The organism is Bartonella sp. MM97QHHN (assembly GCF_042194285.1).
Taxonomy (GTDB): Bacteria; Pseudomonadota; Alphaproteobacteria; order Rhizobiales; family Rhizobiaceae; genus Bartonella.
This window is the reverse complement of record NZ_JBHIMS010000103.1, coordinates 1-57671: the sequence shown is the minus strand read 5'-3', so window position 1 is coordinate 57671 and position 57671 is coordinate 1. Positions and strand designations below refer to the sequence as shown.

Annotated in this window: 48 protein-coding genes (1 of these 48 running past the window's edge); 14 read left to right on the top strand and 34 right to left on the bottom strand. The window is 37.1% G+C overall.

Annotation, left to right across the window (positions count from 1 at the left end; all coding sequences use genetic code 11):
• A protein-coding gene (locus ACFIJW_RS08270; protein WP_375633953.1) for a peptidylprolyl isomerase crosses the window boundary here: on the bottom strand, positions 1 to 833 show its 5' portion. Its footprint begins 121 nt before the window's first position; only the first 833 of its 954 coding nucleotides appear in the window; the start codon lies at positions 831 to 833; the stop codon falls past the left edge of the window.
• 434 nt (positions 834 to 1267) lie between these two features.
• Between ACFIJW_RS08270 and secA the strand changes: the two genes are divergently transcribed.
• The 4 genes from secA (at position 1268) to prmC (ending at position 6576) form a co-directional block, all read left to right on the top strand.
• Positions 1268 to 3985 (top strand): preprotein translocase subunit SecA, encoded by a 2718-nt coding sequence (secA, locus tag ACFIJW_RS08265; protein WP_375633952.1) that lies wholly within the window; start codon positions 1268 to 1270, stop codon positions 3983 to 3985.
• Positions 3924 to 4415: a Fur family transcriptional regulator gene (locus ACFIJW_RS08260; RefSeq protein WP_375633950.1), complete on the top strand. Its 492-nt coding sequence runs from the start codon at positions 3924 to 3926 to the stop codon at positions 4413 to 4415. Before secA ends, ACFIJW_RS08260 begins: the two co-directional genes overlap by 62 nt.
• A 221-nt stretch (positions 4416 to 4636) precedes the next feature.
• The gene (gene prfA, locus ACFIJW_RS08255; protein ID WP_375633948.1) at positions 4637 to 5713 is read left to right on the top strand and encodes a peptide chain release factor 1; all 1077 of its coding nucleotides are present in this window, start codon (positions 4637 to 4639) and stop codon (positions 5711 to 5713) included.
• Complete coding sequence (gene prmC / locus ACFIJW_RS08250; RefSeq protein ID WP_375618057.1) at positions 5710 to 6576, top strand: peptide chain release factor N(5)-glutamine methyltransferase; 867 nt, start codon at positions 5710 to 5712, stop codon at positions 6574 to 6576. The genes prfA and prmC overlap by 4 nt, the downstream gene beginning before the upstream one ends.
• Here prmC and nrdF read toward each other — a convergent pair.
• The 4 genes from nrdF to nrdH are packed head-to-tail and all read right to left on the bottom strand — an operon-like array spanning position 6573 to position 10313.
• The gene (gene nrdF / locus ACFIJW_RS08245) at positions 6573 to 7547 is read right to left on the bottom strand and encodes a class 1b ribonucleoside-diphosphate reductase subunit beta (protein WP_375633946.1); all 975 of its coding nucleotides are present in this window, start codon (positions 7545 to 7547) and stop codon (positions 6573 to 6575) included. The genes prmC and nrdF overlap by 4 nt on opposite strands.
• Positions 7548 to 7558: 11 nt before the next feature.
• The gene (nrdE, locus tag ACFIJW_RS08240) at positions 7559 to 9709 is read right to left on the bottom strand and encodes a class 1b ribonucleoside-diphosphate reductase subunit alpha (RefSeq protein WP_375633944.1); all 2151 of its coding nucleotides are present in this window, start codon (positions 9707 to 9709) and stop codon (positions 7559 to 7561) included.
• Positions 9691 to 10089, bottom strand: coding sequence for a class Ib ribonucleoside-diphosphate reductase assembly flavoprotein NrdI (gene nrdI / locus ACFIJW_RS08235; RefSeq protein WP_375613294.1), 399 nt, complete (start codon positions 10087 to 10089; stop codon positions 9691 to 9693). Before nrdI ends, nrdE begins: the two co-directional genes overlap by 19 nt.
• Complete coding sequence (nrdH, locus tag ACFIJW_RS08230; RefSeq protein WP_005774163.1) at positions 10089 to 10313, bottom strand: glutaredoxin-like protein NrdH; 225 nt, start codon at positions 10311 to 10313, stop codon at positions 10089 to 10091. The genes nrdI and nrdH overlap by 1 nt, the downstream gene beginning before the upstream one ends.
• 680 nt (positions 10314 to 10993) lie before the next feature.
• On the opposite strand from nrdH, the gene ACFIJW_RS08225 reads away from it, so the two are divergent.
• The 3 genes from ACFIJW_RS08225 to ACFIJW_RS08215 are packed head-to-tail and all read left to right on the top strand — an operon-like array spanning position 10994 to position 13550.
• On the top strand, positions 10994 to 11743 hold the full coding sequence (locus ACFIJW_RS08225; protein ID WP_375633943.1) for an ABC transporter ATP-binding protein: 750 nt from the start codon (positions 10994 to 10996) through the stop codon (positions 11741 to 11743).
• Positions 11744 to 11752: 9 nt separating this feature from the next.
• Positions 11753 to 12622 carry a metal ABC transporter permease gene (locus tag ACFIJW_RS08220; protein ID WP_375618061.1) on the top strand — a complete coding sequence of 290 codons (870 nt, stop codon included), beginning with the start codon at positions 11753 to 11755 and terminating at the stop codon, positions 12620 to 12622.
• Positions 12623 to 12632: 10 nt separating this feature from the next.
• Positions 12633 to 13550 carry a metal ABC transporter solute-binding protein, Zn/Mn family gene (locus tag ACFIJW_RS08215; protein WP_375633941.1) on the top strand — a complete coding sequence of 306 codons (918 nt, stop codon included), beginning with the start codon at positions 12633 to 12635 and terminating at the stop codon, positions 13548 to 13550.
• 1938 nt (positions 13551 to 15488) lie between these two features.
• Here ACFIJW_RS08215 and ACFIJW_RS08210 read toward each other — a convergent pair.
• The 7 genes from ACFIJW_RS08210 to ACFIJW_RS08180 all read right to left on the bottom strand — a co-directional run bounded on the left by ACFIJW_RS08210 (position 15489) and on the right by ACFIJW_RS08180 (position 24546).
• Complete coding sequence (locus ACFIJW_RS08210; RefSeq protein WP_375633939.1) at positions 15489 to 16535, bottom strand: sn-glycerol-3-phosphate import ATP-binding protein UgpC; 1047 nt, start codon at positions 16533 to 16535, stop codon at positions 15489 to 15491.
• Between the two features lie 2 nt (positions 16536 to 16537).
• A complete protein-coding gene (gene ugpE / locus ACFIJW_RS08205) occupies positions 16538 to 17389 on the bottom strand; it encodes a sn-glycerol-3-phosphate ABC transporter permease UgpE (protein ID WP_375633937.1) in 852 nt (283 codons plus the stop codon).
• Between the two features lie 10 nt (positions 17390 to 17399).
• Positions 17400 to 18284, bottom strand: a complete 885-nt coding sequence (ugpA, locus tag ACFIJW_RS08200; protein ID WP_375633935.1) for a sn-glycerol-3-phosphate ABC transporter permease UgpA — start codon at positions 18282 to 18284, stop codon at positions 17400 to 17402.
• Between the two features lie 95 nt (positions 18285 to 18379).
• A complete protein-coding gene (ugpB, locus tag ACFIJW_RS08195) occupies positions 18380 to 19714 on the bottom strand; it encodes a sn-glycerol-3-phosphate ABC transporter substrate-binding protein UgpB (protein WP_375633933.1) in 1335 nt (444 codons plus the stop codon).
• A 964-nt stretch (positions 19715 to 20678) separates the two neighbouring features.
• Positions 20679 to 21401 (bottom strand): glycerophosphodiester phosphodiesterase, encoded by a 723-nt coding sequence (locus ACFIJW_RS08190; RefSeq protein WP_375611843.1) that lies wholly within the window; start codon positions 21399 to 21401, stop codon positions 20679 to 20681.
• Between the two features lie 169 nt (positions 21402 to 21570).
• Positions 21571 to 23127, bottom strand: coding sequence for a glutamine-hydrolyzing GMP synthase (guaA, locus tag ACFIJW_RS08185; protein WP_375634023.1), 1557 nt, complete (start codon positions 23125 to 23127; stop codon positions 21571 to 21573).
• Positions 23128 to 23259: 132 nt separating this feature from the next.
• Positions 23260 to 24546: an RsmB/NOP family class I SAM-dependent RNA methyltransferase gene (locus ACFIJW_RS08180; protein ID WP_375633931.1), complete on the bottom strand. Its 1287-nt coding sequence runs from the start codon at positions 24544 to 24546 to the stop codon at positions 23260 to 23262.
• A 519-nt stretch (positions 24547 to 25065) separates the two neighbouring features.
• Here ACFIJW_RS08180 and ACFIJW_RS08175 point away from each other — a divergent pair.
• The gene (locus ACFIJW_RS08175; protein ID WP_273722522.1) at positions 25066 to 25212 is read left to right on the top strand and encodes a hypothetical protein; all 147 of its coding nucleotides are present in this window, start codon (positions 25066 to 25068) and stop codon (positions 25210 to 25212) included.
• A 179-nt stretch (positions 25213 to 25391) separates the two neighbouring features.
• Here ACFIJW_RS08175 and guaB read toward each other — a convergent pair whose 3' ends face one another.
• The 3 genes from guaB to ACFIJW_RS08160 all read right to left on the bottom strand — a co-directional run bounded on the left by guaB (position 25392) and on the right by ACFIJW_RS08160 (position 30401).
• Positions 25392 to 26891: an IMP dehydrogenase gene (guaB, locus tag ACFIJW_RS08170; RefSeq protein WP_375633930.1), complete on the bottom strand. Its 1500-nt coding sequence runs from the start codon at positions 26889 to 26891 to the stop codon at positions 25392 to 25394.
• Positions 26892 to 27040: 149 nt separating this feature from the next.
• Positions 27041 to 28612 (bottom strand): phospholipase D family protein, encoded by a 1572-nt coding sequence (locus ACFIJW_RS08165; RefSeq protein WP_375633928.1) that lies wholly within the window; start codon positions 28610 to 28612, stop codon positions 27041 to 27043.
• 403 nt (positions 28613 to 29015) lie between these two features.
• Positions 29016 to 30401, bottom strand: a complete 1386-nt coding sequence (locus tag ACFIJW_RS08160) for a sigma-54-dependent transcriptional regulator (protein WP_375633926.1) — start codon at positions 30399 to 30401, stop codon at positions 29016 to 29018.
• Between the two features lie 253 nt (positions 30402 to 30654).
• Here ACFIJW_RS08160 and ACFIJW_RS08155 point away from each other — a divergent pair, with 253 nt between their 5' ends.
• Positions 30655 to 31014 (top strand): hypothetical protein, encoded by a 360-nt coding sequence (locus tag ACFIJW_RS08155; RefSeq protein ID WP_375618071.1) that lies wholly within the window; start codon positions 30655 to 30657, stop codon positions 31012 to 31014.
• Between the two features lie 274 nt (positions 31015 to 31288).
• On the opposite strand, the gene ACFIJW_RS08150 is transcribed toward ACFIJW_RS08155, so the two are convergent.
• A complete protein-coding gene (locus ACFIJW_RS08150; RefSeq protein WP_375633925.1) occupies positions 31289 to 32281 on the bottom strand; it encodes an SIS domain-containing protein in 993 nt (330 codons plus the stop codon).
• A 39-nt stretch (positions 32282 to 32320) separates the two neighbouring features.
• Positions 32321 to 33211 carry a UTP--glucose-1-phosphate uridylyltransferase gene (locus ACFIJW_RS08145; RefSeq protein WP_375633923.1) on the bottom strand — a complete coding sequence of 297 codons (891 nt, stop codon included), beginning with the start codon at positions 33209 to 33211 and terminating at the stop codon, positions 32321 to 32323.
• Positions 33212 to 33477: 266 nt separating this feature from the next.
• On the opposite strand from ACFIJW_RS08145, the gene ACFIJW_RS08140 reads away from it, so the two are divergent.
• Positions 33478 to 34734 (top strand): lytic murein transglycosylase, encoded by a 1257-nt coding sequence (locus tag ACFIJW_RS08140; protein ID WP_375633921.1) that lies wholly within the window; start codon positions 33478 to 33480, stop codon positions 34732 to 34734.
• Positions 34735 to 34748: 14 nt separating this feature from the next.
• Positions 34749 to 35825, top strand: coding sequence for an SGNH family hydrolase (locus ACFIJW_RS08135; RefSeq protein WP_375633919.1), 1077 nt, complete (start codon positions 34749 to 34751; stop codon positions 35823 to 35825).
• A 163-nt stretch (positions 35826 to 35988) separates the two neighbouring features.
• On the opposite strand, the gene ACFIJW_RS08130 is transcribed toward ACFIJW_RS08135, so the two are convergent.
• Positions 35989 to 38013 carry a M3 family metallopeptidase gene (locus ACFIJW_RS08130; protein WP_375633917.1) on the bottom strand — a complete coding sequence of 675 codons (2025 nt, stop codon included), beginning with the start codon at positions 38011 to 38013 and terminating at the stop codon, positions 35989 to 35991.
• Positions 38014 to 38561: 548 nt separating this feature from the next.
• Between ACFIJW_RS08130 and mgtE the strand changes: the two genes are divergently transcribed.
• The 3 genes from mgtE to ppa all read left to right on the top strand — a co-directional run bounded on the left by mgtE (position 38562) and on the right by ppa (position 43640).
• Positions 38562 to 39938, top strand: coding sequence for a magnesium transporter (gene mgtE, locus ACFIJW_RS08125; protein ID WP_375633915.1), 1377 nt, complete (start codon positions 38562 to 38564; stop codon positions 39936 to 39938).
• A gap of 1265 nt (positions 39939 to 41203) precedes the next feature.
• Complete coding sequence (gene typA, locus ACFIJW_RS08120) at positions 41204 to 43030, top strand: translational GTPase TypA (protein ID WP_375633913.1); 1827 nt, start codon at positions 41204 to 41206, stop codon at positions 43028 to 43030.
• A 79-nt stretch (positions 43031 to 43109) separates the two neighbouring features.
• Positions 43110 to 43640, top strand: a complete 531-nt coding sequence (gene ppa / locus ACFIJW_RS08115; protein ID WP_375633911.1) for an inorganic diphosphatase — start codon at positions 43110 to 43112, stop codon at positions 43638 to 43640.
• Positions 43641 to 43693: 53 nt separating this feature from the next.
• On the opposite strand, the gene ACFIJW_RS08110 is transcribed toward ppa, so the two are convergent.
• The 16 genes from ACFIJW_RS08110 to ACFIJW_RS08035 all read right to left on the bottom strand — a co-directional run.
• The gene (locus ACFIJW_RS08110) at positions 43694 to 44008 is read right to left on the bottom strand and encodes a DUF167 domain-containing protein (protein ID WP_375618079.1); all 315 of its coding nucleotides are present in this window, start codon (positions 44006 to 44008) and stop codon (positions 43694 to 43696) included.
• A 22-nt stretch (positions 44009 to 44030) separates the two neighbouring features.
• On the bottom strand, positions 44031 to 44324 hold the full coding sequence (locus tag ACFIJW_RS08105) for a YggT family protein (protein WP_375633909.1): 294 nt from the start codon (positions 44322 to 44324) through the stop codon (positions 44031 to 44033).
• Between the two features lie 327 nt (positions 44325 to 44651).
• On the bottom strand, positions 44652 to 45212 hold the full coding sequence (locus ACFIJW_RS08100; RefSeq protein ID WP_375633907.1) for an invasion associated locus B family protein: 561 nt from the start codon (positions 45210 to 45212) through the stop codon (positions 44652 to 44654).
• Between the two features lie 99 nt (positions 45213 to 45311).
• A complete protein-coding gene (locus ACFIJW_RS08095) occupies positions 45312 to 45839 on the bottom strand; it encodes an RNA pyrophosphohydrolase (RefSeq protein ID WP_375633905.1) in 528 nt (175 codons plus the stop codon).
• Positions 45840 to 45878: 39 nt separating this feature from the next.
• The gene (locus ACFIJW_RS08090) at positions 45879 to 47189 is read right to left on the bottom strand and encodes a S41 family peptidase (protein ID WP_273790634.1); all 1311 of its coding nucleotides are present in this window, start codon (positions 47187 to 47189) and stop codon (positions 45879 to 45881) included.
• The gene (locus tag ACFIJW_RS08085) at positions 47179 to 48420 is read right to left on the bottom strand and encodes a murein hydrolase activator EnvC family protein (protein ID WP_375634022.1); all 1242 of its coding nucleotides are present in this window, start codon (positions 48418 to 48420) and stop codon (positions 47179 to 47181) included. Before ACFIJW_RS08085 ends, ACFIJW_RS08090 begins: the two co-directional genes overlap by 11 nt.
• Before the next feature lie 133 nt (positions 48421 to 48553).
• Entirely contained in the window at positions 48554 to 49036 is a 483-nt protein-coding gene (rlmH, locus tag ACFIJW_RS08080) for a 23S rRNA (pseudouridine(1915)-N(3))-methyltransferase RlmH (protein ID WP_375633903.1), read from the bottom strand.
• 1 nt (position 49037) lies between these two features.
• The gene (gene rsfS, locus ACFIJW_RS08075) at positions 49038 to 49424 is read right to left on the bottom strand and encodes a ribosome silencing factor (protein ID WP_375610572.1); all 387 of its coding nucleotides are present in this window, start codon (positions 49422 to 49424) and stop codon (positions 49038 to 49040) included.
• Positions 49425 to 49535: 111 nt separating this feature from the next.
• Positions 49536 to 50129 carry a nicotinate-nucleotide adenylyltransferase gene (locus ACFIJW_RS08070; RefSeq protein ID WP_375633902.1) on the bottom strand — a complete coding sequence of 198 codons (594 nt, stop codon included), beginning with the start codon at positions 50127 to 50129 and terminating at the stop codon, positions 49536 to 49538.
• 29 nt (positions 50130 to 50158) lie between these two features.
• A complete protein-coding gene (locus ACFIJW_RS08065) occupies positions 50159 to 51415 on the bottom strand; it encodes a glutamate-5-semialdehyde dehydrogenase (RefSeq protein ID WP_375633900.1) in 1257 nt (418 codons plus the stop codon).
• A 45-nt stretch (positions 51416 to 51460) separates the two neighbouring features.
• Positions 51461 to 52600 (bottom strand): glutamate 5-kinase, encoded by a 1140-nt coding sequence (gene proB / locus ACFIJW_RS08060; RefSeq protein ID WP_375633898.1) that lies wholly within the window; start codon positions 52598 to 52600, stop codon positions 51461 to 51463.
• Position 52601: 1 nt separating this feature from the next.
• The gene (gene obgE / locus ACFIJW_RS08055; protein ID WP_375633896.1) at positions 52602 to 53627 is read right to left on the bottom strand and encodes a GTPase ObgE; all 1026 of its coding nucleotides are present in this window, start codon (positions 53625 to 53627) and stop codon (positions 52602 to 52604) included.
• Between the two features lie 160 nt (positions 53628 to 53787).
• On the bottom strand, positions 53788 to 54525 hold the full coding sequence (locus ACFIJW_RS08050; RefSeq protein WP_375618088.1) for an RlmE family RNA methyltransferase: 738 nt from the start codon (positions 54523 to 54525) through the stop codon (positions 53788 to 53790).
• 29 nt (positions 54526 to 54554) lie between these two features.
• Positions 54555 to 55865 carry a Ppx/GppA phosphatase family protein gene (locus tag ACFIJW_RS08045; protein WP_375633894.1) on the bottom strand — a complete coding sequence of 437 codons (1311 nt, stop codon included), beginning with the start codon at positions 55863 to 55865 and terminating at the stop codon, positions 54555 to 54557.
• Between the two features lie 909 nt (positions 55866 to 56774).
• Positions 56775 to 57377 (bottom strand): invasion associated locus B family protein, encoded by a 603-nt coding sequence (locus ACFIJW_RS08040; RefSeq protein ID WP_375633892.1) that lies wholly within the window; start codon positions 57375 to 57377, stop codon positions 56775 to 56777.
• The coding region (locus ACFIJW_RS08035) for a YadA-like family protein (protein ID WP_375633890.1) at positions 57374 to 57671 on the bottom strand (298 nt) is incomplete at its 5' end. The genes ACFIJW_RS08040 and ACFIJW_RS08035, both read right to left, overlap by 4 nt.

Sequence of the window (57671 nt, the reverse complement as noted above, 5' to 3'; positions counted from 1 at the left end):
TCAACAATTAGTTCTTGATAGCGCTTTTTTATCAGCTGTGTCCGCAACATCTCTTTAACATCATCAAATGCAGGCGGTTGTTTTACACGACGATCTTCTAATTTAATAATATGCCAACCAAAAGGACTTTCAACGGGTTGTTTAGTGTATTCGCCAACTTTCAAACCAAATGCAGCATCTTCAAAAGGCTTGACCATTTGACCATGGCTAAAATAACCAAGATCACCCCCAACGGCAGCAGAACCATCTGTTGAACTTTTCTTTGCAATCTCTTCAAAATTTTCGCCTTTATTTAAATGCTTAATGATAGCTTCTGCTTCTTTTCTCGTTTTGACCAAAATATGACGCGCTTTAACCTCATCCTCTTTAGGTAAAGCAGCAACTTCTTGCTTATAAAGAGCTTCCAAATCAGTATCCGATATTTTGTCAACAATCGCCTGTTTAAAATAAAGCTGTTGAAGAACATTGTCACGCATGACTGCCATACGTTTATCGTAAGCTTCTGTCTTATCAAGACCTTTGCTTCTTGCTGCTTTTGCAAGTGCCTGCATATCTAAATAAGCTTTTAGAACCATCATACGACGTTGTTCATCAGGAAAACGTGCTAAATTAGGATTTATTTCAAGTGCTAAATCATCCAATTGGCCTGCTGTAATATTTTTCCCATCAATAACCGCCATAACATGAGAAGGAGAAACGGCTTTTTCAGAAGCTTTCTCCAAAGTCTTTAAATCATTCGACGATGAATTCAAACCTTCTTGGGCTCTCACCCCTAAACTTGTACTTGCCAATAAAGTTGATGCTAAAAAAAGCGCGATAAAGTTAAATTTCATAAATATACTCCTTAAAAATGAAGGCAGGTTCAAGATTCCAATTTTCTTTAACATAACACTTTAATCTTTAAACATAGAGAAATAAATTAGTAATTTATTTTAAAAAAGTATAAAATTATCCTTTTATCTCAGTTTCTCCAATCCTATCTAATGCAGATGAAAAGCATGATAATAGAGAAAAATGACATATTGTATCTTAAATTACTTTGTATTGTATCAGTTAAATAGCATACTTAAAGTTGACATAAAGCGCTTAGCCTCTTATCTCTACTTTACAATTAGAGTGAAAAATTGCACACCAGCAAGTATAATGGTACCATCTGCATTTCATGATGTCTCCAATGATATCAGACAACCTGAAGGAAATGTAGAGTATGGGGAGAGCATATGAATTACCCAACAAGAGTGACAACAATTAAAAGAAAGGGCCAGAGATGGTCAGTTTAGGTGTTTTTGCCCGTAAGTTTTTTGGTTCAGCTCATGAGCGACATCTCAAAGCACTCCGCCAAAAAGTTGCACAAATTAATGCTTTGGAAGAACAATTCGTAAAATTAAGTGATGAGCAGCTTTGCCAAAAAACAGATGCCTTTCGTAAACGTCTTAGTGAAGGTGAAAGTGTTAATTTGCTCTTACCAGAAGCTTTCGCGACTGTTCGTGAAGCCGCAAAACGTGTTTATGACATGCGTCCTTTTGACGTGCAACTTATTGGTGGAATGGTCCTTCACGACTGTGGCATAGCTGAAATGCGTACTGGTGAAGGTAAAACATTAATGGCAACTCTACCAATTTATCTCAATGCATTGGAAGGTAAAGGCGTTCATGTTGTGACAGTAAACGATTATCTCGCCAGTCGTGATGCTGAAACAATGGGGAAAATTTTTAGTTTTCTAGGGCTTACAACAGGCGTGATTCTTCATGATCTTGATAGTGATGCCCGCCGAGAGGCCTATGCATGCGACATTACCTATGCCACAAATAATGAACTAGGTTTTGATTATTTGCGTGATAATATGGCCTTCGATCATAGTCAAATGGTCCAACGTGGACATCATTACGCAATTGTTGATGAAGTTGATTCGATTCTTATTGATGAAGCCCGTACCCCCCTTATTATTTCTGGTCCTCTAGAAGATCGTACTGACTTCTATAACCTTATTGATACATTTATTCCTGCCTTAACTCCAGAAGACTATGAAATAGACGAAAAACAAAAAACAACGACCTTTACCGAAGTTGGTACTGAAAAAATTGAAAAAATGCTCGAACAAGCTGGGCATCTTAAAGGTGAGAGTCTTTATGACATAGAAAATGTCGCTATCGTTCATCATGTCAATAATGCTCTAAAAGCTCATAAACTGTTTGCTCGTGATAAAGATTACATTGTTCGCAATGATGAAATCGTTATTATTGACGAATTTACAGGGCGAATGATGCCTGGGCGGCGTTATTCTGAAGGACTTCATCAAGCGTTAGAAGCTAAAGAGCATGTTGCTATTCAACCAGAAAACCAGACACTTGCTTCCATCACTTTCCAAAATTACTTCCGTATGTATAGAAAATTATCTGGCATGACTGGAACTGCAACAACAGAAGCCGAAGAATTCAGAAATATTTATGGTCTTGACGTTGTCGAAGTCCCTACCAATTTGCCAATACAACGTATTGATGAAGATGATGAGATTTATCGAACAGCAGAAGAGAAATATCGGGCAATTGTGCGTGATATCCGTCAAGCACACGAAAAAGAACAGCCTATTCTTGTTGGAACAACCTCTATTGAAAAATCAGAACAATTGGCAGAGCGTTTGCGAAAAGAAGGCATTACCGATTTTAGAGTCTTAAATGCTCGCTATCACGAACAAGAAGCATATATCATTGCGCAAGCAGGAGTTCCTAGAGCTCTCACCATTGCAACCAACATGGCAGGACGCGGTACGGATATACAGCTTGGTGGTAATGTTGAAATGCGCATCCGACAAGAGTTACAGGATATCCCCGAAGGTCCAGAGCGGACAGCTAAAATTGAAGAAATAAAAAAAGATGTTCAGAAGCTTAAAGAAAAAGCTTTAGCGGCTGGAGGGCTTTACGTTATCGCTACTGAACGTCATGAAAGCCGTCGTATTGATAACCAGCTTCGTGGACGTTCTGGTCGCCAAGGCGATCCTGGTCGCTCAAAATTCTTTCTCTCTCTTCAAGATGATCTTATGCGTATCTTTGGCTCTAACCGTATGGATAGTATGCTGCAAAAACTTGGATTGAAAGAAAATGAAGCTATTATCCATCCATGGATTAATAAAGCCCTTGAAAAAGCGCAAAAAAAGGTCGAAGCACGAAACTTTGAAATTCGTAAAAATCTGCTAAAATATGATGATGTAATGAATGATCAACGCAAGGTTATTTTTGAACAGCGTATGGAGGTTATGAACGCAGATGATTTATCAGAAATGATCCTTGAAATGCGCAATGAAGTCGTAGAGGATCTCGTAGAAGCTTATATTCCATCAGGGACATATTCTGAAAAATGGGATGCAAAAACTCTCGAAGAAGAGCTTCAACAACTCTTTAATCTTGAGCTTCCAGTGGAAGAATGGGCAAAAGAAGATGGAATTGCCGAGGAGCAAATTCTAGAGCGTGTATCAGATGCTGTTACAAAACTTGAAAATGAGCGTACTGAACGATATTCTCCAGAAGTTATGGCTTATTTTCACAAAGCAGTATTGCTCGAAACTATTGACACGTTATGGCGTGAACATCTGATGAGTTTAGACCATTTGCGTTCTGTTGTTGGGTTTCGTGGTTATGCGCAGCGGGATCCGCTCAATGAATATAAGACAGAATCATTTGAACTCTTTCAAAGTATGTTGAAAAATTTGCGCCGAATTGTCACTTCTAAGCTTATGCGCTTTGAAATCATTCAACACCCCACAGAACCGACCATGCCTGAGCAAACTGATGCTGCTTCTTCTGTCTTTAATGATCAAAGTCAAGAAAATGCTCCCACCTTATGGGCACGATCACAAGAAAATAGATTTGTTAATCCACAAGATCGTGACCCTAACGATATAACCACATGGGGAAAAGTTGGACGTAATGAGCGTTGTCCTTGCGGTTCAGAAAAAAAATACAAACACTGTCATGGAGCCTTTGTTTGAAAAGCAAATTATGCAAATGAATAAAAAGCGAAATTATGAGCAAGAATTGCGCACAGCTGGTTTAAGAGTAACACGTCAACGACGAGTTATTCTTGATATTTTGACTGATACAAATGATCATCCTAATGCATTTGAAATTTTTCAGCGTGCAAACAAAATAGATTCGAATATTTCACTCTCAACTGTTTATCGAACCATGAAAATATTAGAAGGAAATGGAACAATTCATCGCCATAGCTTTAGTGGTGGTCCATCTCGTTTTGAGCAAGCAGATAGGCAACATCATGATCATCTCATTGATATAGAAACAGGACAAGTTATCGAGTTTCATTCTGACGTTATTGAAAAGCTGCAAGAGGAAATTGCAAAATCCCTTGGCTATGATATTATTCATCACCGCCTTGAACTTTACGGAAAAAAAAACTCTTAAAAAAGTAATCATATATCATTAGATAAAATACCTCAGGCAAATCAAATTTTATAAAAATTTACCTTTAAAATATAATAGTTTTCATTGGCAAAAAAAAGAATTGCTTTATTACCCCTCTTTGTATGATGCTATACGGTAATTCATTGCCAATATTATAACAAAAAATCATTGCAACAAAATATTATAAAAATTGTATTATGAAAAATTAGGCCAATATTATCATGGTTTCTTTGCCACAAGATCGTATGAGACAGCTTGAAAAACGCTTTGAAATAATTGAAAGCCAAATGACGACGAATCCAAATGCTGAAACATATGTCAAATTAGCTTCTGAATATGCAGAACTACAACCCGTTATTACCTCTATACGCGCATTAAATGCTCTTTATGAAGAGATTACAGAATTAGAAACGATTATCAACGATAAACAAACAGATATAGAGATGCGTAATCTTGCTCAAGAAGAGCTACCATCGTTATATAAAAAAGTGGAGCAATTTGAAAAAGAACTCCAAATTCTGTTATTGCCTAAAGATGTTGCTGATGAAAAAAACGCTATTGTTGAAATTCGAGCAGGAACGGGTGGCTCAGAAGCAGCACTTTTTTCCGGTGATCTTTTCCGCATGTATGAACGTTATGCCCATGCTCACAATTGGAAAGTAGAAGTTATTTCACTTAGTGAGGGGGAAGTTGGCGGATATAAAGAGATTATTGCTACCATTTCAGGAAAAGGTGTCTTTTCTAAATTGAAATATGAATCAGGGGTTCATCGTGTGCAACGCATCCCTGAAACAGAGACAGGTGGGCGTATCCATACATCTGCTGCTACCGTTGCTGTGCTTCCAGAAGCTGAAGATATTGATATTGATATTCGTCCTGAAGATATTCGTATCGACACAATGCGTGCATCCGGAGCAGGAGGACAGCATGTTAATACAACGGATTCAGCTGTTCGTATCACGCATATTCCAACAGGAATTATGGTCGTACAAGCAGAAAAATCACAACATCAGAACCGAGCACGAGCCCTTCAAATTTTACGGGCACGCTTATTCGATATCGAACGACAAAAAGCGGAAAGTGAACGTTCAGCTTCTCGTAAAAGCCAAGTTGGTTCTGGTGATCGCTCAGAACGTATTCGTACCTATAATTTTCCACAAGGACGTGTCACGGATCACCGTATTAATCTAACCTTGTATAAGCTTGATCGCATTCTAGAGGGAGATCTTGATGAACTTCTTCATGCACTCATCTCAGATCATCAAACAACACTGCTGATGGAAATGGATAATAATTGAGCAAATATTCTTTCAAGAATGTTATCCAACAAATGCAAGAAAAATTGCGCACGAAAGGGATTGCTGAAGCCGATCTCGATGCGAAAATACTCGTTGAATGGATAACAGGAATAAATGCTGCTGAAAGAATTTCTAAACCAGATATGCATCTATCTTCTGAGCATATTATACAAATAGAACAGGCTTTACAACGGCGTATTGCAGGCGAACCCGTTTACCGTATTATAGGAGCACGAGAATTTTATGGTATATCTTTTACATTGTCTCAAGAGACGTTAGAACCTCGTCCTGATACAGAAACGCTGATAGATCTTGTTCTCCCTTTTCTCCAAAAACAGGTCGAAAATTCGAGAAGAACAACATTCCTTGATATGGGAACAGGAAGTGGCGCCATTGCTATTGCACTCCTTAAACAAATTCCCCAATCCTATGCGGTGGCAGTCGATATTTCTGAAGATGCCCTTAAAACAGCGAAAAAAAATGCAAAAAATGCTGAAGTAGCACACCGCTTCACACCTCTTCTTAGCGACTGGTTTGATTCTGTCACAGATCGCTTTGATTTTATTGTTTCCAATCCACCTTATATTCCCGCAAAAGATATCAAAAAACTTGCAAAAGAAGTGCGCTTACATGACCCATTGCGCGCTCTGATAGGAGGGGAAGATGGACTTGATTTTTATCGAAAACTCGCCCATGAAGCAGCCAATTACTTAAAAGAAAACGGCTATGTCGCTGTTGAAATTGGTTTCTCTCAAGAAAATGAAGCCTGCAATTTGTTTGAAAAAAATGGTTTTCAATGTTTAGAAGTGCGCAAAGATCTAAGTGGGATACCCCGCGCACTTCTATTTGCATGCAAACATTAAAATTCCCAATCATCATCCGTAGTAGCAACCGCCTTGCCAATGACATAAGAAGAACCTGCCCCTGAAAAAAAGTCATGATTTTCGTCAGAGTTTGGTGATAAAGCTGCCAAAATAGCGGGATTAACACGACAAACCTCAGGGGGGAAAAGAGCTTCAAAACCTAAATTCATTAAAGCCTTGTTAGCATTATAATGAAGAAAAATTTTAACATCTTCTGTCAATCCAAGTGCATCATAAAGATCTTCAGTATATTTGCACTCGATATTATAAAGGTCAAAGAGCAGGTTAAAAGCAAAATCTTTAATTTCTTTCTTTTTGGCTTCATCAAGCTTTGCAAAGCCCAATTGGAATTTATAACCTATATAATAACCATGGACTGCTTCATCACGAATAATTAATCGAATGAGATCTGCTGTATTGGTCAACTTAGCGCGACTGGCCCAATACATGGGCAAATAAAAACCAGAATAAAATAAAAAGCTTTCCAGCAAAGTCGAAGCAATTTTTTTCTTAAGTGGATCATTTGCTTCATAACGCTCAAGTACTAATCTAGCCTTTTTCTGCAAATGAATATTTTCTTCTGACCATCTAAACGCATCATCAACTTCTACCGTCGAACAAAGGGTTGAAAAAATAGAGGAATAAGAACGTGCATGAACAGCTTCCATAAAGGCAATATTCGTCAAAACTGCCTCCTCATGCTCTGTTATCGTATCAGCCAGAAGCGAAATGGCTCCTACAGTGTTTTGAATTGTATCGAGAAGCGTTAGTCCTGTAAAAACACGAATTGTTAGCTTGCGTTCTTCATCCGTTAAGCTTGACCATGAGGGAATGTCATTGGAAAGTGGAACCTTCTCAGGTAACCAAAAATTCCCAGTTAAGCGGTTCCATACTTCAAGATCTTTCTCATCATGTAATCTATTCCAATTAACAGCGCACACAACAGGATTTTTGGTTGTAATCTTTGTCATATGATGATCTCCTATAAACTGCACGAAACACAGCCATCAACTTCTGTTCCACTTAATGCTACTTGCCGTAATCGTACATAGTAAATACTCTTGATTCCCTTTTTCCAAGCATAAATTTGTGCGCGGTTAATATCACGTGTGGTCGCTGTATCAGGAAAAAATAATGTTAATGAAAGACCTTGATCAACATGCTGTGTTGCAGCAGCATAGGTATCTATAATTTTTTCAGGACCAATCTCATAAGCATCTTGGTAAAAATTCAAATTCGTATTATCCATATAAGGAGCGGGATAATAAACGCGCCCAATTTTTCCCTCTTTGCGAATTTCAATTTTTGAAGCAATTGGATGAATGGAAGAAGTGGCATGATTAATATAGGAAATAGATCCCGTAGGTGGAACTGCCTGCAAATTGCGGTTATAAAGCCCATACTCAATAACTAATTTTTTGAGTTCCTGCCAATCCTTTTGATCTGGAATAACAATATTATTCCGTGCAAAAAGCTCTTGCACAAGCGGAAATTGCGGTTTCCATTCTTTTTCAATATATTTTTCGAAAAAACGTCCATCTGCATAAGCTGATTTTTCAAACCCTGCAAACATTTCTTGACGTTCGTGCGCAATTAAATTGGAAGCCCGTATGGCGTGATATGTCACAATATAAAAATAGATATTGGTAAAATCAATCGCTTCTGGAGACCCATAATAGATCTGCTCACGCGCTAGAAACCCATGCAAATTCATTTGTCCCAAACCAATCGCATGACTTTCAGCATTGCCTTTCGCAATGGAAGGCACACAAGCAATATTGCTCATATCCGAAACAGCAGTAAGAGCACGAACAGCAGATTCCACGGTCTGTCCAAAATCAGGACTTTCCATTGCTTTGGCAATATTCATGGATCCAAGATTACAGGATATATCACTTCCAATCGTGCGATAAGTTAAATCTGTCTCCAGTTCACTCGCCTCACTCACCTGCAAAATTTCTGAACATAAATTGCTCATACTTATGCGCCCAGCTATCGGATTCGATCGATTAGCAGTATCCTCAAATAAAATATAGGGATAACCGGACTCAAATTGAATTTCCGCTAATGTCTGGAAAAAAACGCGTGCACTTATTTTCTTTTTACGAATCTTTGCATTATCAACAAAAGAACGATAATGCTCCGTTAAAGAAATATCGCTAAAGGGCTTACCTGTCACACGCTCGATGTCATACGATGAGAAGAGATACATATCCTCATTATTCCGTGCAAGCTCAAAAGTAATATCAGGAATAACGACACCAAGCGAAAGCGTTTTGATTCTAACTTTTTCATCAGCATTTTCACGCTTTGTATCCAAAAACTTCATAATATCTAAATGATGAGCATGCAAATAAACAGCTCCAGCCCCCTGTCGTGCCCCAAGCTGATTGGCATAAGAAAAAGAATCTTCCAAGAGTTTCATCACCGGTAAAACACCTGAGGACTGATTTTCTATTTGCTTAATTGGCGCCCCTGCTTCCCGCAAATTCGTTAAACAAAGCGCTACACCTCCACCACGTTTTGAAAGCTGCAAAGCCGAATTAACCGAACGACCTATCGATTCCATATTATCTTCAACACGTAGCAAAAAACACGAAACCAATTCACCTCGTTGTTTTTTCCCAGCATTTAAAAATGTCGGTGTTGCCGGTTGAAAACGTCCTGTAATAATTTCATCCACAAAACTTTCAGCAAGAGCTTTATTCCCTTGTGCCAAATATAAAGCTACAAGACAGACGCGATCTTCATAACGTTCAAGATAACGTTTCCCATCAAAAGTCTTCAGTGTATAGCTGGTATAATACTTAAATGCGCCTAAAAAGGTAGGAAAACGAAACTTAAATGCATAAGCACGTTTAAAAAGCTTTTTAATAAAAGAAAAATCATAAAGCTCAAATAAAGCTTTTTCATAATAACCTTCTTCTATTAAGTAATCTATTTTTTCCTTCAGGTTATGAAAAAAAACTGTATTTTGATTAACATGCTGAAGAAAATATTGCCTCGCAGCAAGCCGATCCATATCAAATTGAATATGACCATTTTCATCATAAAGATTAAGCATTGCATTCAACGCATGATAATCAGTAATCTGATCCGATTTCTGCGATTGTCCTATACCAATTGTTTCCAAAATCTTTCCAATCCCTTTTTTACATAAATAACGTCTTCATCAGTTCCACGCAGCTCAAAACGATAAAGGCAAGGTACACAACATTTTTCAGCAATAATTTTACTTGCTAAATTATAATAGCGACCAAAATTACGATTCCCACCGCCAATAACACCACAAATTAATTTTCGGTTCTCAGCTTCATTAAGAAACTGGACAACGGCTTTCGGCACGGCCCCTCTTCCTTCACCATCTGCATATGTAGGAACAACCAATACATAAGGTTCACCAACCAATGCAGAAGGCTTTCTTTTATCAATTTTGAAGAGTCGTTGACCAAGCTGCGAGACAAAATGTTCTGTATTACCCGTTGCACTCGAATAATAAACAATAAGCCCCATTAAGCACAAAGACCACTAATCATATCTGGTCTAAAACCAGACCAATGATTTTCACCACAAACAACGACAGGAACCTGACGATACCCCAGAGATTGAACAAAACTGTATGCTTGTTCATCACAGGAAATATCAACAACACGATAATGAATGCCTTTTGCATCAAAAGCGCGGCGTGTAGCATCACATTGGACACAAGATGGTTTGCTATAAATAGTGATCGACATTTTCTTCAACTTTCACAATTCCAAACAATCAACCCTGAAAGGTCAATCTAATAATTTTATAGGTACTCAAGAATAACAAAAAACAGAAATTGTACGCAAAACATGTGATTATTTTCAAATAATACACAGCTTCCTGAACATAACAGAATTCCTCATCAAATAACTTCAAAAACTATGATGAGAATAAGCGATTATTCTACAACTTAAATGGCAAAGCCCCCTAGTTATAAAACAATCTTTTGCTTGCATTACAATTCCCTCCTGCTGTCTAAAAAACTAACGTTCTAAACTACCGTTTTTCAAGAGCTCTGTTTGCTCTTTTACGGCAAAAATCAATTACAAAAACGAAAGGAAATCCCTCCAAAAGAGACCCTTCAGTAAAAATACTGCTATACCTTTGGCCAATAAACTCTTTACAATAATGGAAATAACTTAGATACCAAACGAAACACACTAACACCCTCTCTTGTGCTTATTTAGAATCACCAATCATTTTGATACTATATATAGTATATACTCTCTCTCTTTCGTCAAGGTGAATTCAATTATTATTTTTAATTTTCCACGATCTTCCCACTAAAATTTTCAGTACTCAAAACTATGTAATAATATAACATTTTGTTGACAAACGTTATATTATTACATAGTTTCCAAAATAATAAGCAACGATGGTAAAAAATATGGATCTGCACTTCAATAAGACAACATTAGGCTATAGGAATAGAATAGCAATAAAGAACTTTTCAGCAAAATTAAAAGCTGGTTCATTGGTTGCAATAACAGGTGATAATGGCGCTGGAAAATCGACACTGCTAAAAGCTATCGCCGGATTGATTAAACCTCTTAAAGGAAAAATTACAAAACCAAAAAAAAGCTGCATTGCTTATCTTGCTCAGCAATGTAATATAGATCAAACATTTCCAATTGATGTGAAAACGCTTGTAAAAACAGGACTGTGGTCTTTTTGTGGATTATGGAAGAATCAGCGCCCTTATGATTCTAAGATTCAAAATGCTCTTAAAATGGTTGGGCTTACAGAACTCGCACCCCGTTCGCTTGAAACATTATCAGGCGGGCAATTGCAACGCGCTCTTTTTGCACGTATCATTATACAAGATGCCAATATTATTTTACTTGATGAACCTTTCAATGGTGTAGATCATAATACCCAAAAAGACCTTCTTGCACTGATCACATACTGGCAACAGCAAGGACGCACAATTCTCACAGCACTCCATAATCCTCTCATCGTGCAAGAATTTTTCCCCCAAATGATTCAAATTGATCAACAAAACGCCTTTTATGGAGAAACAACACAGTTTTTAAACAACACCATTCATCACGTTATGCCACCTCTCACATCCAATTCTTTCCCTATTAGCGCACAAAAACAAAATCTTCCCATCAATGATCCTCTCTTTCTTACTTAGGTATAAGACGTGTATGCATTTTTTCTTGCCCCCTTTGTTGATTTCCAATTTATGCAAAACGCCCTTATCGGTTCTATTTTTCTGTCTATTAGCGCTTGTCCTGTTGGTGTGTTTTTGATGCTCCGTGGAATGAGCTTGACAGGAGATGCTATTTCTCATGCCATTCTTCCTGGTGTTGCAACTGCTTTTCTGATTTGTGGTTTTTCCCTCATATCTATGACACTTGGTGGCATCTTCGCTGGTCTTATTGTTGCTTTAGCAACCATTTTGATTTCACGAAACAGCTTTCAGAAAGAAGATGCATCCATGACCGTCTTTTATCTTATTGCACTCGCGGCAGGTGTTATTATTATCTCACTGAAAGACTCAACAATTGAGCTGCTTCATCTCTTATTCGGATCGGTTCTTGCACTTGATGCACAAGCCCTTTGGTTAATCGCTACTATAATGCTGATTACACTATGCAGCCTTTGTATTTTTTGGCGTGCACTCGTTTTAGAAAGCTTTGACCCCCTCTTTTTTAAATCACTCTCTCCATTGAGTAAATATATTCATATTTCATTGCTTGGACTTGTGGTGTTGAATCTGGTTGGAGGCTTTCAATCACTAGGAACATTACTTTCCGTTGGTATTATGATGATTCCAGCCATTACAGCCCGTTTTTGGTTTTCACGGCTAGTCCCTATTTGCGCGCTTTCCACTCTTTTTGGAATCATTTCTAGCGTATGTGGTCTCCTGCTTTCTTTTCATCTTTCACTTCCCTCCGGCCCTGCTATCATCATTGCCGCAGGATTTATTTATCTCGTTTCCTGTTTGATAAGTCCACGTGGCTTTATTGTAACATGGTTTCCCCACCTCTTTTATACCTCCTCACTTTAAGGAAAAAAATGTGCCTAAGTTTGCTCAAAAATTTGTTATTCTTGGAGCCTTATTGCTTGCCCTTTCTCCATTTTCTGCTTCTGCACACAATAAAATCAAAGTTGTTGCGAGCTTTTCTATTCTCGCAGATCTCGTAAAAAATGTAGGAGACCACCATATCTCTATGACTACTTTTGTAGGTCCAAATGCGAATACCCACACTTATGAACCTACCCCCCATGATGCTCAAGCGCTTAGAAATGCTCAAATTATTTTCATCAACGGGCTTCATTTAGAAGGATTCATTGATCGCCTCATTACAGCAAGCGGTACAAAAGCACTTCTTGTCGAAGTTAGCGCTAACATTCCCTCTCTCAAAATGAAAAATCAAGAACATAATGCCCATCACCACCATAGCGTTATTGATCCACACGCTTGGCAAACAATTCCCAATGTCAAAATCTATGTGAAAAATATCGCTGCTGCTTTTTGTAAAATCGATCCACAATCCTGCACCAGCTACAAAAAAAATGCCGAAACCTACATCCAAAAACTTAAAATAGCACAAGATACCCTGAAAACAAAAATTGCTACCATTCCTAAAGATAAACGTATCATTATCACATCTCATGATGCCTTTGGCTATTTTGCCAAGGAATATGGTTTTACTATCCTTGCCCCTCAAAGTGCTTCAACAGAAACTGAAGCAACCGCAGCCGATGTTGCTAAACTTATAAAACAAATTAAAGCGAATAAAGCAACTGCCCTATTCGTTGAAAATATCTCTAATCCCCGTCTCATAAAACAGATTGCAAAAGAAACAGGTTTAACAATTGGTGGAACACTTTATTCTGATGCATTGTCAAACAAAAATGGCCCTGCAGCAACTTATCTCGATATGATGGAACACAATGTGAATACCATCATTGATGCTATCACAAAACATTAAGATCTTCTATAAAAGAGATAAAAAAGAGTTCATAAAATCGTAGGTCTATGATTATGTTACTAATGATGCTCCAACAGCTATAATTGATAACATTGATATGAAATAAAGTTACTTTTACAGAGAAATTTATACTCTATAGATTCTAAGATAGATAAAGTAAGTGGATTTATTGCCTCATGGTGCCCAAACTGTCAGCAGTAGAGTAGCATTCTATTTTTCAATGCTTCTTTTACAATAACTCTCGACACTTGAAACGATTCATAAGAAGAATTTGGTGTCTTTTTCTTAAAGTATTTTTATCTATCCAACTTCATTTATAACATGCAAGTAGAATTAGTGTATGAATAAAAACCACTTGAAGAAAAAATGCCTCTTATGAAGAGTCTCAACACAATAATTGTTGCAATGTTGGAGACTGAAAGAGAGTATGATGATGGCCCCAGCTTGCATTTTTATAAGCATAAAGATGGCGATACACAATGGATTTTATGTTATACTACTTATAAACGACTGCGTGAATAAATAGTTGGAACAACCTTGCAAGATATTTTTTAAAAAAAGTGCGTAAATTGGCAACCCAATAGCCTTCTGTTTAGGTATTCTGTTTTGTATGAGAGATGCAATTCTATTCAAAGAACGTAAAAAATGTGTTCGGCAATGCTTAATCGCCATTATGTAAGAGACACTGGCTCAGATGTTTTTGAAAATTGCAATACTAAATTAAAAGATGATGCTAAAGACAGAATCTATTTTTTATCTTGATGCTTTCATATTCCCCCCCTAAATTAAGCTGTCTCCTCATTTTAAAAATTACACAAGCAGATAAGCTTATTCTACTCTGGCATACAAAACTGAATACAGCACTGAACCGTCTTCATATTTGTCTCAAACATACTGCTGTATAAAGTTTAGGTTGATTTATAAGCAACAAAAAAGCACGCGCTTTATAAGAAAGTAATATCATAAAACCATTAATAGACTGGTAATATATTGAAAAAATATACCAGCTTTTATAAAATGCTTTGTAAAACAATAATATAACTGTCTTGGTCTCTGCTGATTCTTATAGGTGCTTGCATCGATCCCTTATGCTATATTCATAAAGATCTGTTTGAGGATGATCTATAGGCAATTTTTAACTCAAGAATATAGAAAAGATCGATGAGATGTTACAGATGTGTTTCATCTGCTTTTATCGTTAAAAGTAATGAAAATTCTAAAACAAGCACGCCTTCTATCTCTCAGTGATTTTTTTGCAACTTATCAGATACCCTCGCTGAGAATTGCATAGTGATTTACATGAGAAAAAAATAAACTTGCAGCATGCGCGCATAGGTTTCTCTCTAATTTATGTGATTGGTAGAAAAAACAAATGCTTCTTATAGGAGCTCTGAAACCATTTTAGATCATATGGCCAGCGGTAAAATAGAATGCGCCTATTTTCGTACAGACTATTTAAAACAGCGTCGTATTTTGTGGATCAAGTAGACTTCTTATGTTAGGGGTCAAAGCCAAGATATGGGGCGCATCCTCCCTTATCTGTGACTCATTTTTTCTCTCTATTTCTCTCATTTACTTTTATAATACACATAAATTATTACATCAAGAAACATATTATAATATGTTTTTTTTATAACAAAATTATAAATGAGTAAAAATATGGTTAATAAAGATTTATTCTATATTGATATTTTTTTATAATGAAAATGATGTTTGAAAATTATATTCTTCTTACAGACCGTGAAAATGCAAAATTTCTTCATATAAATGTTTTGACATTCTCAGCGCCATGGGACAATGGATCATTACTAAAACTGTTAAAATTTTGTTTTTAATCCCATCGGTTACAACCTGAGTTTGTAAATGTAATCGAGAAAGTCAAAACACAACATTATCATGACGCAGCATAAAAGAGAGTCGTGTCACATCAAGTAATGCTTACTTATTATTTGTGCGCTTTCCTGTGTTTTTATTAAAAGTATGAAAATTCTGATGAGCAACTGTGAAACTTAGTTTTTGACCATAGTCTTGTGTCAAGCGTTCTTTTATTTCAATCGTAAAGATGATACCATTCCAACGCGTTAAAATATGGCAACCTGTTCCAATAAGCTTGATAAGCTCAATTTTTGTGTGAAAGACAGGCCCTTTATCTGGATGTTGTCCCAATAAGATTATTTCAGGTCTGAATGCCAAAAGATCAGTTTCTTCGCCATAAGAAAATGAATGCCCTAAATGTTGTTCTAAGACATGGCGATCAAGAAAATTCATAGGAGGAGAACCAATAAAATCAGCAACAAATGTTGTTGCTGGAGTATCGTAAATTTCCATTGGTGTTCCAATTTGCTCGATAGCTCCTTTATTCAAAACGACTATTCTATCAGCTAATGTCATAGCTTCTAGTTGATCATGGGTAACATAGAGGCTCGTTGTTCCTAATGAACGCTGTAGTGTTTTTATTTCAATACACATTTGCGCCCGTAATTTTGCATCAAGATTTGAAAGAGGTTCATCAAAGAGAAAAACACGGGGTTGACGTACAATCACACGCCCCATTGCAACACGCTGACGTTGTCCTCCTGATAATTGTCGTGGTTTACGATCAAGAAATGGTTCTATCTCCAAAAGCTTTGCAGCATGTGCGATACGTTTTTTAATTTCTTCTTTAGGAGTTTTACGATTTTTAAGACCATATTCTAAGTTTCCACGAACTGTCATATGGGGATAAAGGGCATAATTTTGAAAAACCATAGCGATATCACGATCAGCTGGTTCACGATCATTGATACATTCGTTATCAATGCATAATTCACCTGAAGTAACTTGTTCAAGTCCTGCTATAATACGTAATAAGGTCGATTTTCCGCACCCTGAAGGACCGACAAGAACAAGAAGTTCTTTATCGGCAACAGTTAAATTTAAATCATCAATGACCAGAATGCCGTTGTCATACTGTTTTTTTATATTTGATAACTGGATTATGGCCACAATTACTTCTCCGTTTCAATAAGGCCTTTGATAAAAAGCCGCTGCATGAAGATAACAACAAGAACAGGGGGAACCATGGCAACAACCGATACTGCCATGAGTATATTCCATTGAGGATCATGTTGAAGTGATTCGACAATAAGCTGTTTTAAAATAATAAGGATCGTTTGATGATTTTGATCCGTTGTGATGATAAGAGGCCAGAGATATTGTATCCATCCATAAATGAACATAATGATAAATAAAGCAGCGATATTGCTTTTACTAAGAGGAAGAAGAATATCCTTAAAAAATTTAACTGGACCTGCACCATCAACACGTGCCGCCTCTAAGAGTTCATCTGGAACAGTCAAAAAAAACTGGCGAAATAAAAATGTAGCGGTTGCAGATGCAATAAGTGGAATAATCATTCCACTATAGGTGTTAACCATCCCCAATTTCGCAACAATCTCATAGGTTGGAAGAATACGAACTTCGACAGGGAGCATCAATGTAACAAAAATAAGAACAAAAGCAGTTTTTCGGAAGGGAAAGCGCATGTAAATAATTGCATAAGCAGACAAAAGTGAAATAATAATTTTTCCAACGCTAATCCCAAGAGCCATAATGAATGAATTCATTAAGAGTGGCCAGAGGTTGGGCAAACCCAGCTGTGCAAGGCCATCACCAAAGATTGTTTTATAATTTTCCAGAGCATATTTCCCAGGCAAAAGAGGAAGTGTTCCTGAGTTAAATGCTGCTGAACTATGAGTTGATGCAATGATAGCAACATAAACTGGAAAGCAAATAATGATAATACCAACAATAAGAGTAATATGGGTTAGAAATTTCAAAACAGGGCGATTTTCAACCATAATTTGTTTCCTAATATTGTACACGGCGCTCAATCCAGCGAAACTGGATAAACGTTAAGACAATAACCATCAACATCAATATTGTTGATTGTGCTGCTGATGCACCGATTATTTGATTTCTAAAGCCATCGTCATATACTTTATAGACGAGGATGCTCGTTTCACGCGCAGGACCTCCAGAAGTTGTATTATCAATAATACCAAAAGTATCAAACATAACATAATTGACATTGACAATAAGAAGGAAAAACGTCGTTGGTGAAATTTGCGGGAAAACCACTGTCCAAAATCGTTTAAATGGACCAGCACCATCAATGGCGGCTGCTTCTATTTGAGAACGCGGAACAGACTGAAGACCTGTAAGAAAAAAGAGAAAATTGTAAGAAATTTGTTTCCAACTAGCCGCAATGACAATAAGAATCATTGCTTGAGTGCCATTAATACGATAATTCCATAGCACCCCTATTTTCTCGAGAAAAAAAGGGATAATTCCGATGGTGGGATGAAAGATAAACAGCCACAATATACCTGCCAATACTGGAGCAACAGCATAGGGCCAGAGCAAAAGCATTGTATAAGCCTTTTTTGCACGGATGACACGATCAACACAGACAGCTAAGAGAAGTGATATTGTCATTGAAGCGACAGTAACTGAGATGGAAAATACTGCGGTTGTAAGAAGCGATTGCCGATATGTAGGATCAGAAAGAACGGTTAGATAATTCTCAAAACCAATAAAGGTTGTTGTAAAGCCAAAAGGGTCTTCACGCTCAAAAGATGATTTTATTGCTTGAGCAGCAGGCCAAAAGAAAAACAAAAAAGTCACAAGAAGCTGAGGAAAAAGCAGTCCGTAAGAAAGTAGACTATTTTTAAAATATGCATGTTTTTCTTGCATTCGTAGGGCTCTTTAAATGTAGAGACTTTAAAAAAGTAAACAAAAAGGACTCAACCGTTTTTGTTGAGTCTTTAATGTTTAACAATAAAACGAAATTAATGATTAGATCTTTCAAATTCACGCAAGAGTTTATTTCCACGTTCAACGGTCTCATCTAAACCATCTTTCGGCGTTTTTGAACCACTAAGAACAGCTTCCAACTCTTGATCAAGAATGGCACGAATTTGTGGTAAATTACCAAATCTTATCCCTTTTGAGTTAACTGTTGGTGGATTAAGATTAATCTGTTTGATAGCTATATCCGCACCTGGCGTTTTTTCATAGAAATGTTGTTTTTTGCTCAATTCATAAGTCGCTTTTGTGGTTGGGAGATAACCTGTTTCCTGATGCCACTTTGCTTGATTTTCTGTTTTTGAAAGAAATTTAAGAAAAGCGGCTGCCCCTGCATATTCCTTTGGAGTATGGCCCTTAAACGCCCAAATAGAAGCTCCCCCAATAACTGAATTTTGTGGTGCTCCTTCTGTATCCTTATAGTACGGTAGCATACCAACCCCCACATTAAACTGAGCTTCAGAAACAATCCCAGCATGTGATCCTGAAGATTGCATAAAAATTGCACAATTTTGTGCCATAAACATTGGTGTTGAATCTAATGCACCTGCTGGACCACCATAACGGAAAATACCTTGATCAGACCACTTTTTCAGGTCAGCCCACATACGCACTTGTAAAGGTCCATTAAATGTAAGTTCTGAATCAAGTCCTTTAAAGCCATTTTCCTTCGTTCCAAAAGGAACATTATGCAACGCTGAAAAATTTTCTATACCAATCCATTGAGCGGCATAAGCCATTGTAAAACCACAATTTGCCGCTTTAGTCTCAAGAATTTTCTTGGAAAAGTTTTCTATATCTTGCCACGTTCTAGGAGGCTGTTCTGGATCAAGCCCTGCTTTTTTAAAGATATCTTTGTTATAATAAAGGATGGGTGTTGAAATATTAAATGGCATAGAGACGATACGTCCCTGTTCATCGGAGTAATAACCACTAATAACAGGGAAATAATCTGTAGGATCAAATTCTTGTTTTGTATCAGCCATAAGTTGATAAAATGGGTAGATTGCGCCTTTTGCAGCCATCATAGTTCCAGTACCAACGTCATAAATTTGAGCAAGTACTGGCTGTTTCTTTCCACGAAATGCTGCAATGAGTGAAATCAATCCCTCTTCATATTCACCGCGAAATGAAGAAACAACTTTATACTCAGATTGACTTGCATTAAAATCGTTAATGAGACTTTCAGTTTGCTTTCCTAATTCACCACTCATAGAATGCCAAAAGCTGATTTTTGTCTGTGCAAAACTTTCTGTCATCCCCGCTGTGGACATTATGATAGCAACCGTGGCCGCTATGGAAAGATAAAAACGACTCATGCTTCACCCTTTCTGAAGTGATGGAATACAAACTACCCCCTAAATTTATAGTATTACACATGAACATGCTATGACAGTTTTATTTCAGAAACATATTCTCTCATTTAAACAGGAACCACCTAAAGGTCAAATGAATTTATTTAAATTTATTTATTTTCTTTTATAAGCTTTCTTATATATTCACGAAATACGCGTTTGTAACTATCTGAAAAAAGTGAGATGGCTTAAATAAGCAAAGCCACTTGGTAAAAAGATATGGATCGTAAATATCATTCAATGACTATTTTAATATCTGGATTTACTTTTTTAAAAAGAATTGTTTATTCTTTTATTATTTGTCTTATAACTTTCGGCTTATAACTTGAACACGATGTTGCTACTGAATTTAAAGAAGAGACAAATAGAATTTTTTTAAAATTAAGAAAATCATTTTGAAGCGCTTAATAGTCTCTTTCCCTGTAACAAGATCACACCCCTCATGCAAAACAAAATGACACTGTATGACCAATTTCCATGCTGTTAAAAAATCTTTCAATACATCTACATTTCATGATAGAACCTGTAAAATAAGACATAAAGCCTCTCCATTAAAGTATATAAGACTTTTTGTATGCCATCATTTTTACACTTCATAAAAGTGCAAAACGACATCATCATATGAGACCCTAATGCTTAATAAGCCTTGCATTTGAAATACGTTAAATGAATATTTTTATTCTTTTCTCAATTATTTTTTATCCACACACCAACCCTACTTGTAATGTTCAAACAAATGATTTTGATTGATTCATTGTAAAAATATTTGAAATAAGAGAATCTTACGTATTAAGGTCTCTTACTCACATGAGTAAAATATTAATTATCATTATAAATCAATGTATTATTGTTATATATTAGATAATTTTTCTTCTTTCATTACGCTAACTTTATGAAAATATATAGTTCCTTTTGTGTTGATGTATTTTTACCTTTGTGCACACAATTGCAATGCGAGATCAGGTTGATCTGTCGTAATATAATGTACAGGCATATCAAGCCAATATGATAACCGAGCTTTTCCATTAATTGTCCATACCCCTACAGTAAAACCAGCCTCAAGAGCTGATTCAATAAAGTTCTGTGAAACAATAGAGCCATCTAAACTTAGGTCAGAATAACCTAATTGCTTCCATTCAGAAAAATGACGGTACATATCACCTTCAAAATTATCAACACATGGACCAGATGGTATTCCTGCTTCAATAAAAGGACGAAGGATAAAAGGATCAAAACTAATTGCAGAAACCCGTTCTGATAAATTTCGGCTTTTTATTAGCGCAAGCGCTTTTTGGGATAATATTGTTTCGCGCTCCACTTCACCGCATGTCTTGATTTCAAGATGCAATGCAACATTCGTTGGTGCTAAAAGATCAAGCACTTCTTCTAATAAGGGAGGTGCTTCTTGGCTTCCTTTTACGCAGAGTTGTTTGCGTGTTTCATTATCAATGTCATGAATATACCCCTTTTTTCCAACCAATTGGTCTAGACGGAAGTCGTGAAAGACAACCACTTCACCGCTTTTTAGCAAATGAACGTCGCATTCAACTTCATCAACACCTAACGCTATAGCATTATTAAATGCCGAAAGGGTATTTTCAGGATAAAGATGAGCTCCTCCACGGTGTGCAACAATTTTTTTCTCAGACATGCAAAATCCCACACTTCTCAATTTTAAACGATATTGACGTACAGATTGTCAGATAAAGGCTTATATCATATGAAAATACACAATCATTTTTAAATGATTTTTTCTACACTTCTCGAATATCAAACCCTCAGTCATATTTTATTCTTAAAAAACTTATCCTTCATTTTAATTATTCCCATTCAATAGTACTAGGAGGTTTTGAGGTTACATCATATACAACACGATTAATCCCTCTAACTTCGTTAATAATACGTGCTGCTGTCTTACTTAAAAACGCCATATCATAGGGATAAAAATCAGCAGTCATTCCATCTACAGATGTGACGGCGCGAAGAGCACAAACAAATTCATAAGTGCGATCATCCCCCATCACGCCAACAGTTTGAACAGGAAGAAGAACAGCAAAAGCTTGCCAAATTTCGTCATAAAGACCAGCTTTATGGATTTCCTCAAGGTAGATAGCATCTGCTTCACGTAAAATTTCTAATTTTTCACGGGTCACAGTACCTGGACAGCGAATTGCAAGACCGGGACCTGGAAAAGGATGGCGACCAATAAACTGCTCCGGTAATCCTAACTCTCGCCCTAGCAAGCGAACCTCATCCTTAAAGAGCTCACGCAACGGTTCTACAAGTTTCATATTCATCTGTTCTGGTAGCCCACCCACATTATGATGGCTTTTAATGGTTACCGTTTCACCAATAGCAGACACACTCTCAATAACATCTGGATAAAGTGTTCCTTGTGCTAAAAACTCTGCACCTCCTATTTTTTTAGTTTCTTCTTCGAAAACTTCAATAAAAAGGCGACCAATCGTTTTGCGCTTTTTTTCTGGATCTGTCTCACCTTCTAAAGCATTAAGAAATATATCGGCAGCATTAACGTGAATAAGCTCTATATTATAATGATCACGAAAGAGCGTGAGAACTTCTTCAGCTTCATTCTTGCGCATCAGCCCATGGTCTACCAAAATGCATGTCAGTTGATCTCCTATGGCTTCATGAAGGAGTACCGCTACAACAGATGAATCCACTCCCCCTGAAAGACCACAAATCACACGACTTTTCCCAACTTTTTGTCGTATCGTAGCAATTGCCTGCTCACGATAAGAAGCCATTGACCAATTGCCTTTAATAGCAGAGATCTTATGAACAAAATTTTGCAAAAGTTTTGTACCATCCGGTGTATGGATAACTTCAGGATGAAACTGTACCGCATAAAAATATCTTTTCTCATCAGCAATAGCCGCATAGGGAGCTCCTTTTGAGGTTCCTATGACACGAAAACCTTCTGGTAAAGCTGCCACACGGTCACCATGGCTCATCCATACTTGATAACGAGAACCTTTTTCCCACACTCCATCAAAAAGGGCACTCTCTTCTTGAACTTCCAAAAAAGCACGCCCAAATTCACGCTCATGTCCAGCTTCAACCTTTCCTCCAAGCTGAACACACATGACTTGTTCACCATAGCAAATGCCCAAAATCGGAACACCCGCCTCAAAAATTTCCATTGGAGCACGCGGAGAGCCCTCATCAATAACGGAATAAGGACTCCCTGATAAAATAATAGCTTTAGGATTTATGCGGCGCACAGCTTCTAAAGCCAATTGAAAAGGAGTAATTTCACAATACACTCCCATTGCTCGTACCCGTCGTGCAATAAGTTGTGTAACTTGTGAACCAAAGTCAATAATAAGAACAGTGTCTGGATGTGATATGCTCATAGAAAACCAATCAACAATTGTAAAAGAAAACTCATGAGAGTTATGATTCAATCTTTCTCTTTTCACAAGCCTGTTTTCTTAAGAAAAAGATTATTCTCGTAAAGTTTATGATAAAAAGTGTAAGAATATGGATCAATGTTTTTTTTGCAACACAGATAAAAAGAACCCATCTGTTTGTGTTGTGGCCGGCGACAAAGTAAGTCCATAATTTGAAAAAACTGGTTGCACAGGAGAAAAACTAAAATGTTTCTGCCAAAGCGCTGGCATATCTATTGGAGAAAAATGAGAATGTTGTTGAAGGAAATGGGAAATTTGTTCCTCATTTTCATCTGTAAAAAGAGAACAGGTAATATAGATTAGGCGCCCATTTGGCTTAAGATAAGCTATCGCTTCATTCAAAATATCCCTCTGTTCTGTTTGGCGTTGTTTCACCTGTACTAATGTTAAACGCCATTTCGCATCTGGACGACGACGCCATGTTCCTGTCCCACTACATGGTGCATCTAGTAGAACTCTATCCATCTGGCCTATTAATGGCTTCAATTCTTCTTTTTGTGCTCGTGTTTGTACATTACGAACACCAGCGCGTCGAAGACGATCAAAAATAGGAGCTAAGCGCGCTTTATCAAAATCATAAGCATAAATTTGCCCACGATTGTTCATATCGGAAGCTAAAGCTAATGTTTTGCCCCCAGCACCTGCACAATAATCTAATACCTGCATGCTCTCTTGCGCTTCCACAAGGTGAGCAACAATTTGAGATCCTAAATCCTGTATTTCAAAGTGTCCTTTTTGAAAAGCTGGTTCCACTTGAACATTGGGATGACGATTAAACTTTTCAATCGGTGCAATTCTTAAAGCTTGCCCAAACCATGAAAAAGATTTAAGTTTGGTTTTTGCTAATTCTTTCAGCACCTTTTCTGGTGTTGCCTTTAGGTTATTTACCCGTAGGTCTAAAGAAGGACGCGTTGCTAACGCAGCCGCTTCAGTGATCCAATTATCACCAAATAAAGGACGCAGATGCGCTTGACACCATTGCGGAATATCACCACGAATATAGTCTGGAGCATCCACTAATTGCTGACCTTGCCACGATTTACGCTGTTTAGCCCCTAATAACTGCGGTGCAAACCGATCTTCTGCCAATTCACCGTCAATTTGCTCCAGCGTCATTTTTTCAGAATCTAATAAGGCACCAAAAACGATATCTCGGATATCATCACTCTCCATACGCCATTGTAAAGAATAACGTCGTCTTAAAACATCATAAACGATTGTACCAATAGCTGCACGATCACCTGCTCCAGCAAAGCGATGAGAAAGACCCCAATCCTTTAAAGCTTCTCCTACTGGGCGATGCTTCACTTCTATCTCTGTGAGAACATCTATTGCTGCTTGCAAACGCCCACCTAATCGCATTCATTTCTCCCATTAAAATAATAAAATTTTAAATCATCTAAAAAAATAATATTACCGCCTTCTTGCCAATGAAACCTTCTCAAAGCCATAAAAAATTTACATTCAATATTAAAATGATCTGATCATACTTTTTTATAAGATCCAATTTAGAGTATTTGAATTTTTCCTTTCATCTTCTGCCCATTCGCTTTTTATCCTTCTACCTCTTATGCTAAAAGATACGTAGCCATCCATAAAGAACTTATTTCCGCCATGCATTACGAAAAAACCAAACTCTTTAATTTATTTGCGTAAAATAAAATTTACGAGGATTGTCTGAACAATAGAAAAAAATCAAATATCTCCCATCTTTATATGGCTATCCTTCTGAAAAAATAGAAAAAATCTTCTCATAAAATTAAACAAGTTCATCTTACGTTCAACAAAAAATTAACTTTTTAGAAAATGCTTGGAACCACTATTTGGCATGACCGTTTTTACTCTAATGGCAACTGCCAGACAATTTTAAAGGAGAAAATAATGACTTATAATAATGGAAAAACAACTTCGTCTAAAAGCCGTCATAATACAATGCCCTCAAACAACGGAAAGAAATCCGTCCAAAGTGATCAGACAAACACTCGCCAACGTGCGTCAAAGACTGGACGGAAGACAACAAAAAGTTAATTCTAATTTTATATAACTTATTTCATATAGTCTTAACAGAAAGAATTAGAGTTTTAACCTCTAATTCTTTCCTTTTTGGGATTATTACACCAAATTACAAACAGAAAAAAGCGCAGTCTCTCTTTCTTGTTCTCGGAAAATTTTATATTTATGCAATATGATATTAGGCTCTTGTATCTTTAAACTGGTCCACGATAATTTGGACTCTCTCGTGTGATAGAAACATCATGCGTATGACTTTCATGGAGTCCCGCATTCGTAATACGTACAAACGTTGCTTTTTCACGAAACTCTACGAGATCTTTTGCTCCAACATACCCCATCGAAGCACGAAGTCCACCAGCAAGCTGATGTAGAACTGATGCTATAGGACCTTTATAAGCCACCTGCCCCTCCACACCTTCAGGAACTAACTTAAGTTCATCACGAACATCATCTTGAAAATAGCGATCTGCCGATCCTCGTGCCATAGCACCAACAGATCCCATGCCGCGATAAGCTTTAAAGGATCGTCCTTGATAAAGATAAACTTCGCCAGGACTTTCTTCTGTACCCGCTAAAAGAGAGCCAATCATAGCAGCACAAGCCCCACCTGCTAAGGCTTTAGCAAAATCACCGGAAGCTTTTATCCCCCCATCAGCAATAACGGGAATGCCCGCTTTTTCAGCAACTTCTGCAGCATTCATAATGGCTGCAAGCTGAGGAACACCAACACCTGCAACAATTCGCGTTGTGCAAATAGAACCAGGACCAATCCCAACTTTTATAGCATCCGCACCACTGTCAATCAAAGCCTGTGTTGCTTGAGCAGTCGCCACATTACCAGCAATAATAGCTGGAGAAAACGTCATTTTTTTAATACGCTCAACAGTGTCTAATACACGCTGAGAATGTCCATGTGCAGTATCAATTACTAGAATATCAACGCCTGCATCAATTAATTGTTCAGCCCGCTCAAACCCATCGTTCCCTACACTACTTGCAGCTGCAACACGCAAGCGACCTTGTGAATCTTTGGCAGCGTTTGGATTTAATTTTGCTTTTTCAATATCCTTAACTGTTATCAGTCCGACACAACGATTCTGTTCATCCACAACTAATAATTTTTCAATACGATGATGGTGTAAAAGATACTTCGCTTCATTGAGTTGAACATTTTCACGCACTGTGATTAAATTTTCATGCGTCATTAATTCATAAATTTTTTGTTTGGGATCCGTTGCAAAACGCACATCCCTATTTGTCAAAATGCCAACAAGCCGTCCAGCAGTTTCACCTTTAGCACCATTTTCAACAACCGGAATACCGGAAATACCATGAGAGCGCATCAAAGATTTTGCTTCTTCAAGTGTTGCATCTGGTCCAATGGTGACTGGATTAACAACCATACCAGATTCAAACTTTTTTACTTGGCGAACTTCTTCTGCCTGCTCTGCAGGAGACATATTACGATGAATAACCCCAAGACCACCAGCTTGAGCCATAGCAATTGCCAAACGCGATTCTGTTACCGTATCCATTGCCGCAGAAAGCAATGGCAAATTGAGCTTAATATCCGCTGCAATGCGCGTACTGAGATCCACTTGACTAGGCATAACAAGAGAATGACCGGGTTGTAAAAGTACATCATCAAAAGTCAGTGCCAATGCACCTGTCCCCGTTTCAACAATCTTTGCCATATCAAAATTCCTTTTATAATAAAACACCGCAAGAAGCTTTAAAATACAACTGCGGTTCTCATACATGGTAGATTGGCAAAAAATTATGCCATGCTACAAACAAAATGAAAAGAAAAATAAATATTTTTTTAAGTGTGGTTTATAAAAATTTACAATTGTGATTCAATAGGTAACCAACTTATTATTTTTGCAAATGCGCGACGCCAAAAATTACTTTCTGGCTCATAGTCAATGCTATATTTTTTTTCATTTTCAATAAAATCCCAATAAATACGATTATTATCACCAAGACGCAGGTGATAGCTCATTTCCCCTGTGGTTTCTTCAGAAAACAACAAATCTAATCTTGCTGTAATGGGAGCACATTCAAAAAGAATGCCCATTTCTGTATTTAATGATGCTGATCTTGGATCAAAATTTAAAGATCCAATAAAAGCTGTTTTACGATCAATTAAAAAAGCTTTAGCATGTAAACTTGCCTTACTCGATCGAAACAATCGCAACCCATGAGTATTGCCTTCCGCTTTTAATTCATAAAGATTAACACCACTTTTCAACAATGCCTTACGATAAGGTACATAACCACCATGCACTAATGCTACATCAGTAGCAGCTAAAGAATTTGTCAGAATTTTGACATCAACACCCTTTGAAACCAAATTACTAAAATTCTGCGTGCCAACCTTACCAGGAACAAAATAAGGTGACGTAATCTGAACCGTTTTTTTGGCATTTCCAATAACCTTTGAAAGTGCCTTCATAAGCCAATTGCTTGCTTTTTTACGCAATGCTTTTTCTGGAGGGTCAGAAAGAACAACAACTTTGTCTGCTAAAAATAACCGCTTTCCTGTTTGGATAAAACAATTAAAGTTAATGTGCTCTTTGACATAATCTAAATAAACTTTTGCAACCTTGGAATCACGAAACTTTCGTAATTTATCTTTCCAATAGCTAAGATCACTTGCGCTTTTAGGAACAACCAAAGTATGAATTGGCAAAACAACAGCACTATTCCAAAAATCATCAAAGATACTTTCTACCTTTTTAACAGAAGGACCGATTAACATCAAATCTAAATCTCGAAAATGGGATTCTTTACCAGCATCAAAATAAGAATCTGCAAGATTACGTCCTCCTACAAAAGCGACCCTGCCATCAACAATAAAAGCTTTATTATGCATTCTACGTGTTACAGTAATTGCCCGTAATATAATTTCTAAACCACGGCGTAAACCACCTTTACGCGATCGCCCTGGATTAAACATTCTCACCTCAATATGAGGATGTCTATCTAGCGCAATATAAGCTGGATCACGTGCCTGAGCATTAATATCATCCAAAAGAAGCCGTACCCGAACCCCTCGATCAGCTGCCTCAACTATTTCACTTAATAATAGGCGCCCCGTTAAATCATCATCCCAAATATAATACATCAGATCAAGGCTACGCCCAGCCTCTGCAGCTCCTATTGCACGAACACAAAACGCATCCAAATTGCTGATAATGAGGGAAAGGGCATCTTTATCAATCCCCAATCCATTTTCTTCCTCAGCTAATTGACTGACGATACGATCAAGCTTAGTTTCATCTTTCTGAATAGGTAACGCATAAGAACATTGCCCCCTAGCATTTTTCACAAAACGCCCATAGGTGTAGATTGCCAACATAGATGCAATAAAAAAAAAGAGGACAAAACCAATAACAATCTGTAAAAGAGTCAAAGAGGGTAAACTTTCTATTTTAAACTATCACATCATCAGTAATGCAAACGATAACACTAATCACTTTATCTTAATCGTATAGCAAATAAAATGCCACTTCTTGCTTAAGAGAGTATAAATTTAATATTGATGATACAAAAATTTTAGCGGTAGTATTTAAAAGTTTTTAAAAATGCTTCTCTTTTTTAATAAATGTAAACTTAAATAAAATTGTATAAATTGAAACAAACGATTAAAATAGTCACATAAAATTTATATTTGATTTAAATCTACAAAATCATCCTCTATAGATAAATTTTACAATAAATGATTGTTTTCTTAAGCTTCCTCCACGGACTTTATCAAAATCCACTCTATTTTTTTGAAACGCATGCTTGTCATGAAGAGAAATTTGTTATGAATTTTACTTTCGTTCTTGATTTCTTATTGCTCTCAATTCTTCCATTTTTCTATAAAGTGTAGAGCGACCAATATGAAGGCGGCGCGCAATCTCACTCATATGTCCTTTATAATGTTTAATCGCTTTCTCTATAATATCATGTTCCATCTCTGCAAAAGTACGTACATGCCCATCAGTATTCAAAAATTTTATCGATTCTTGCTCATTATCTTCTTGCATATTACCCTCAATGATATTGGGAACATTCATTAATGAATTTCCCATTAATTGCGGAAAATCTCGAACAGTTAATAACGGTCCTTCACTGAGTAAAATCGCACGAAATAAAAAGGTTTCAAGCTCATTTCTATTGCCAGGCCAATCATACTGCATAAGCAAGGAAAGAGCAGAGCCTGCTAAACCATGGACATGTGATCGCCCTGTTTCTGTGATAATGCGATCAATCAGACGTTGTGTGATCTCTGGAAAATCATCCCTTAATTCTCGTAAAGCAGGGACGCTAATAGACAAGTGAGAAAATTGTTCAAACAAACTATGCAAAAAAAAGTTCTCATTAACCAAGTCCTTTAAACGCGATGTTGAAATAGCGATGATCCGAAAAGGAAAAAAATCTCCTTTTTTATCCCTTTCCCTTTCTTTAAGGTAATGAGCAAACCGTTTTTGCTGTATGGGCTCAAGTCGATCAATATCACAAAGGCAAAGTGTCCCTTTTTCAAGAGAAGAAACCAATGGTAGGAATTCTTTAAACCACTGCTGATTTTCTTCTTCTGGATCAACGATGGCTGAACATTGAAAGCGAACAAAAACACCCTCCGAAAATAATCCCTCATGATGAATAATCCGAGCTAATGTCTCACGTCCTGTTCCAGCTTCCCCCTCTATCAAAAGATTCTGTAAAGAAGTTGCTGCTTGTCTCGATTGTTCTAACACTATCTGCATAGCTCTACTTTTTACGCAAAGATCAGAAAACCGTAAATGATTCTCTTTTTTTCGCCGAATATCTCGAACCTCATGCTCCAAGGCAGAAATAAGAGCAAGGATATCCAAAGTAACTCTTACGCGTAATAATGTTACTGGATGGATCCAATAATCAATAGCTCCAGCTGTTAAAGCTTTCTGGAGTAAATGCTGATTCTCTTGTTGTGCTATAACGACAATAGGAACAGAAACACCAGCAACTCTAATCATTTTAATCAAATCGCTCACACTCAAATCACTCATAACAACATCAAGGAGTGCAAGCACAATGTTTTTACGCCTGTGTAAAAGATCAATCGTACGGAGACCATTTTCTGCTTCAATGACACGATAACCAAAACCTCGCAGCATAGAAGAAAGTTCTATACGTCTTCCATAATCTTCACTCGCAACAAGAATGGGACCAACCATAATGTCAATAATCTCCTTTGAGACTACTTAGCAGCTTAATATAAAAATTGTTGTAAACCATAAGAAATATTTTACCTCTTGTGTTTCACTTACGAACTTCATCAAGCTGTCAATTAAATACAACATTAAGGCATTTTTTTCCATTTTTTTGCTTTTTCATTGATTTTTATCAAATTTTTCATATTGACTCATGGGGTAATTTAATAATGTTATAGAAACTAGAGAGCAAAATAATCTAAATAGAGTGCAATAAATGAAACATCCCTATCATATTTTATGTCTTACAATTACCGCCTTGCTGTTAAGTGCCTGTAACTTTTCGCGATATTATAACTCAAATATGCCAACTGGAATTGATGGAAAATGGGTTGATGAGAATGGTATTATTTCTTCTTTCCACAATGGTGTTTTTGAAACGCGTGCAGCAGATACAGAAGAAAAACTATCAGAAGGAGCATATAATTATCTCAATGCCCAAAATATAGAAATTGAAATACGCTCTATTCTCCGTGGAACAATTTCTAGAGTCAATTGTACAATGTCATATGACGCCACACAACTTCTCTGCACCTCACATACAGGAGCACAGTTTTTCCTTAAGCGGAAATCTTAACAAAGTACAAGGGAAACCTCTCTTAAGAACAGAGGGAGCACACACATTAAGCAGAAGGCGATATCCTTTCTCCTCCTGATAGAAAATCCTCTCTAAAATACGCAAAGAGGCTAGTATAATCTAGCCCCTGAGAATTTTTTAAACATTATGAAATGCGTAAAATAATCATTTTCTTCCACAAAATATCAATAAAGCCACCTCACAATAAAATTGTAACTTTGTATCATTCAATCTATTTCAACCTATAACATTTTATTTGATAGGGAAGCTTAATCTAAGCAGCGCCAATGCGCAAAAGATCATGAAAATGAACAATTCCTATCGGTTTTTTATCTTCAACCACAAAAAATGCACCAATCTGATGATCATTAATAAAAGCTGTTGCTGCACCAACAAGTGTATTTGGCTTTACAACTTTAGGAGCTTTGGTCATCACCTCGTCAACATTAAATTTTGATAAATTAAAATGAATGTTACGTGCAAGATCGCCATCAGTTACAATTCCGATTAGTTCACCTTCTTGATTCACAACACCAACACAACCAAAATGTTTTTCCACCAAAATATTCATCGCTTCAGTCATAGCTGTTCCCTGCATAACCAAAGGAATATTATCACCCTCATGCATAATATCACACACGTATTTAAGGCTTGCACCAAGAGAGCCACCAGGATGATATATTTTGAAATCCGTTGCGGTAAAACCACGCATTTCTAAAAGAGAAACCGCTAATGCATCTCCCATTGCCAATTGCATAATTGTTGAAGTTGTAGGGGCTAAACCATGGGGGCAAGCCTCTTCTATCTTTGGTAATAATAGTACAATATCAGCTTGTCGTCCTAACACAGAGTGCTTACTTGATGTCATCGCAATAAGAGGAATACGAAAACGCGCCGCATAACTCATAATACCACTTAACTCTTGAGTTTCACCAGACCATGATAAAGCAAGAATAACGTCATCAGAACCAATCATACCAAGATCACCATGATTGGCTTCTGCAGCGTGCACAAAAAAGGCAGGTGTTCCAGTTGAGGCTAAGGTTGCTGCAATTTTTGTCCCTATATGACCACTTTTTCCAAGACCAGTAATGACCACATGTCCACGAGCATTTCTAATAGTTTGAACAGCCGCTTCAAAAGAAGAAGAAAGACTTTCCAGAAGAGCTTTTTCAAGGGCTTCAAGCCCCTGCTTTTCACTAGCAAGTGTTTTAAGCGCTGATGCAACTGCACCTTGCAAAGCCATATGAGGAGACGGTATTGTCATAATCAAATTCGATCAATAAAATTAAGTGAGAGATCTATATCACTTTTCAACATTAATGGTTTCTAGTAAATTTTTCAATGAAGTAGAAACGTGGCTGTGCATATCAGCGCGTGCCAAAGAAAATGCAACGTTGGCTTCAATAAAACCAGCTTTAGAACCGCAATCAAAAGTGCGCCCTTTTACTTGCAAACCCCAAAAATCTTGCTCATTTGAAAGCCGTATCATAGCATCTGTTAATTGAATTTCATTTCCTGTTCCCCGTTCTTGAGTGGAAAGAATATTAAAAATTTCTGGCTGCAAAATATAACGTCCATTGATGTACAAATTTGATGGTGCCGTTCCTTGTGCCGGTTTCTCTACCATTTTTGTGATTTCAAAACCATTTGCAATCTGTTTGCCTTTCCCAACAATACCATATTTATGTGTTTCTCTAGGATCGCATTCCTGAACTGCTATAATATTTCCCCCACCCACCTTTTCATAAAGGCTCATCATTTCAGAAAGACAGCCCTTTTTCGCCTGTATCAACATATCGGGTAATAATAAAGCAAAAGGTTCCCCTGCAACTAATTCACGCGCGCACCAAAGAGCATGCCCTAATCCCAAAGGTTGCTGTTGCCGAGTGAAAGAAGTTGACCCTGGTAATGGCTGTAAACGGTATAAGTGTGCAAGATCTTCTTTCTTTCCACATTCAGCAAGTGTCGTGTATAATTCAACTTGCGCATCAAAATAATCCTCAATGACTGCTTTGTTACGTCCAGTCACAAAAATAAAATGCTCAATACCAGCTTCCCTCGCCTCATCCACAACATATTGAATAACAGGTTTATCAACAACTGTTAACATTTCTTTAGGAATCGTTTTTGTCGCAGGAAGGAAACGCGTACCAAGACCTGCTACTGGGAATACTGCTTTCCGGATTTTACGCACACTCACCCTCCTCAATGAATTCATATAACTTTTTTGTTTTATTTATCATATGTTTTTACGAAATGGTAAAAAAGATATCTTATTGTTTTGATTATCATTATAATGGGCAATCAAAAATGTAAAAAGAGTCTGAGAATTTATTGAAAGGATTAAAACGAATTATTTATTTCAGTTTTTTCCTCTTCTTGATCATATTATCGATTAAACTAAATACAAAATAAAGTTATTGCACATCTAATAAATTGAATATTAATGGGGATTTCAAAATGCAAAAAACAGAATTGAAGACTTTCTCTTTTTTAGAGAAGTCAATAGCTTGGAGAACTCTTTTCACTGTCTCTGCCGTTATTTTTTCTGCTTTTTTTATGTTTTTTATATCCCTTTCATATGCTGATAGCGGATTTAAACACTGGATTAAAGAATTTAAAAAAATAGCTATTGCTCACAATATTACCCCTTCTACGTTTCATATGGCGTTTAAAAGTGTTAATGCCATTGATCCTGAAGTTCTAAAAAGCGCCGCATACCAACCGGAATTTGTTGCTCCTTCCTGGAACTATTTTGATAATCGTGTCCATGATATCGCAATTGTGGAAGGACGGCGCCAAGCAAAAAAATGGAACAAATGGCTTCTTCAAATTGAAGAACGTTTTGGTGTTGACCGTAATATTCTGCTTGCTATTTGGTCAATGGAAAGCAATTATGGGAAAATTTTAGCCAATAAAAGTGTAATGCGTGATACCATTCGCTCTCTTGCAACTTTAGCCTATGCTGATAAAAAACGTGCAAAATATGCATATACACAGCTGATTGCTGCTATGAAAATTCTACAAAGTGGCGAAATTAAACGCTCTCAACTCACAGGATCTTGGGCCGGTGCATTGGGGCATACACAATTTATTCCAAGCAGTTATCTCGCCTATGCTGTTGATATAAATCAAGATGGACGGCGTGATATCTGGAACTTTGTTCCAGATGCTCTGGCTACTGCTGCTAACCTTCTCCACAAAAATGGCTGGCAACCTAATCTTATTTGGGGAGTAGAGGTAAAAGTGCCGCAGGGGAAAAACCTTCCTGAAGGCTGGTATTCCTTTGATCAATGGAAAAAATTAGGTGTAAAACACGCAAATGGGCACCCTCTTCCTACATCAGCTGAACAAGCAATATTAAAATATCCAGATGGAGCAAAAGGACCTATATTTTTAGTCACAAAAAATTTCTTTGTTCTGAAACATTATAATAATGCAGATCGTTATGCGTTTGCTGTTTCCCTTCTTGCTGATCGTATTGCTGGACATCTTGGATTAGTGCATGATTGGCAAAGACCTTTTCAGCCTATTACCTTCCAAGAGTGCAAAGAACTGCAATCTCGCTTAAGTGCATTGGGATATTATAAAGGAGATATTGATGGACAAATCGGAACCGCCTCTCGCAAAGCAATCAAAGCTTTTCAGCTGCATTACGGTCTAAAAGAAAATGGATATCCATCATCTCAAGTGCTTTTTCTCCTTCGCAAACAATAATGGAGACTAAGGTTTTGTCTTCTTTTCGCCTGATATACTTGACATTATTGCTGTTTTCACTTTCTATTGTGGGGATCTTACAGCCATCCCCAAGTAAAGCAACGAACTTCTTCAAATGGTTATCACAACAAAACAAACAGACACAGCAGCTACCGCAAATTATAGAACAAAAAATAGACAAGCCGCAAAAAAAGATCGTAACACAAAAAAACATACAAAAGCTAAAAAATGAGAATGCAAAACGCATTCTTGTTGTAGGGGATTTTGCAGCCTCCGCTGTTGCCGATGCACTTAAAAAGTTTTTTATAAATAATAGCGATATCGTTATCATGAACAACACAATACCAGCTTCCGGCTTAGTTCGAACGGATTATTATTCTTGGCAAAGCAATATTTCTAAACTCATTGACCAAAATAGCCCCGATGTTATTATCATGATGATCGGTGCAAATGATAATCAACCCATCACAGACTCTCATAACATGATTAACACAGATCAGTCAGAATGGATACGCATCTACAAACAAAGAATTATCGAAATTACTGAAAGTCTTCACGCCTCTGGAAAATCATGGATATGGATAGGTCAACCTTCTTTTGGAAATGACCTTTTGACACAAAAAATGAAAATTTTTAATGCGCTCTATAAACAAGAAACAGAAACAGCAGGAGGGTATTTTCTCGATATCTGGAGCGGCTTTAGTGATGAAGAAGGAATTTTTTCTTTTTCAGGCTATGATATTAATGGAAAAACAACCAAATTACGCACCAATAATGGCATGCATTTCACCCCTGAAGGAAAGAAAAAACTTGCCTCTTATTTAGAAAAACCATTGAAAAATATTTTAAATTTTCACGCCTTTTCTCATGAAAATTCATACTCAACCGATAAAGCTATTCAAAAACTTATACAAGAATCAGAGAATCAAGAGCGGAGTAAAATTATGCGTCAGCTTCCAATGAGCCTCGATGATATGGTACAAAAAAACACTCACCTTTTAGGCAAAAGAAAGTCAAGTTTTATAAAAAAATCATGGTTTCCACCAAATGGGCATCAAAAAGATCGAGCTGATAATTTTTCTTTCCCATAATGTCTATTTAAAATACAAAATCTATTTTCCTCTATAAACAAAAAGCGAATAAGATAAAAAAACTCTGTTTACAGAGCTATAATGAAGAAAAAATTTGCATAAATCGCAACTGCACCTTTCGAATAATATGAAAACGGCATGGTGTTAACCATACCGTTATATCTTATAGTCCACGTTTGTTAATCATTGCCTCTGGTAAAGGCATTCGTCCCCGAAAAGCTTTATAAAGCTCCTCTGGATCACGACTTCCTCCAGCGGAGTAAATAAAACGTTTCAACTTATCAGCAAGCTCTGAATTAAAAACATCTCCCGTTTCTTCAAAAGCTTGAAAAGCATCAGCATCAAGGACTTCCGACCACATATAAGAATAGTAACCAGATGCATAACCATCCCCCGCAAACACGTGCATAAAATGTGGGGGACGATGACGCATAATAATTGTATCAGGCATTTGCAACTTTTCTAATTCTTGGCGTTCAAACACTGTTGGATCAGTGACTGTTTCGCCTTGATGAAAAGCCATATCCACTAAAGCTGATGAGATAAATTCAACGGCAGAAAATCCTGCATTAAATGTCTGTGCTACTAAGACTTTATCTATCAACTCTTGTGGCATAGGATGACCTGTTTTTGTATGTATAGCATAAGATTTTAATATCTCTGGTACTGTTAACCAATGTTCGTAAAGTTGAGAAGGTAGCTCAACAAAATCACGTGAAACAGATGTTCCCGACACAGATGGCCATGTGACATCAGAAAGCAAACCATGCAATGCATGTCCAAATTCGTGGAAAAGCGTACGTGCATCATCAAGTGATAAAAGAGCAACTTCCCCTTTAGGTGGTTTAGCAAAATTACAAACATTGTAGATAATAGGCTTTTGTCCGCCATCCAATTTATGTTGTGATTGCAAACTACTCATCCACGCACCGGAGCGTTTTGAAGAACGCGCAAAATAATCACCAATAAAATGCCCAAGTAGACTTCCATCAGACTTTTTTACTTCCCACAAACGTGCATCAGGATGCCAAAGTGTAACAGCGTTTTTTTCTTCAAATGTAATGCTAAAGAGTTTTTCGGCTACCCCAAAAGCCGCTTTAATCATAAGATCAAGCTGAAAATAATATTTAATCTCAGCGCTATCGAAAGAAAGTTTTTCAGTGCGAAGTCTTTCAGCATAATAACGCCAATCCCAAGCAGCTAAAGATTCATTGCTGCCCTGATTGTTGGCAAAATTTTGTAAGTCAATTTGCTCAGTAGAAGCTTTCGCTCTTGCGCGCTCCCATACAGGCATAAGCAAATCCATAACGGAATCAACACTTTTAGCCATAGTATTATCGAGCTTCAAATCTGCGAAAGATTTATATCCCAATAATTTAGCCTGCTCATCTCGAAGCGCAACAATCTCTACAATAATTGTTTTATTATCATTCTTGTTATTATTTTCACCACGTTTAGCCCAAGCTTGGAATGCAACCTCACGCAAATCACGACGATCAGAGAATTTTAAAAAAGGTTCAACAATCGAACGTGCTAGTGTTAATGCATACGCTTTTTCATTGCCTCTTTCACACGCAATTTCCTTCATTGAAGCAATGAGATCTTGCGGTAAACCAGATAAGTCTGTTTGTTTTAAAAACAGAATCCATTCAGCTTCATCATTTAAGACATTTTGTCCAAAAGTAGCATTTAAAAAAGCAAGTCTTTCATTAATTTCCAAAAGCCGTTTCTTAGCTTTTTCATCGAGTTTTGCCCCATGACAAACAAACTTTTTCCACCATAATTCAAGAACACGTGTTGTTTCACTCTCAAATGTGCCCAACTGCGACTGTTTATAAAGCATATCTATTTTCGCAAATATCCGTGCATCCATCATCATTTTTGAAGAATAACGAGAAAGTTTTACAACGAACTCTTGCTCTAGCTGTTGAATTAATACATTCGTATGAGCACTGGTGCGTAAGAAAAATATTGAACAGACACGATCAAGCGCTTTGCCGCAAAGCTCAAAAGGCTGCAAAAAATTCTCAAGCGTTGGTGGTTCTTGCACCATCGCAATTGCTTCTAGTTCTTCTTCTGCTTCTTGAAGTGCCTGTTCAAAAGCGGGTTTAAAATCTTCGTCACTTATAGAAGAAAAATCAGGAAGACCTGAAAATCCCTTCCAGTCCAGCATTGCTGCTTTTGTCATAATACTTTATGTCTCCATTATAAATTTAAACTGTAACAATTATCTTTACGACACAAATTGATAACATACTAAAACTATTTCGTGAGTTTCAAAACTACCTTTCAAAACGCTATTGAATAAAAAACCTGAAAATCGTAAAATTCTTTCATTCAAACCATATTATATTGAAGCAATAAAGATTATTCGCTCGCACATCACAATAGAATTACATATTAACAAAAACACTTGGAGAAAAGCATAATCTCCACTCTTTATAAAATATTGCTGTAGATTATTTTGAAAATCGCAAACTGCATTAAAGAAATGATGGTAAAATCAGAACTGATTTTTACATTTACGTTTTTATATTATCCTCAAATTAAGCTGTATTATCGTTTTAGTGATTCAGAAACTTGTTTATAACTTATAATTTATCCTTGACTTTACTTCAAATATTAACAATTGGGAATATAGTTGGGGAGTTTTTTTTAATCTTCCATAAACTTTTGTTTTTATCTCATCTATTATCTAGATTTACAACTCTCCAACTCTTCAGGAGGTACTTTATCATGACTGAAATCAAAACGGCCTTCGACTTCAAAAATTTTTCTCCTGAAGCTCTCGCTGAAAAGTTAAAGAACCAGCATTTTGCAGACTCTATTGATATCATCAATGAGCTCGATATCATGGAACGTGTAACTATTCTTAGTCTTCTGCCTCTTGATTATGTTATCGAACTTTTTGATAAACCAGAGCTTGAGCAACCTGCTGCCATCCTAGAACTTCTCCCTATAAATCGTGCTGTTGAAATTCTTGATGGCATGTCTGCCGATGCTGCTGCAGACGTCTTTCAAGAAATGGATAAGGAAACCCGTACACGACTTTATGCCTTGCTTAACCCCTTAACGCGCGCTGAACTTAAAAAACTCATCAGTTATCCTGATCATACAGCAGGAGCACTGATGACAACAGAGTTTATAGCCGTTCCTTCAAACTGGACCATACAAAAAACTTTGGATCACATTCGTGAGGTCGAGCGAACACGTGAAACAGTTTATACCAGCTATGTAATTGACCCCAAAACAGGTACTCTTCTCAAAGCTGTTTCCCTGCGTAACCTTATTCTTGCCTCACCTGATGAACAAATTCTTAATGTCCCTACCCATGACTCGCCCATTACAATATCACCTTTCACACATCATGAAGATATCGCACGCCTTTTCCAGCGCCATGATCTTCTCTCTGTGCCTGTAGTTGATGAAAGTAACCATGTCATTGGCATTGTAACCGTTGATGACGTGCTTGATACTATGGTCGATGAAATGAATGAAGATGCCTATAAATTTGGGGGTATGGAAGCACTTAATAAGCCCTATATGCAAATTAAGTTTCCTGAAATGATGAAAAAACGCGGAGGCTGGCTCGCTTTACTCTTTATCGGTGAAATGCTGACAGCAAGCGCTATGCAACATTTCGAAACAGAACTCGAAAAAGCGATTATTCTTACACTGTTCATACCTCTCATTATGAGCTCAGGAGGAAATTCCGGCTCACAGGCTACATCCCTTATTATCCGTGCATTGGCTTTACGTGAACTCACGTTGAAAGACTGGTGGAAAGTGATCATTCGTGAAATTCCAACAGGACTATCCCTTGGTCTCTTACTAGGAATTATTGGTGTTACGCGCATTGCTCTTTGGCAAAAACTGGGTATCTACGACTATGGCCAACATTGGATTGCTATTTCGACAACAGTGGGTACAGCTTTAGTTGGAATCGTTACCTTTGGTTCTCTTTCTGGATCTATGTTGCCTTTTATTCTTAAAGGTTTAAAATTTGATCCAGCAAGTGCTTCTGCTCCTTTTGTGGCAACTTTAGTAGATGTCATGGGCATTATAATCTATTTTTCTGTAGCTTCTCTCATTTTGTCAGGAACTCTTCTTTAAACATGTAAAGTAAAAACTCTTACTTATGGAAAAATCTCGTCATGTAACCTAAGATTCTTTCCATAAGAGAATAAGCTTTATTATTTATTTTCTAGCGCACCGCTCTATAGATAATTTATTATTTTTTTGAATAACAGCTCCGGATAACGTAATTTTACCTCATCATAAAGCTTCTCATATTAAATCGATTAAAGTCATCTTCTTGCCAGTCACAAACGAGATCGGTGTATGGCTAAAAACTATTCAAGAAAAAATAAAATACTTCTTATATCCTCTCTCTCGTATCAAAAACTGGCGCAATATTGACAGCTGAGAAAAAATAATAATGATGATACTCAACAGGCTTTATATTTCTTCACAAAGGCGTTAATAGTATACTATTCGCGTATGTTATATCATTTATGAGCCCTATCATGGAATGGATGTAGTGTACGTTAAGAAATCTCTCTTAAGTACATGAATATGCAACAAAAAGTATACTCTGTTTAAAGTGTTCTGTTTGGCATAAAAAGCATACTCCTATTAGAGAGTGCAATTAACAAAAGTGTAAGGCAATGCACTATCTCCATGGTTTAAAAGATATTACTTTAGATGCTTTTGAAATCATAAATTGGATTAACAGCAAAGATGGGAATTTTCTTTGGATGCCTTCATATTCTTTCTAAATAAGACTGTATGCCGGGTTCATAAATAAATCAAACAGATATAACTCTTGCCCTAATCTGGCATACAAAAGCTAGAACTTCTTATAAAATTCTTAATCGTCTCAATATTTACCTCAAATACACGATTGCATTAGATCTGTATTTTGATTGACAAGTTATGGAATAAGAAAAAGCTTTATTTAGAATAAAAATGTTGTAAAGTTGTCAATAAATTGGCTATGGATTGAGAGATATTCCGGATTTTTATCAATCTCTTTGCAAAACAACAACAACAATACCGCTAGCTTTATACTTACTTACTCTTACAAGAATTCATATAAATTTCTTGTGTCATATTGATAAAAATCAAATTGACTGTGATTTTTGAGATAATTCTTAGCTCGAGAATAGAACATACGTACTATAAAAAACTTTTACGAAGCTTCAGAAATTGAAGCTCAATAGAGCCTTAAAGACTTGGATAAATAGTTTTGCCATAAAAATATTGCCTCCATCTTCCAAAATTATAAAAAAACATGTAAAAGATTTTCTAATAGTCAGGCAAAGAATGTAAAGACTTTGCCTCAAATGAAATTTCATTAAACGAAAAGAAGAAAATTTATGCAATTGCGTAACATTGCCATCATTGCCCACGTTGACCATGGGAAAACAACGCTTGTAGACGGGCTTCTCAAGCAATCAGGAAACTTCCGTGATAATCAGCGTACAAGCGAACGTATGATGGATTCAAACGATATTGAGAAAGAACGCGGAATTACAATCCTAGCGAAAGTGACATCTGTTGTTTGGAAAGATACTCGAATTAATATTGTTGATACACCAGGACACGCCGACTTTGGTGGAGAAGTTGAACGCATCCTCAATATGGTTGATGGAGCCATTGTACTTGTTGATGCTGCTGAAGGACCAATGCCACAAACAAAATTTGTTGTTGGCAAAGCATTGAAAGTAGGATTGCGCCCTATTGTTGCTATTAATAAAATTGACCGACCGGATGCACGCGTTGATGAAGTCATCAATGAGGTTTTTGACCTTTTCGCTGCTCTTGATGCAACCGATGAACAGCTTGATTTTCCTATTCTTTATGGATCTGGACGCGATGGATGGATGGCTGAAGCCCCTGAAGGACCAAAAGATCAGGGATTAGGTCCTTTATTTGATCTTGTGACGCAGCATGTCCCTTCTCCTAGTGTAGCAGAAGGACCGTTTCGCATGATTGGAACTATTCTTGAAGCGGATCCGTTTTTGGGACGAATTATTACAGGACGGATTCATTCTGGCTCTTTGAAACCCAATCAAAATGTCAAGGTTCTTGGACAAGATGGAAAACTTTTAGAAACTGGGCGTATTTCAAAAATTTTAGCATTTCGTGGCTTAGAACGGCAACCTATTGAAGAAGGAAGTGCTGGTGATATTGTTGCGATTGCAGGTCTACAAAAAGGTACCGTTGCTGATACTTTCTGTGACCCTACTGTCAATGAACCTCTTACTGCCCAACCAATTGATCCTCCTACTGTTACTATGAGTTTTCTCGTCAACGATAGTCCCCTTGCTGGAACTGAAGGCGATAAAGTAACTAGTCGTGTCATTCGTGACCGATTGTTAAAAGAAGCAGAAGGCAATGTTGCTCTTAAAATTGAAGAATCAGCCGATAAAGATTCTTTCTACGTTTCAGGACGAGGAGAATTACAGCTTGCAGTTCTTATTGAAAATATGCGCCGTGAAGGATTTGAGCTTAGTGTTTCACGTCCACGTGTTGTTATGCAAAAAGATGAAAATGGAATAACTCTTGAGCCAATCGAAGAAGTTGTTATCGATGTTGATGAAGAATATTCCGGTACTGTTGTACAAAAAATGTCTGAACGTAAAGGCGAAATGGTGGAATTACGTCCTTCTGGAGGTAATCGTGTCCGCCTTGTCTTTTATGCACCAACCCGAGGACTCATTGGTTATCAATCTGAACTTTTAACGGACACACGTGGTACAGCAATTATGAATCGCCTTTTCCATGCTTATGAACCTTATAAAGGAGACATTGCTGGTCGTGTTAATGGTGTTATGATTTCAAATGACAACGGTGAATCTGTCGCTTATGCTCTTTTTAATCTTGAAGATCGTGGACCTATGATCATCGATGCGGGTGTGAAAGTCTATCAAGGTATGATTATTGGCATCCACTCACGAGATAATGACTTAGAAGTTAATGTGTTAAAAGGGAAAAAACTCACCAATATGCGCGCTTCCGGAAAAGATGAAGCCGTAAAGCTAACGCCTCCCATTAAAATGACGTTAGAACGCGCCTTATCGTGGATACAAGATGATGAACTTGTGGAAGTAACCCCTAAAAATATTCGTCTCCGCAAACTCTATCTTGATCCTAATGAACGTAAACGTTTTGAAAAAGCACGTGCATCAATTTCAAGTTAATTTCATAATCTCTTTGGTAAAATATTTATAAAATATTTAATTGTATTGAGCCTCACTATATTCCAGAAAGGATGTCTCTATGAATATTAAGGAAATACCCGTAGGCAAAAATCCACCAGAAGATATTAACGTTATTGTGGAAGTCTCCCTTGGTGGTCAACCAATAAAATATGAGATGGATAAAAAGTCGGGTGCATTATTTGTTGACCGTTTTCTTCATACATCAATGGTTTATCCTGGAAATTACGGTTTTGTCCCTCATACGCTTTCAGATGATGGTGATCCTATTGATGTTCTTATCTGTAATACCCGTCCACTTATGCCTGGTTGTGTTATCAATGTTCGCCCCATCGGAGCTCTAATGATGGAAGATGATGGTGGTAAAGATGAAAAAATTATTGCCATTCCCACTACAAAATTAACAAAACGCTATATCAATATTCATGACTATACAGATCTGCCCGAGATTACACTCAAACAAATTGAACATTTCTTCAAGCATTACAAAGATCTGGAACCTGGAAAATGGGCTAAAATTGAAGGATGGCGTGATAAAAACTTTGCTCATGAATTAATTAAGCAAGCTGTTGAGCGCAATAAAAAAGTATAACGATTTTAATAAAATAAAGCCTATAAAAAAATAGGCTTTGTTATTTATTTTTTCTACGAGATGTAATCTCTAAAGGATTGCCATATCTGCTTTAGCTCTTCTAAATGTGTTGAAAAGTAAAGTTGTTTGTAGCGAGATATTGCGCCGCTTTTCAGAGAAATAGAAGAAGATGGGATTTTCCACTGCTTCGCAAGAAATTTAATGAGAGCTTTATTCGCTTTTCCATCTTCAGGAACAGCCCGAAGGCGTATAACCAGATATTGTTTTTCACCATCCCTACATTCAACCCCTATTATTTTGTCAACGGATGATTTAGGAATGAGATATACAAACAAAATCAAGTTATTTTCATCAACTTGATAAAACATGTATTCGCCTCAAGTAATATTTCTATAAATACATGTTTGCGTAAACGCGCCACATGAAAGTACGAATAAAATAAATAATAATAAAAACTATAATAGGTGAAATATCAATTGTTCCAAAATTTGGTAAAATTTGCCGGATACGGCTTAGAATGGGATTTGTAAGACGATATAGAAAGCTTCCTATCAAAACAACAAAGCGATTGCGCGAATTTATGATATTAAAGACATAAAGCCAAGAAAAAATGACACTAGCGATTAAAATATCAATATAAATCTCAAAAATCAAATCAATCGTTCGAAGCAATGCATAAATCATGCGTCATCCCTTTCAATCAAGGAAACAGAAGAGCGTATAGAAAACCTTCATTAAAGCAGGTCTGTGTATCAAAAAATGGTTTTATATTTCAATACTCTTTTTTCTTGAATAAAAACCAGACATCTAAATTCTTCATCTCTCTATTTAATGACGATGCAGTTAGAAAACAAATATCAAAATTAAAAATAGCACATAAAATAGAAGAAACAGCAAAAAATCTGAATATTCCTTAATAGGATTAATCTTAAATCTCATCGTTTTAATTATTAATTATAAAAAACAAACAAACTAAAAGCGGCCTTTTAAAGTCCGCTTTTAGTTTTAAAATTATTTCTGCAAAGCAGTCAAACGATTAAGAGCACTGCTAAAACCATCTAGCTGAACAAATAAATCATTCAAAGCTGGTTCACCTGCAGCAGCAATTGTCATCGCCAACTTTAACTTTTTTCCAGAACGTAAAGCTGCTACGTGATTTTTGTCAAAAACGACAGGAACTACACAACCTGCTGGTACACAAGTCCGGATACCGGTTTCGATAACAGCTTTTCCCTCATCAACTTGTAAACGAACAGGCTTAGAAACCAAAATGCCAAAAGGAACTGTTAAATTACCAGATACAACACCCTCAGCATCGAGAGTAAGTCCCATAGCCACAACAACACGCCCCTGCTCATTCACTTCTTGACGGTGCATAAAACAAATTCTTTTTCCTTCTTGTATACCACAGTTAATAGTCCACAAACCGTAGGTTTCAGTCAAAGAAGAAGCTCCATTTGGCAATGTCGCTGCCGCATCTTTTGATGCAGGAGGCTTTGAACTTGTTGCAAATGCAACAGATGAAATACTCAAGAGAGTAAAAACTATAAGTAAATTAAATAACTTTTTCATTTTATATTCCTGTTCTTTACATAAAAGATAAACATGTTTATTATTTATTATAATATAAAGCATCTTAATAAAAAAAGCTTTCTCATAATCATATAGCTTTTATAATGGTCTAAGGCTACCTCGAAATTCGCTGACAATTTTCGTATAAACGTGCTTTTTAAAAGAAACAGCAATCAACGGAAGGGTTTCTAGATCAATCCATTTCCATTGATCGAATTCTGCTTTATTGCCATCTGGTGGCGGATTAATCGCAATTTCAGAAAGCTTTCCTGTAAACTGGAAAGCAAACCATTTTTGTATTTGCCCACGATATTTATTTGTTAATGTGCACCCAATAAGTTCTTGTGGAAAATCATAATGGAACCAATTTTGTGCTTCTTTAATCAACTTTACAGATCGAATACCCGTTTCTTCATAAAGTTCACGATATGCCGCATCTAATGGTTTTTCATCTTCATCAATCCCTCCTTGAGGAAGCTGCCAACGATGAGATATGTCAATATCTGCATCTGCATGAATGGGCATCATTAAACGACGCCCAACCCACACTTTCCCCTCATGATTAAAGACAACAATCCCAACACATTTGCGATATGGAAGAATCTTCAAATTAATATCTGCATCCATTTAATATTCCTCAAAATCGCAAGCTATAGATATCAATTCTCACTTTAACACATCCTTATTGGGATCTGGTGGAAATGCTGCATTTGCCATTTCACCTCGTAACAGTTTATAGGCCTCATTCAATTGAATATCATCTTTAGGGTCTTTGGGAACAAAAGCAGCTGAACCAGATCCTTTATTACTTTCTCGTTTTCCTTTGATATGTCCTTTTAATGCAGACTCACCAACTTTTACATCATAACCTTTATATTTTTCAGGAAGTGGTTGCTCTACAATAATATCAGGCGTAATCCCTGTTCCTTGAATAGAAGTGCCTGATGGCGTGTAATAAAGTGCTGTTGTTAAGCGTAAAGCCCCATTTTCACCCAAAGGAATAATTGTTTGAACAGATCCTTTACCAAAAGACTGCGTCCCTAAAATTGTTGCACGACGATGATCTTGCAATGCACCCGCAACAATTTCAGAAGCACTTGCTGAACCACCATTAATAAGAACAATGAGCGGTTTTCCATTGATGACATCACCTGGCTTCGCATCAAATCTTGTCACATCACTCTTTTTGCGCCCACGAGTCGACACAATTTCACCTTTATTGAGAAAAGCACTCGAAACATTAACAGCTTGATCTAAAAGCCCACCCGGATTAAGCCGCAAATCAAGGACGTAACCTTTTAGCTTATCTTCAGGAATTTTAGATTGGATATCTTTAATTGCCGCTAGAAGATTATTTAATGTCTGTTCAGAAAACTGGATAACTCTTAAATATCCAATATCACCCTCAACCCGATATTTCACCGCTTTTACTTTGATAATATCACGAACAATCTTCACTTCAAATGGCTTATCAACGCCAGAACGAATAATTGTTAAGGTAATTGGTGTTCCAGGAGCACCTCGCATCTTATTAACAGCTTCATTCAATGTTTGACCATTCGTTTGTACATCATCAATTTTTGAAATAAGGTCTCCTGCTAGAATACCTGCTTTTGAAGCGGGAGTATCATCCATTGGTGAAACAACTTTAATTAAGTTTTTTTCCATAGTGACCTCAATACCAAGACCTCCGAACTCTCCTTTCGTAGAATCCCGCATATCCTTGGCTTCTTCAGCATTCAAATAAGATGAATGAGGGTCCAGTGATGTGAGCATGCCATTGATAGCATTTTCAATAAGCTTTTTATCATCTGGAACTGTAACGTATTGCATACGCACACGCTCAAAAACATCGCCAAATATAGCTAGCTTTTTATATGCATTATCTTCATTATTCGCAGCAACAGACTGCACCATAATCATTGAACAGGCGCCGAGCAATACCCCAGCGACCAAAAGAATAACTTTACGAATCATTTTGGCTCCTTCTTATTTTTTCAGTCTGCCACCAAGGAGTTGGATTTACAGGTTTTCCCTGCTTTCTAAACTCAATGTAAAGCATTGGAGAAGTTTTTCCTATATCCAATGCAACACTGTTTGAAATAAATTGCATCTCCATTATACCCAGAGGCTCACCTGAAAGAACAAACTGCCCCTGTTTTACATTAATTCTCGACATTCCAGTAAAAATGATATGATAACCATTTCCAACATTGAGAATGATTAAATGTCCGTAAGAACGAAATGGCCCAGCAAAAGCAACAAAAGCATCCACAGGTGAAATAACAACAGCTCCTGACTCTGTTTCTATCGTTTCACCAAAGCGCGTAATCTGCGAACTTTTGTTAGAGTGATGTATTCTTTTTCCTGAAACAGGAAAAAGTAAAGAACCTTTTCGGCTTTCAAAATTGGACTGTTCTAACAATTGTAAACTTTTCCGTACCTGTACTGATGCATCAGAGCTAAGTTTTGACTGACGATCGAGCTCTAAAATCAATTCTTCCAAAGACTGCGCTTTTTTAGCAAGAGCAATATTTTTTTGTTGCTGTTCTGTAAGTTCTTTTTCTGATTTTTTTTGTAGTTTGTTTTTTTGGTCTAATAAAAGCTCTAGACGTTTTCGCTGCTCTGCTTGATTTTGCAGTTTTGTCTTTAATGCCGTATATTCCGTAGTAATGGAATTACTCAAATTGGTCAACTCCTTGAGTTCCCCTTTTAAATCTCGTGTTTTCTCTTGCATCTGAGGAATAACAGTACCTAATAAAACAGAACTACGTATAGAAGCCAACGCGTCTTCTGGCTGTATCATAAGAGCAGGAGGCGGATTCAATCCCATACGTTCCAAAATTGCAAGAACTTCCGCAAATTCAGCACGACGATTTTTTAAACTTTGATAGACTTGTACCCGCTTTTCTATCATTTTTTTAAGCTTTTCTTCCCTTTTAGCAATATCATCTGCTACTATACGTTCTTCTTTAGCCGCCTTTATGAGTGCATCACTCAAAACACGTTGATCTTTTTTTAAATGCTCAACTTGATGCATAAGAAAAGTAACACGCTCACGCGAAAGTGAAATATTTTGGCGAATTTCTCCCAATTCTTTATGTACTTCCGTACTCCTCATTTCTTCCGCATGCGATACAGAAAAGCAAAAAAACATACTCAAGAGCAGAATGACAAATATGACGCACTCCTCATATAAATATAGCATCTTTCTATGAAGAAGCTTTTTCATTTGCAAAAACCATGACACCTCATCGTATACATTAGAGATGCTTTAAATGGTGTCAGCTAAAACAATATTAATAAACATATAAATAAGTGCTAAAAATTGAACAAAAATATTAAAAACGATGATACGGATGATTATTTTCAATTGTTACAGCGCGGTAAAGTTGTTCTGTAAGAAGAATACGTGCAATTTGATGTGGCCACGTCATCAAACCAAAAGATAAAAGAAAATCAGCACGCTTCCTTATTTGTTCATTATGCCCATCAGGTCCTCCCAAAGCGATGACGACATCTCGAATGCCCTCATCACGATAACACCTCAATTTTTCAGAAAAAGAAGTTGAAGAAATCGATTCTCCACGCTCATCTAACACAATTAATCGACATTTTTCAGGTAAAAATTCAATAAGTTTTCTCCCCTCTTCATCCATACGTTGACAAACTGTTTGAGCACGACTTTCTGGTATCTCTTGTAACTTTTTTAAATGCAAGCCTACATCTCCAGAAATTTTAGAAAAACGATCCAAATAATGCTGAACTAATTTTTGCTCCGCCCCACTTTTCATACGACCAACCGCAAAAACAGAAATTTGCATTTTAATGATCTCCGAAGAGAAGCAAAGCCGTATCGTTTAAATCCGGCGTCATCCATATTTTTTCTAAATTATAAAAAAGACGAATTTCTGGACGAAAAAGATGAATGATAATATCACCTGTATCAATCAATACCCAGTCACCTCCAGCAAGCCCTTCTACACGCGCAAGCCCCTGCCCACTATCTTTCCAAGTATGTAATAAATGATCAGCAACAGACGATACATGACGCTGCGAATTTGCTGAAGCTATGACCATATAATCAGCCAAAGATGACTTCCCTCGAATATCAATAGCAACAATATCTTCTGCTTTTGTATCTTCTAAACTCTTGAGAATAACTTCAAGACTCTCACTCACAGAAAAAACTTTTTTTTCTTTTGAAGGCATAATATTGTAAGAGTGTTTGTGTGCAACGTTTTTCAGATCAATATCCTTTCTTATCGTTGTGGAATCTAAAAAAGAGACTTCTCTAAAGAGAAGCAGAATCTTATGAAATGTTCAAGAAAAATCATTCTTCTTCAAACGAAGGTTTGTTGAAGACTGAAAAGATAAAGGTCCATGCAAATAAGTCCAAACTGGTGGCTTGATAAAAGGTAATCGCTTACTTTCTCTCTCATCCAAACGAAAACGGCGATAAATATGTGCCATAGGAGAAGAAAGTGCTGACCGATTTCCTAAAGGACGATCAATAATCGCAATAGGAAGCATAGAGACGATATCATGCCATCGATACCAATGATGTATCGTCGCAAAACTATCTGCCCCCATAATCCATACAAAATTTACGCCACTGTAATGGGTAAGAATATGAAAAATCGTATCTACTGATACTTTACTCCCTATAGCCTGTTCAAAACCTGTTAAGCAAATTTTTGGATGGTCAATAAGTTTAAAACTTAATTGCATTCTCTCCTCTAAAGAGAGCAACTGTGTACAATCCTTTAAAGGATTTCCTGGAGTGATCATCCACCATAACTGATCAAGATGCAAACGCCGAATGGCAATTTTTGCAACAAGAAGATGCCCCGCATGCGGTGGATTAAAGGAACCACCAAAAAGACCCACAACATTAGATCTTTCAACATGTGGCATACAATTTTTCCATGGAAAAAATAATGTTCTCAAGCTCTAACCTGACCATTTCCTTTAACGTGATATTGAAATGATGTTAGCTGTTCAACACCTATGGGACCACGTGCATGCATTTTTCCTGTTGCGATACCAATTTCCATTCCAAAACCAAATTCACCTCCATCAGCAAATTGTGTAGATGCATTGTGCAGCAAAATAGCTGAATCTAAATGATTAAAAAAATTCTTCACCACTTCCAAATCCTCAGCAATAATCGATTCCGTATGTCCTGATGAATAACGCTTGATATGAGCAATGGCTCCCTCAACACCCTCAACTGTTTTAACAGAAAGAATAGCATCAAGATATTCATGCGACCAATCTTCTTCAGAAGCTAATTTGACATCTGGTATAAGAAAAACAATATCTTCTGTGGCGCGAATTTCACATCCCTTCTCCTGTAAAGCAGTTAAAACAGGAAGAAACTTTTTTAATGCTTGGCTGTCAATGAGAACTGTCTCAACAGCACCGCATATCCCTGTTCGCCGCAGCTTTGCATTTAAAACAATATTGCGTGCCATATCTAAATCTGCCGATTTATCAATATAAATATGACAAAGTCCCTCCAAATGAGCAAAAATTGGAACACGTGCATCAGACTGAACGCGGGCAACAAGGCTCTTTCCACCACGTGGTACGATCACATCAATCGCTCCATCCAATCCTTTGAGCATTTCCCCAACGGCAGCACGATCTGTCGTTCCAACCATTTGGATAGCATCTTTGGGTAAACCAGAGCGCTCTAAACCTTGTACCAAAGCTAAATGAAGAGCATGAGAAGAATGAAAGCTATCCGAACCACCGCGCAAAATCGCAGCATTACCTGCTTTTAAGCACAAAGAACTCGCATCAACTGTAACATTGGGACGACTTTCATAAATAATGCCAATCACACCAAGAGGTGTTCGTACACGACTTATATGAAGCCCATTTGGACGTTTCCACGCACTCATAACCTGTCCAACAGGATCAGATAAACGAGCAACTTGACGAACACTGTCTATCATTGCACGTAAACGCAAGTCATCTAATTTTAGCCGATCAATCATTGCAGCTTTCAAATTATTCTGAGCAGCATTCTCTAAATCTTGACAATTCGCCCGTAAAATTTTATCTGACTGAGCCTCTAGACTTAAAGCGATCATTTCTAATGCATTATTCTTTTGCTCAGAAGAAGCAACGGCCAACGCTGCAGCGGCATAGCGTGCTTTTTGTCCCATATCTTTCATTTGTTCTTCTAAAGTCATCGTATTATCCACTCTGCGAAAACAATAAAAACAAAAGTAACTTTTTTAAACAGAATTGATCAAGCAACGTACAATCATATCATTACGATGCACCATAGCAGAGCGCGCCTCATACCCAAGAATAGCTTCAATTTCTTCACTTTTATGTCCTATAATGCGTACAGCCTCATCTTTGTCATAGCTTACAAGTCCACGCGCAATCTCAACCCCATCTGTACCAACAATTGCAACCGTATCCCCACGCTGGAAATTTCCCTCAACGCCAATAACCCCTGCTGCTAATAACGATTTTCCTGTTTCAAGAGCCCTAATGGCTCCTTGATCAATCGTCAAAACACCAGATGGATCTAAATGACCAGAAATCCATGTTTTCCAAGCATTGACAGATTTCTTACTTGCCGCAAAAAAACTCTTGCGTTCACCTTTGTCAATTGCAGCAAGAGGATTCATACGCTTGCCTGAGGTGATAATCATCGCCGTTCCAGCAGCATTAGCTATTTTTCCGGCTTCAAGCTTAGTCTTCATTCCTCCCCGTGAAAACTCTGAAGCAGCAACATCTGCCATTTTTTCGATATCATGCGTAATGGATGCAACAAAAGGTATAAATTCAGCCGTAGGATCACTATGGGGAGACTTTGTATAAAGACCATCAATATCAGATAAAAGTATTAAAAGATCTGCCCCCATCATTGTTGCCACACGTGCAGCTAAACGATCATTATCACCATAACGAATTTCATTTGTCGCAACAGTATCATTCTCATTAATAACAGGTACTGCTCTAAAACGTAAAAGTACATTAATCGTTGCACGTGCATTGAGATAACGCCTTCGCTCTTCCGTATCAAATAAAGTGAGCAAAATTTGGCCTGTTTTGAGCCCATGTTGAGCAAGCGCATCACCATAGGTTTTAGCTAACTCAATTTGCCCCAAAGCAGCACATGCCTGGCTTTCTTCCAATTTCAAAGCCCCCTTAGGAAGCTGTAGCAATGTCCTTCCTAAAGCAATAGCACCTGAAGACACCAACAATATCTCTACACCTTTTTTGTGCAATTCAACAACATCACTAATCAAGCTTTTAAGCCATTCAACCCGTAAACCTGCCTGAGGATCAACCAAAAGGGCAGATCCAATCTTGACCACAATACGTTTATAGTGTGTAAGTTTTTGCGATCCAACAGCCATCTCAATCAACCTTGCTATCCCCACTAATCTCCTCTTTGCGTGACATTTCAATAATATGTGCACCAGCACGCAGCACATTTTCTAAACCTTCGCGGCTAACGGCAGAAAACATCATAACAGGTTGATCCGCAGCTCTTTGCAAAGCTTCCTGTTTCGTTTTACGCTCTTCAATCGTTAGCGTATCTATCTGGCTTAAAGCAATAATTTCAGTTTTATCACTTAGATTATTTCCATATGCCTCAAGTTCACGACGCACAATTTGATATGCTTTTGCAACATCTTCTTCTTGAGCAGAAATCAAATGAAGGAGGACACGACAACGTTCCACATGTCCTAAAAAACGGTCTCCAATTCCCACCCCTTCATGGGCTCCTTCGATTAACCCCGGAATATCAGCCAAAACAAATTCACGACCATCAATTCGTACAACACCAAGATGAGGATGTAGAGTAGTAAAAGGATAATCTGCAACTTTTGGCTTTGCCGCCGTTACAGAAGCTAAAAAAGTTGATTTTCCGGCATTTGGTAAACCAACAAGCCCCGCATCAGCAATTAACTTCAAACGAAGCCATATTGCACGCTCTTCTCCAGCCAAACCTGGATTTGCACGACGCGGTGCCCGATTTGTCGATGTTGTAAAATGAAGATTGCCAAAACCGCCATTCCCTCCTTTTGCAAGGCGATAGCGCTGTCCCACTTCCGTTAAATCACATATTAACGTTGTATTATCTTCTTCAAAAATTTGCGTCCCAACCGGAACTTTAAGGATGACATCATCACCCTTCTCACCCGTCATATTACGCCCCTTGCCATGTCCCCCTGTTTTTGCTTTAAAATGCTGTTGGTAGCGATAATCAATCAGCGTGTTAAGCCCATCAACAACAAGAGCCCAGACATCACCACCCCGTCCTCCATTCCCTCCATCAGTCCCCCCAAATTCTATGAATTTTTCACGGCGAAATGATACTGCTCCAGAACCTCCATTACCAGAACGAATATAAACTTTAGCTTGATCAAGAAATTTCATTGGAAACACTCACTGAGAAATCAATCTCTCTACCTCTATAGGCAATACATTAATTTTACCAGTTTTTCATCATTGATAACAGAAAAACTGTCGCTATCGCTGATAACTCTTTGAGAAAAAAATCATCACATTTAAATAGGTTAAGTAAAGTTAAGTCTTCTTAAAAGAAGGTGCTATTCTTGTATTTTTTTCCCTTAAATTCAAGCGCTAGAAGATAAAGCTCTACTGATTCTGATCGGCTTGCGGGTGGTTTAACATGGTAGACTTTTTTAAAATGCTGTTTTAATCTTGCAAGAAGAGTGTTTTCTGCTCCCCCTTGAAAAGCCTTTACTAAAAAATATCCCCCAGGCTTGAGAACCGAAAGAGCAAAATCAGCCGCAACTTCACATAAATAAATCGTTCTTAAATGATCCGTCTGACGATGACCTGTTGTTGGCGCTGCCATATCAGAAAGAACCACATCCGGTTTTGTCCCTAAAGTTTCAATTAATTTCTGCTGTGCATCTGTATGCAAAAAATCCATTTCCAACATGGCAACTCTAGGTAATGGATCAACATGTAAATAATCAATACCAACAACGCTAGGATCTTCATCACTTGACCCTACTATACGCTCAGCCACCTGACACCACCCCCCAGGTGCTGCTCCTAGATCAATAACCTTTTGACCTTTTTTCAAAAACCTATAGCGCTCATTAATTTCAATGAGTTTATAAGCCGCACGCGAACGATAACCATCTACTTTTGATTGATGGACATAAGGATCATTCAGATGCCTCTCTAACCATCGTCGTGATGAAGCTTTAATGGTTCCTGCTTTCTTTTTTACGCGCTGATATAATTCATGTGACCCTGAGCCTCCATAGCCACCTCTCGGTGTTTTTGTTATTTTTTTCATCGTTATTCATTGTCTCCATATTTAATTCTCTAACGCTTGAAATCTCTGCTCTTTCTATGACGACACCATACTCCATCGCGTAACATCAGCTCTATCAAAATTCCTTCCCTTAATCCACGATCAGCAACTCTTAAACGCTGACTTGGCCAAACTTCCCGAATAACATCTAAAATTGCACAACCAGCTAAAACTAAATCTGCTCTCTCGCGTCCAATAAAAGGACTTATGACACGTTTTTCTATATCCCATGATAATAGGCGTTGTGTCATAAGTGTAATGTCTGCATCATTCATCCAAATGCCATCCACTTTTTTCCTATCATAACGCTCTAAATTAAGATACATTCCTGCTAAAGTTGTAACCGTACCGGAGGTTCCCAAAAGATGAAACTTCGAACCTTGTGCTAACTCTCCTAATTTATGACGATCTGAAAAATTATTTAATAACCCTCGCACATAACTTTTCATTTTTTCAAAATCGTCTAAGCTAATATCATTCCCTCCAAAACGTTCAGCAAGCGTAACAACACCAACAGGAAGAGAAGTCCAAGCGATAATTTGTCGAGCTAAACGAAAAGAACGCTTTTGAGAAACATCAAGTAGCACAATTTCTGATGATCCTCCTCCAATATCAAAAAGCACAATTGCGTCAGTATTTGGTTCAACAAGTGTACTACACCCTGTAACAGCAAAACGCGCTTCTGTTTGCTGATCAACAATTTCCAATTCAAGACCTGTCTCCTCCAAAACACGCTGAATAAAATGTCTACCATTTTCTGCAGAACGACAAGCTTCCGTTGCAATCAAGCGATAACGCTTAATATGCCTTTGTTTTAGCTTTAAATGACAAATCTTTAATGCTTCAATCGCACGATCCATAGCTTGTGTATTAAGAAAACCGTTATTTATTAAACCTTCTCCCAATCGTACAATACGAGAAAAAGCATCAACAACACGAAAATATCCAGGTTTACTGGGAGATGCGATAAGAAGACGACAATTATTTGTTCCGAGATCAAGTGCCGCATAAAGAGGTGGAGATTTTACTGGATGGAACCGTCGAAGAAAAGGTGCTTTGAGTTTTTTTGTTTTTTGAGCACCTATCATTATCTGACTATGAAACTCAAAAGCTGCCTCAGATTGAACAAAAATCTGTTTCTGTTCATAATGTTTTTTTCTCTGTTGTCTCTTTATATCAACAAGGATAGAGTATGCCTCTGTTCGTGACAATGCAGAATGATTATTTGTATTACTACCGCACTGATCATACAACTGATCTGCTTTGGTATCGTATATTTCTCCTCGTTTCAATTCTTTTGAACCATAATTTAACGGGGTCATTTCCCTTATCCCTTGAGCGTTTCCCCCAATAAATAAACGCGAAAACTCTTCTGCTCATTTCTAAATAAAGCAATAATGCAGCATCAAATGATAAATACAAGAAATCACTCTTTCTTTTCCTATCATTAAAATTTTCTACACTAGCATCATTCAGATTTTTATATAATCTTTCGGTTGTTTCCGTAAAATCATGTTTCTCTTTATGAACTTAAAACTATAAATTAATCGTTTACGTTCACATCAATTTTTATAAATTATGCTCTTTTCTTTATACCATTTACACGGAGCACACCTCTATTGTAACAAACCTACACTATCATACTATTTACTGACTCTTAAGGTTACAACAACCTATACATTAGTACGGTTTATAAGAAAAATTTTTTTAATCTCGTTATCCACACACGAGCCTCGTTTGTTATATGCAATGAAATGGCTTTGATTATGCTGAAATAAAAGTTCTGTAGTACCACAAACTGCAATTACAATAGCTGTTATTTTGTGAATACCAATAAAAACTATCGTTCAAAAAAATCTCTAGAATTATAAATTTATCTGAAAAATATTAATGCATAATCAGACCGCTTTAAAAATCCATTTGAAGCTTAAAAAAAGAATTTAGTCTACTCATTATTGTAAGGAATAAATCGAGTATTTCTAATCTTTTTTACTTTTAATAAATAACGAAATAACTCTTTAAGCTTTATGGAAAATACTAACTTGATTTTCTATTACATATAAAGAACCTATTGTATCTTTACATTCATAAAACTCTCACTCTTTCCAATAAGTCACCTCGATATCATATTATATAAAAATTATTACTTATTTGACCTTATAATTTACACTCAAAAATATAATACAACGATTTATGAAAAAATGAATCTTATTAAAAAGACTCGATGGATTCTAAGGACGTAAAGAATTAAGTGCCGCATTTAACCCTTTAAATGGTACAGTAAAAGAAAATACCTTTCCTTCTTTAATTTTATAGGAAATACGTACCTTATTGTTCTGCTCTATTTGTCTAGTCAAAACCGGACCTACAGGTGATTGTGCCAAACAAACCGTTTCATTACATTGCGTATAATGAATAAGAACAGGTTTTTTGACATCTTTTACAAACATTTGAATCGGAACATTTATATCAGAATTTGGCAATGTTCGAAAAAGCATCACTGCTTGACCACTTGTCGTAGAAACAAGAGACCAACTAAAAATGGTATTTCCTTCTTGATCATGAACCGTCTGTGTCACATTACATATACCTTGCTTATGTTTCAGCTTTTGTTTTTCGTCACAAATCAAAGTCCAATCATAAAACTGCATAATAATTCGACGTGTTTCGCCAGGTTCTCCCTTAGGTATCGATAAGCGCGGTGGATGCACTGTATAAATATTATTGTTCTCGTTGGCAAAGCTTTCGCTCTTGCCTATTAAGGCAAGAGCAAACAGAACCTTTACTAACATACTTCTCGTTTTTACAATAACAGCTATTTTTTCTATTATCATCTCAACCTCAGAGTAATTCCAGCGCCTATTCCCCAATGACCTCCAGCACTTGTCACAGATACATTCGAGCGAATATTTCCATCTTCAGATGTATAACCAGCACCAATAGCAAATGCAGATTGACTGCGCCATAAACCACTCCCAAATGAAACACTTAAAGATCCTGGTATATCATAGTAACGTAAGTTGGACACCGCTAGACCAATAGCAGCAGCTTGTCTTGCTTCCTTGCGAACATCCTCAATAGCATAATTCAATGTCTCAAACTTCATATCCGTATACGAATTAGCCTCA

Excerpts from the sequence above, each read along its gene's own strand:
- secA (WP_375633952.1), top strand. The coding sequence starts at position 1,268 with ATGGTCAGTTTAGGTGTTTTTGCCCGTAAGTTTTTTGGTTCAGCTCAT.
- ACFIJW_RS08260 (WP_375633950.1), top strand. The coding sequence starts at position 3,924 with ATGAGCGTTGTCCTTGCGGTTCAGAAAAAAAATACAAACACTGTCATG.
- prfA (WP_375633948.1), top strand. The coding sequence starts at position 4,637 with ATGGTTTCTTTGCCACAAGATCGTATGAGACAGCTTGAAAAACGCTTT.
- nrdF (WP_375633946.1), bottom strand. The coding sequence starts at position 7,547 with ATGACAAAGATTACAACCAAAAATCCTGTTGTGTGCGCTGTTAATTGG.
- nrdI (WP_375613294.1), bottom strand. The coding sequence starts at position 10,089 with ATGGGGCTTATTGTTTATTATTCGAGTGCAACGGGTAATACAGAACAT.
- nrdH (WP_005774163.1), bottom strand. The coding sequence starts at position 10,313 with ATGTCGATCACTATTTATAGCAAACCATCTTGTGTCCAATGTGATGCT.
- ACFIJW_RS08225 (WP_375633943.1), top strand. The coding sequence starts at position 10,994 with ATGGATCTGCACTTCAATAAGACAACATTAGGCTATAGGAATAGAATA.
- ugpE (WP_375633937.1), bottom strand. The coding sequence starts at position 17,389 with ATGGTTGAAAATCGCCCTGTTTTGAAATTTCTAACCCATATTACTCTT.
- ugpA (WP_375633935.1), bottom strand. The coding sequence starts at position 18,284 with ATGCAAGAAAAACATGCATATTTTAAAAATAGTCTACTTTCTTACGGA.
- ugpB (WP_375633933.1), bottom strand. The coding sequence starts at position 19,714 with ATGAGTCGTTTTTATCTTTCCATAGCGGCCACGGTTGCTATCATAATG.
- ACFIJW_RS08190 (WP_375611843.1), bottom strand. The coding sequence starts at position 21,401 with ATGTCTGAGAAAAAAATTGTTGCACACCGTGGAGGAGCTCATCTTTAT.
- guaA (WP_375634023.1), bottom strand. The coding sequence starts at position 23,127 with ATGAGCATATCACATCCAGACACTGTTCTTATTATTGACTTTGGTTCA.
- ACFIJW_RS08180 (WP_375633931.1), bottom strand. The coding sequence starts at position 24,546 with ATGCGATTAGGTGGGCGTTTGCAAGCAGCAATAGATGTTCTCACAGAG.
- ACFIJW_RS08175 (WP_273722522.1), top strand. The coding sequence starts at position 25,066 with ATGACTTATAATAATGGAAAAACAACTTCGTCTAAAAGCCGTCATAAT.
- guaB (WP_375633930.1), bottom strand. The coding sequence starts at position 26,891 with ATGGCAAAGATTGTTGAAACGGGGACAGGTGCATTGGCACTGACTTTT.
- ACFIJW_RS08160 (WP_375633926.1), bottom strand. The coding sequence starts at position 30,401 with ATGGTTGGTCCCATTCTTGTTGCGAGTGAAGATTATGGAAGACGTATA.
- ACFIJW_RS08155 (WP_375618071.1), top strand. The coding sequence starts at position 30,655 with ATGAAACATCCCTATCATATTTTATGTCTTACAATTACCGCCTTGCTG.
- ACFIJW_RS08150 (WP_375633925.1), bottom strand. The coding sequence starts at position 32,281 with ATGACAATACCGTCTCCTCATATGGCTTTGCAAGGTGCAGTTGCATCA.
- ACFIJW_RS08140 (WP_375633921.1), top strand. The coding sequence starts at position 33,478 with ATGCAAAAAACAGAATTGAAGACTTTCTCTTTTTTAGAGAAGTCAATA.
- ACFIJW_RS08130 (WP_375633917.1), bottom strand. The coding sequence starts at position 38,013 with ATGACAAAAGCAGCAATGCTGGACTGGAAGGGATTTTCAGGTCTTCCT.
- mgtE (WP_375633915.1), top strand. The coding sequence starts at position 38,562 with ATGACTGAAATCAAAACGGCCTTCGACTTCAAAAATTTTTCTCCTGAA.
- typA (WP_375633913.1), top strand. The coding sequence starts at position 41,204 with ATGCAATTGCGTAACATTGCCATCATTGCCCACGTTGACCATGGGAAA.
- ppa (WP_375633911.1), top strand. The coding sequence starts at position 43,110 with ATGAATATTAAGGAAATACCCGTAGGCAAAAATCCACCAGAAGATATT.
- ACFIJW_RS08110 (WP_375618079.1), bottom strand. The coding sequence starts at position 44,008 with ATGTTTTATCAAGTTGATGAAAATAACTTGATTTTGTTTGTATATCTC.
- ACFIJW_RS08105 (WP_375633909.1), bottom strand. The coding sequence starts at position 44,324 with ATGATTTATGCATTGCTTCGAACGATTGATTTGATTTTTGAGATTTAT.
- ACFIJW_RS08100 (WP_375633907.1), bottom strand. The coding sequence starts at position 45,212 with ATGAAAAAGTTATTTAATTTACTTATAGTTTTTACTCTCTTGAGTATT.
- ACFIJW_RS08095 (WP_375633905.1), bottom strand. The coding sequence starts at position 45,839 with ATGGATGCAGATATTAATTTGAAGATTCTTCCATATCGCAAATGTGTT.
- ACFIJW_RS08090 (WP_273790634.1), bottom strand. The coding sequence starts at position 47,189 with ATGATTCGTAAAGTTATTCTTTTGGTCGCTGGGGTATTGCTCGGCGCC.
- ACFIJW_RS08085 (WP_375634022.1), bottom strand. The coding sequence starts at position 48,420 with ATGCTATATTTATATGAGGAGTGCGTCATATTTGTCATTCTGCTCTTG.
- rlmH (WP_375633903.1), bottom strand. The coding sequence starts at position 49,036 with ATGCAAATTTCTGTTTTTGCGGTTGGTCGTATGAAAAGTGGGGCGGAG.
- rsfS (WP_375610572.1), bottom strand. The coding sequence starts at position 49,424 with ATGCCTTCAAAAGAAAAAAAAGTTTTTTCTGTGAGTGAGAGTCTTGAA.
- ACFIJW_RS08070 (WP_375633902.1), bottom strand. The coding sequence starts at position 50,129 with ATGCCACATGTTGAAAGATCTAATGTTGTGGGTCTTTTTGGTGGTTCC.
- ACFIJW_RS08065 (WP_375633900.1), bottom strand. The coding sequence starts at position 51,415 with ATGACTTTAGAAGAACAAATGAAAGATATGGGACAAAAAGCACGCTAT.
- proB (WP_375633898.1), bottom strand. The coding sequence starts at position 52,600 with ATGGCTGTTGGATCGCAAAAACTTACACACTATAAACGTATTGTGGTC.
- obgE (WP_375633896.1), bottom strand. The coding sequence starts at position 53,627 with ATGAAATTTCTTGATCAAGCTAAAGTTTATATTCGTTCTGGTAATGGA.
- ACFIJW_RS08050 (WP_375618088.1), bottom strand. The coding sequence starts at position 54,525 with ATGAAAAAAATAACAAAAACACCGAGAGGTGGCTATGGAGGCTCAGGG.
- ACFIJW_RS08045 (WP_375633894.1), bottom strand. The coding sequence starts at position 55,865 with ATGACCCCGTTAAATTATGGTTCAAAAGAATTGAAACGAGGAGAAATA.
- ACFIJW_RS08040 (WP_375633892.1), bottom strand. The coding sequence starts at position 57,377 with ATGATAATAGAAAAAATAGCTGTTATTGTAAAAACGAGAAGTATGTTA.